General features: G+C 62.3%; 56 protein-coding genes and 1 pseudogene (1 of these 57 cut by a window edge). 32 read left to right on the forward strand and 25 right to left on the reverse strand.

Translation table 11 applies throughout. The features are described from left to right. Positions 1-187: 187 nt before the first annotated feature. The 3 genes from M0D66_RS34035 to motA form a co-directional block, all read right to left on the reverse strand. Positions 188-871: a Pr6Pr family membrane protein gene (locus M0D66_RS34035; protein WP_211707951.1), complete on the reverse strand. Its 684-nt coding sequence runs from the start codon at positions 869-871 to the stop codon at positions 188-190. Positions 872-975: 104 nt separating this feature from the next. Continuing rightward, positions 976-1,965 carry a flagellar motor protein MotB gene (motB, locus tag M0D66_RS34040; protein WP_211707945.1) on the reverse strand — a complete coding sequence of 330 codons (990 nt, stop codon included), beginning with the start codon at positions 1,963-1,965 and terminating at the stop codon, positions 976-978. 14 nt (positions 1,966-1,979) lie between these two features. Beyond that, positions 1,980-2,849 carry a flagellar motor stator protein MotA gene (gene motA / locus M0D66_RS34045; protein WP_093634921.1) on the reverse strand — a complete coding sequence of 290 codons (870 nt, stop codon included), beginning with the start codon at positions 2,847-2,849 and terminating at the stop codon, positions 1,980-1,982. 431 nt (positions 2,850-3,280) lie between these two features. Between motA and M0D66_RS34050 the strand changes: the two genes are divergently transcribed. Both M0D66_RS34050 and M0D66_RS34055 read left to right on the forward strand, forming a co-directional pair. Beyond that, complete coding sequence (locus M0D66_RS34050; protein ID WP_211707946.1) at positions 3,281-4,294, forward strand: hypothetical protein; 1,014 nt, start codon at positions 3,281-3,283, stop codon at positions 4,292-4,294. 74 nt (positions 4,295-4,368) lie between these two features. Further along, on the forward strand, positions 4,369-5,781 hold the full coding sequence (locus tag M0D66_RS34055) for a DUF2252 domain-containing protein (RefSeq protein ID WP_093634813.1): 1,413 nt from the start codon (positions 4,369-4,371) through the stop codon (positions 5,779-5,781). Between the two features lie 62 nt (positions 5,782-5,843). Here M0D66_RS34055 and M0D66_RS34060 read toward each other — a convergent pair whose 3' ends face one another. Further along, positions 5,844-6,698, reverse strand: a complete 855-nt coding sequence (locus tag M0D66_RS34060; protein ID WP_211700404.1) for a polysaccharide deacetylase family protein — start codon at positions 6,696-6,698, stop codon at positions 5,844-5,846. A 244-nt stretch (positions 6,699-6,942) separates the two neighbouring features. Between M0D66_RS34060 and M0D66_RS34065 the strand changes: the two genes are divergently transcribed. From M0D66_RS34065 to M0D66_RS34095, 7 genes are all read left to right on the forward strand, one after another. After that, positions 6,943-7,707: an SDR family oxidoreductase gene (locus M0D66_RS34065; RefSeq protein WP_200621282.1), complete on the forward strand. Its 765-nt coding sequence runs from the start codon at positions 6,943-6,945 to the stop codon at positions 7,705-7,707. Between the two features lie 77 nt (positions 7,708-7,784). Next, positions 7,785-8,015 carry an oxidoreductase-like domain-containing protein gene (locus M0D66_RS34070; protein ID WP_200652600.1) on the forward strand — a complete coding sequence of 77 codons (231 nt, stop codon included), beginning with the start codon at positions 7,785-7,787 and terminating at the stop codon, positions 8,013-8,015. A gap of 50 nt (positions 8,016-8,065) precedes the next feature. After that, positions 8,066-8,935 carry an NAD-dependent protein deacetylase gene (locus M0D66_RS34075; protein ID WP_200652601.1) on the forward strand — a complete coding sequence of 290 codons (870 nt, stop codon included), beginning with the start codon at positions 8,066-8,068 and terminating at the stop codon, positions 8,933-8,935. A gap of 103 nt (positions 8,936-9,038) precedes the next feature. Beyond that, the gene (locus tag M0D66_RS34080) at positions 9,039-9,644 is read left to right on the forward strand and encodes a pyridoxamine 5'-phosphate oxidase family protein (RefSeq protein ID WP_211707947.1); all 606 of its coding nucleotides are present in this window, start codon (positions 9,039-9,041) and stop codon (positions 9,642-9,644) included. Between the two features lie 12 nt (positions 9,645-9,656). Beyond that, the gene (locus M0D66_RS34085) at positions 9,657-10,307 is read left to right on the forward strand and encodes a DUF938 domain-containing protein (RefSeq protein WP_211700406.1); all 651 of its coding nucleotides are present in this window, start codon (positions 9,657-9,659) and stop codon (positions 10,305-10,307) included. Positions 10,308-10,538: 231 nt separating this feature from the next. Continuing rightward, the gene (gene gndA / locus M0D66_RS34090; RefSeq protein WP_200621285.1) at positions 10,539-11,948 is read left to right on the forward strand and encodes an NADP-dependent phosphogluconate dehydrogenase; all 1,410 of its coding nucleotides are present in this window, start codon (positions 10,539-10,541) and stop codon (positions 11,946-11,948) included. A gap of 265 nt (positions 11,949-12,213) precedes the next feature. Next, positions 12,214-12,531, forward strand: coding sequence for a DUF4148 domain-containing protein (locus M0D66_RS34095; RefSeq protein ID WP_093634806.1), 318 nt, complete (start codon positions 12,214-12,216; stop codon positions 12,529-12,531). Between the two features lie 131 nt (positions 12,532-12,662). Here the strand turns inward: M0D66_RS34095 and M0D66_RS34100 are convergent, their stop codons facing one another. Beyond that, positions 12,663-13,424 (reverse strand): DUF2968 domain-containing protein, encoded by a 762-nt coding sequence (locus tag M0D66_RS34100; protein WP_211707948.1) that lies wholly within the window; start codon positions 13,422-13,424, stop codon positions 12,663-12,665. A gap of 168 nt (positions 13,425-13,592) precedes the next feature. Beyond that, complete coding sequence (locus tag M0D66_RS34105) at positions 13,593-13,913, reverse strand: hypothetical protein (protein ID WP_028198298.1); 321 nt, start codon at positions 13,911-13,913, stop codon at positions 13,593-13,595. 248 nt (positions 13,914-14,161) lie between these two features. Here M0D66_RS34105 and M0D66_RS34110 point away from each other — a divergent pair, with 248 nt between their 5' ends. From M0D66_RS34110 to ltaE, 3 genes are all read left to right on the forward strand, one after another. Further along, positions 14,162-14,473 carry a cupin domain-containing protein gene (locus tag M0D66_RS34110; protein ID WP_054041883.1) on the forward strand — a complete coding sequence of 104 codons (312 nt, stop codon included), beginning with the start codon at positions 14,162-14,164 and terminating at the stop codon, positions 14,471-14,473. 146 nt (positions 14,474-14,619) lie between these two features. Further along, positions 14,620-15,384 carry a murein hydrolase activator EnvC gene (locus M0D66_RS34115; protein WP_200621288.1) on the forward strand — a complete coding sequence of 255 codons (765 nt, stop codon included), beginning with the start codon at positions 14,620-14,622 and terminating at the stop codon, positions 15,382-15,384. A gap of 168 nt (positions 15,385-15,552) precedes the next feature. After that, the gene (ltaE, locus tag M0D66_RS34120) at positions 15,553-16,560 is read left to right on the forward strand and encodes a low-specificity L-threonine aldolase (RefSeq protein ID WP_200621289.1); all 1,008 of its coding nucleotides are present in this window, start codon (positions 15,553-15,555) and stop codon (positions 16,558-16,560) included. A 60-nt stretch (positions 16,561-16,620) separates the two neighbouring features. On the opposite strand, the gene M0D66_RS34125 is transcribed toward ltaE, so the two are convergent. Next, positions 16,621-17,988 (reverse strand): MFS transporter, encoded by a 1,368-nt coding sequence (locus M0D66_RS34125; RefSeq protein WP_211700999.1) that lies wholly within the window; start codon positions 17,986-17,988, stop codon positions 16,621-16,623. Positions 17,989-18,743: 755 nt separating this feature from the next. Here M0D66_RS34125 and M0D66_RS34130 point away from each other — a divergent pair. Next, entirely contained in the window at positions 18,744-21,197 is a 2,454-nt protein-coding gene (locus M0D66_RS34130) for a glycogen/starch/alpha-glucan phosphorylase (RefSeq protein WP_200621290.1), read from the forward strand. A 114-nt stretch (positions 21,198-21,311) separates the two neighbouring features. Here the strand turns inward: M0D66_RS34130 and M0D66_RS34135 are convergent, their stop codons facing one another. The 3 genes from M0D66_RS34135 to M0D66_RS34145 all read right to left on the reverse strand — a co-directional run bounded on the left by M0D66_RS34135 (position 21,312) and on the right by M0D66_RS34145 (position 23,557). After that, positions 21,312-22,412 (reverse strand): hypothetical protein, encoded by a 1,101-nt coding sequence (locus M0D66_RS34135; RefSeq protein ID WP_211708923.1) that lies wholly within the window; start codon positions 22,410-22,412, stop codon positions 21,312-21,314. 264 nt (positions 22,413-22,676) lie between these two features. Further along, a complete protein-coding gene (locus tag M0D66_RS34140) occupies positions 22,677-23,018 on the reverse strand; it encodes a hypothetical protein (RefSeq protein WP_211708922.1) in 342 nt (113 codons plus the stop codon). A 149-nt stretch (positions 23,019-23,167) separates the two neighbouring features. Continuing rightward, complete coding sequence (locus M0D66_RS34145) at positions 23,168-23,557, reverse strand: DUF6232 family protein (RefSeq protein ID WP_211700410.1); 390 nt, start codon at positions 23,555-23,557, stop codon at positions 23,168-23,170. A gap of 157 nt (positions 23,558-23,714) precedes the next feature. Between M0D66_RS34145 and M0D66_RS34150 the strand changes: the two genes are divergently transcribed. Together M0D66_RS34150 and M0D66_RS34155 are read left to right on the forward strand one after the other, a co-directional pair. After that, the gene (locus tag M0D66_RS34150) at positions 23,715-23,966 is read left to right on the forward strand and encodes a hypothetical protein (RefSeq protein WP_063499892.1); all 252 of its coding nucleotides are present in this window, start codon (positions 23,715-23,717) and stop codon (positions 23,964-23,966) included. Further along, positions 23,956-24,279 (forward strand): type II toxin-antitoxin system HicB family antitoxin, encoded by a 324-nt coding sequence (locus tag M0D66_RS34155; protein WP_200652609.1) that lies wholly within the window; start codon positions 23,956-23,958, stop codon positions 24,277-24,279. Before M0D66_RS34150 ends, M0D66_RS34155 begins: the two co-directional genes overlap by 11 nt. A 117-nt stretch (positions 24,280-24,396) precedes the next feature. On the opposite strand, the gene M0D66_RS34160 is transcribed toward M0D66_RS34155, so the two are convergent. After that, positions 24,397-25,539, reverse strand: a complete 1,143-nt coding sequence (locus M0D66_RS34160; RefSeq protein ID WP_093634795.1) for a porin — start codon at positions 25,537-25,539, stop codon at positions 24,397-24,399. A gap of 299 nt (positions 25,540-25,838) precedes the next feature. On the opposite strand from M0D66_RS34160, the gene M0D66_RS34165 reads away from it, so the two are divergent. After that, positions 25,839-26,645, forward strand: a complete 807-nt coding sequence (locus M0D66_RS34165; RefSeq protein ID WP_093634794.1) for a MetQ/NlpA family ABC transporter substrate-binding protein — start codon at positions 25,839-25,841, stop codon at positions 26,643-26,645. A 159-nt stretch (positions 26,646-26,804) separates the two neighbouring features. Here M0D66_RS34165 and M0D66_RS34170 read toward each other — a convergent pair whose 3' ends face one another. Together M0D66_RS34170 and M0D66_RS34175 are read right to left on the reverse strand one after the other, a co-directional pair. Next, a complete protein-coding gene (locus M0D66_RS34170; protein ID WP_211708921.1) occupies positions 26,805-27,920 on the reverse strand; it encodes a succinylglutamate desuccinylase/aspartoacylase family protein in 1,116 nt (371 codons plus the stop codon). Positions 27,921-28,232: 312 nt separating this feature from the next. After that, entirely contained in the window at positions 28,233-29,015 is a 783-nt protein-coding gene (locus M0D66_RS34175; RefSeq protein ID WP_093634793.1) for an ABC transporter substrate-binding protein, read from the reverse strand. Positions 29,016-29,705: 690 nt separating this feature from the next. Here M0D66_RS34175 and M0D66_RS34180 point away from each other — a divergent pair. Together M0D66_RS34180 and M0D66_RS34185 are read left to right on the forward strand one after the other, a co-directional pair. Then, a complete protein-coding gene (locus M0D66_RS34180) occupies positions 29,706-30,854 on the forward strand; it encodes a PotD/PotF family extracellular solute-binding protein (protein WP_266212633.1) in 1,149 nt (382 codons plus the stop codon). Next, entirely contained in the window at positions 30,854-32,647 is a 1,794-nt protein-coding gene (locus M0D66_RS34185) for a GGDEF domain-containing protein (protein WP_093634792.1), read from the forward strand. The genes M0D66_RS34180 and M0D66_RS34185 overlap by 1 nt, the downstream gene beginning before the upstream one ends. 11 nt (positions 32,648-32,658) lie before the next feature. On the opposite strand, the gene M0D66_RS34190 is transcribed toward M0D66_RS34185, so the two are convergent. After that, positions 32,659-34,149, reverse strand: a complete 1,491-nt coding sequence (locus tag M0D66_RS34190; RefSeq protein WP_211708316.1) for a mannitol dehydrogenase family protein — start codon at positions 34,147-34,149, stop codon at positions 32,659-32,661. A gap of 226 nt (positions 34,150-34,375) precedes the next feature. Here M0D66_RS34190 and manD point away from each other — a divergent pair, with 226 nt between their 5' ends. The 9 genes from manD (at position 34,376) to M0D66_RS34235 (ending at position 43,169) form a co-directional block, all read left to right on the forward strand. Then, on the forward strand, positions 34,376-35,584 hold the full coding sequence (gene manD, locus M0D66_RS34195; RefSeq protein WP_211708317.1) for a D-mannonate dehydratase ManD: 1,209 nt from the start codon (positions 34,376-34,378) through the stop codon (positions 35,582-35,584). Positions 35,585-35,631: 47 nt separating this feature from the next. Next, a complete protein-coding gene (locus M0D66_RS34200) occupies positions 35,632-37,035 on the forward strand; it encodes an MFS transporter (RefSeq protein WP_244869555.1) in 1,404 nt (467 codons plus the stop codon). 31 nt (positions 37,036-37,066) lie between these two features. Continuing rightward, positions 37,067-38,113, forward strand: a complete 1,047-nt coding sequence (locus M0D66_RS34205; RefSeq protein ID WP_211708318.1) for an L-idonate 5-dehydrogenase — start codon at positions 37,067-37,069, stop codon at positions 38,111-38,113. Positions 38,114-38,224: 111 nt separating this feature from the next. Then, a complete protein-coding gene (locus tag M0D66_RS34210; protein WP_211700416.1) occupies positions 38,225-39,517 on the forward strand; it encodes an MFS transporter in 1,293 nt (430 codons plus the stop codon). Positions 39,518-39,613: 96 nt separating this feature from the next. Continuing rightward, complete coding sequence (locus M0D66_RS34215; protein ID WP_200621556.1) at positions 39,614-40,444, forward strand: GntR family transcriptional regulator; 831 nt, start codon at positions 39,614-39,616, stop codon at positions 40,442-40,444. 390 nt (positions 40,445-40,834) lie between these two features. Further along, the gene (locus M0D66_RS34220) at positions 40,835-41,143 is read left to right on the forward strand and encodes a hypothetical protein (protein WP_244179369.1); all 309 of its coding nucleotides are present in this window, start codon (positions 40,835-40,837) and stop codon (positions 41,141-41,143) included. Positions 41,144-41,157: 14 nt separating this feature from the next. After that, positions 41,158-41,508, forward strand: a complete 351-nt coding sequence (locus M0D66_RS34225) for a hypothetical protein (RefSeq protein WP_234487041.1) — start codon at positions 41,158-41,160, stop codon at positions 41,506-41,508. Between the two features lie 98 nt (positions 41,509-41,606). Continuing rightward, entirely contained in the window at positions 41,607-42,032 is a 426-nt protein-coding gene (locus M0D66_RS34230; protein ID WP_211708327.1) for a lytic transglycosylase domain-containing protein, read from the forward strand. A gap of 129 nt (positions 42,033-42,161) precedes the next feature. Further along, positions 42,162-43,169 carry a lysylphosphatidylglycerol synthase transmembrane domain-containing protein gene (locus tag M0D66_RS34235; protein WP_211708319.1) on the forward strand — a complete coding sequence of 336 codons (1,008 nt, stop codon included), beginning with the start codon at positions 42,162-42,164 and terminating at the stop codon, positions 43,167-43,169. A 65-nt stretch (positions 43,170-43,234) separates the two neighbouring features. On the opposite strand, the gene M0D66_RS34240 is transcribed toward M0D66_RS34235, so the two are convergent. Then, complete coding sequence (locus M0D66_RS34240; protein ID WP_200652615.1) at positions 43,235-44,005, reverse strand: glycosyltransferase; 771 nt, start codon at positions 44,003-44,005, stop codon at positions 43,235-43,237. Positions 44,006-44,100: 95 nt separating this feature from the next. Between M0D66_RS34240 and M0D66_RS34245 the strand changes: the two genes are divergently transcribed. Further along, a complete protein-coding gene (locus M0D66_RS34245; protein WP_093634783.1) occupies positions 44,101-44,391 on the forward strand; it encodes a hypothetical protein in 291 nt (96 codons plus the stop codon). A gap of 8 nt (positions 44,392-44,399) precedes the next feature. Here M0D66_RS34245 and M0D66_RS34250 read toward each other — a convergent pair whose 3' ends face one another. From M0D66_RS34250 to phnG, 7 genes are all read right to left on the reverse strand, one after another. Continuing rightward, the gene (locus tag M0D66_RS34250; RefSeq protein ID WP_200621552.1) at positions 44,400-45,533 is read right to left on the reverse strand and encodes an alpha-D-ribose 1-methylphosphonate 5-triphosphate diphosphatase; all 1,134 of its coding nucleotides are present in this window, start codon (positions 45,531-45,533) and stop codon (positions 44,400-44,402) included. 106 nt (positions 45,534-45,639) lie between these two features. Continuing rightward, on the reverse strand, positions 45,640-46,419 hold the full coding sequence (gene phnL, locus M0D66_RS34255; protein WP_211708320.1) for a phosphonate C-P lyase system protein PhnL: 780 nt from the start codon (positions 46,417-46,419) through the stop codon (positions 45,640-45,642). 8 nt (positions 46,420-46,427) lie between these two features. Then, the gene (gene phnK / locus M0D66_RS34260) at positions 46,428-47,198 is read right to left on the reverse strand and encodes a phosphonate C-P lyase system protein PhnK (protein WP_054041997.1); all 771 of its coding nucleotides are present in this window, start codon (positions 47,196-47,198) and stop codon (positions 46,428-46,430) included. After that, positions 47,195-48,118: an alpha-D-ribose 1-methylphosphonate 5-phosphate C-P-lyase PhnJ gene (locus M0D66_RS34265; RefSeq protein ID WP_211708321.1), complete on the reverse strand. Its 924-nt coding sequence runs from the start codon at positions 48,116-48,118 to the stop codon at positions 47,195-47,197. Before M0D66_RS34265 ends, phnK begins: the two co-directional genes overlap by 4 nt. Beyond that, positions 48,115-49,254 (reverse strand): carbon-phosphorus lyase complex subunit PhnI, encoded by a 1,140-nt coding sequence (locus tag M0D66_RS34270; RefSeq protein WP_211708322.1) that lies wholly within the window; start codon positions 49,252-49,254, stop codon positions 48,115-48,117. Before M0D66_RS34270 ends, M0D66_RS34265 begins: the two co-directional genes overlap by 4 nt. Further along, a complete protein-coding gene (gene phnH / locus M0D66_RS34275) occupies positions 49,254-49,865 on the reverse strand; it encodes a phosphonate C-P lyase system protein PhnH (RefSeq protein ID WP_200621547.1) in 612 nt (203 codons plus the stop codon). Before phnH ends, M0D66_RS34270 begins: the two co-directional genes overlap by 1 nt. After that, positions 49,865-50,350, reverse strand: a complete 486-nt coding sequence (phnG, locus tag M0D66_RS34280) for a phosphonate C-P lyase system protein PhnG (protein ID WP_211708323.1) — start codon at positions 50,348-50,350, stop codon at positions 49,865-49,867. The genes phnH and phnG overlap by 1 nt, the downstream gene beginning before the upstream one ends. A gap of 181 nt (positions 50,351-50,531) precedes the next feature. On the opposite strand from phnG, the gene phnF reads away from it, so the two are divergent. Genes phnF through phnN form a run of 3 tightly spaced genes read left to right on the forward strand, consistent with a single transcriptional unit; the run spans position 50,532 to position 52,617 of the window. Then, complete coding sequence (gene phnF, locus M0D66_RS34285) at positions 50,532-51,290, forward strand: phosphonate metabolism transcriptional regulator PhnF (RefSeq protein ID WP_093634776.1); 759 nt, start codon at positions 50,532-50,534, stop codon at positions 51,288-51,290. Next, on the forward strand, positions 51,287-52,033 hold the full coding sequence (locus M0D66_RS34290; protein ID WP_211708324.1) for a DUF1045 domain-containing protein: 747 nt from the start codon (positions 51,287-51,289) through the stop codon (positions 52,031-52,033). Before phnF ends, M0D66_RS34290 begins: the two co-directional genes overlap by 4 nt. Positions 52,034-52,035: 2 nt before the next feature. After that, positions 52,036-52,617, forward strand: a complete 582-nt coding sequence (gene phnN / locus M0D66_RS34295) for a phosphonate metabolism protein/1,5-bisphosphokinase (PRPP-forming) PhnN (protein WP_211700421.1) — start codon at positions 52,036-52,038, stop codon at positions 52,615-52,617. Positions 52,618-52,623: 6 nt separating this feature from the next. Here the strand turns inward: phnN and M0D66_RS34300 are convergent. Continuing rightward, positions 52,624-52,728 (reverse strand): annotated as a pseudogene (locus tag M0D66_RS34300) (LysR family transcriptional regulator); the annotation flags it as partial. An 88-nt stretch (positions 52,729-52,816) separates the two neighbouring features. On the opposite strand from M0D66_RS34300, the gene M0D66_RS34305 reads away from it, so the two are divergent. Then, a complete protein-coding gene (locus M0D66_RS34305) occupies positions 52,817-54,007 on the forward strand; it encodes a M20 aminoacylase family protein (RefSeq protein WP_211708325.1) in 1,191 nt (396 codons plus the stop codon). 87 nt (positions 54,008-54,094) lie between these two features. Here M0D66_RS34305 and M0D66_RS34310 read toward each other — a convergent pair whose 3' ends face one another. Further along, complete coding sequence (locus tag M0D66_RS34310) at positions 54,095-54,919, reverse strand: IclR family transcriptional regulator (protein ID WP_211708326.1); 825 nt, start codon at positions 54,917-54,919, stop codon at positions 54,095-54,097. Between the two features lie 214 nt (positions 54,920-55,133). After that, a protein-coding gene (locus tag M0D66_RS34315) for an efflux RND transporter permease subunit (protein WP_093634771.1) crosses the window boundary here: on the reverse strand, positions 55,134-55,621 show its end. It continues 2,566 nt past the right edge of the window; the window shows 488 of its 3,054 coding nt (coding positions 2,567-3,054); its start codon lies beyond the right edge, outside the window — the gene reads right to left on this strand; its stop codon occupies positions 55,134-55,136.

Consider the following 55,621-nt stretch of genomic DNA (forward strand, 5'->3'; position numbering starts at 1 on the left):
GTGGGTCCCGCAGCTTGCTACCGGTAGTGGTGCATCTGGAATCTGTGTTCGTGCCCCTGCTTGCGCTAGTGACAAGGGAGTCATACTTCCGGCGGCGCTGCGCGCGCCGAAGAGTCTTTCAAAAACCGGCAGTCATCTGGAGCCTGTCTTCGTCGAGGTGCGATGGGGATTCAACGGCATTCTTTTTTCAACGTCTACGCCGAAAGTTAATCCCCACGAACACGGCCATCAATGTCAAAAATCCGCCGAACAGTAGGGCGGAATTGACGACAACGTGTCTGACGCCAAGCACGTCGACGTTGATGAAAGGATACGGATAAAAGTCTGACAAACTGCCGCGCCAGAAGGTAATGGCGAGGTACGCGACAGGATAGATCAGCCACAGCAGGCAATGCCGTAGCCGCAAATGGAATCGCGGTACGAATAACACCCAGTAAAGCACCGCCAGCATCGGTAAAAGGCTGTGCAACGATTCGTTGAGCAGCAGCCTGTACGCCCTCGGTGACCACGTTCCGCGTAGAAGCAGGTTGTAGGCGATCCCCACAAATGCCATGTAGACAACGACCGCGGTCACGACGGTGGGCTGTCGAAAAAAATGCACGATTACCGGACTGCGCCTTCGTAACGCTACGCAGGTAAAACAGACCGCGCACGCTAATACGGTTAGATTGGTGAGGTAACTGCTCATCCGCGCAACCCCATCGAGCACGCCGAGCCCGCGGGCTAGCGTGCGGTCGATCGTCAAATCGGCTTGCGCAACGATCGAAATCCACGCGATTACGGCAATGATCGCCGCCAGCGTCACAGACGAGACGCTGGGCGTGTGGAGCGGAAGCTCGGGCTCATGGTGATGATGTGGGGCAGGGCGCATGCGAATGATTCTATACACACCACATTCGCTTTGCAGCAAGTGCGAAAAATCGCGTGAGCCGAACTCGAAGCCGATCCGCACTCAACCTCTGCCCAATAAAAATTCTATGGCGTGCTACGTGAAACGCTGACCGGCTGCAAACGGCTCACTACTTCGGGTATAGCCGAACTTGCGGGCGACGCTTCATCAATCGTCGTACGGCCGCCGTCGTGGAAGAACGCGAGTTCCGCGGCCTTGTTCAGTACGAGGATGCTGATGCGCCGATTGGTCGGCTCGTCGGCGACGTTGCTGTTTAGTGGCAACACATCGGCGAGTCCGCGCACCTGCAGCAGCTTCTCGCCGTGCATGCCGCCTGCTACCAACGCGCGGCGTGCGGCGTTGGCTCGCTCGGACGAGAGTTCCCAGTTTGAGTAGCCCTCTGGGCCGGCCGTGTACGGCACTGCGTCGGTGTGGCCGGCTATCGAAATGCGGTTCTCCACGTCGTTGAGCGCGGCGCCGATTTGCATCAGGATCGTCACGGCGTAAGGCTGCAACTTTGAACTGCCGGACGGAAACATCGGACGATTCTGTGAATCGACGATTTCGATGCGCAGACCTTCGTTCGTGATTGAAATGCGGATCTGATCCTTGAATGCCCTCAACGCCGGGCTCTGCTCGATCAAGGCGGTGAGCTTCTCTTTCAGCTGCTGAAGCCGTGCCGCGTCGGCGGGTGCCACGATCGGTGGGACCTTTGCCGGTGGTGTGGGTTCGGTTTGGGTTTTCTTGCCATCGCCGGGTCGGCTGTCGGTGATGTCGCGCCCGCCGCCCTGGATGACGTTCGGACGTGCCGCTGCCGTGCCCTCGTTGCCGCCGAGCAGGCTCGACAGCGGGGTGTTGAAATAGTCTTCGATGCCCTGCTTGTCGTACTTGGACGTCGAACCGAGCAGCCACATCAGCAGGAAGAACGCCATCATCGCGGTGACGAAGTCGGCGTAGGCGATTTTCCATGCGCCGCCGTGATGGGCGCCATGGTCGCCACCCTTCTTCGAGCGGCGCACGATCACCGGAGCGCTTGTCTCGTCCTGCTGGGACGCGCGCGATCTTCTTTCACTCATGATGCCGCTCCGCGTCAGGCCGATTTCGGCATCTTGGTGGCGCGCACGGCGTCGTCGAGTTCCTGGAAGCTCGGACGGTCGGCGGTGAACAGGACCTTGCGGCCGAATTCGACGGCGATCGGCGGTGCATAGCCGGAGAGCGAAGCGAGCAACACGGCCTTCACGCACTGGTAAGGTTTGGCTTCGGCGCGGCCCTTGGCGTTGAGCAGATCGGCGACCGGACCTATAAAGCCATAGGCGAGAAGAATGCCGAGGAAGGTGCCGACCAGTGCGCCGGCGATCATTTCGCCGAGCACGGCGGGCGGCGCGCCGACCGAGCCCATCGTATGAACCACACCCATCACGGCGGCGACAATACCGAATGCCGGTAAGCCGTCAGCCATTTTCTGAATCGCGTTGGCCGCGACCGATGCTTCCGCATGATGCGTGGCCAGTTCTTCGTCCATCAGGTCCTGCACTTCAAGCACGTTCACGTTGCCGCCGGACATCATGCGCAAATAGTCGACGATAAAGTCGAGCAGATGATGGTCCTTCAGGACGTGCGAATACTTCTGGAACAGCACGCTCTCTTCCGGCGCCATGACGTCGGCTTCGAGCGACATCATGCCTTCCTTGCGTGCCTTCTGAAGCAGCTCGTAAAGCAGCGCGATCAGCTCGAGATATTTTTCCTTCGTATACCCACCGCTCTTAAAACACGAAGGAATTGCCTTGATCGTTTTCTTCAGCGTGGAGGTCGGATTGCTCACAACAAACGCTCCGATCGCCGCGCCAAAAATACATAGCAATTCGAACGGTTGAACGAGCGCGGGAAGATGCCCGCCTACACCGACAAAACTACCGATCACAGAAGCCATTACCACTACCCAGCCGATTGCGACAAACATGCTCTCTCCGTTATCTTGCGCGACGCACGTTCGGCGGAACAGGCCCGATTTCATGGGCTTTTTCGAGTGCGTCACTCATATTCGCTATGTACCGGTAAACGGCCAGATTCGCGATGTCTGAAGTGTGCGCATCAGTGAAAAATAAAATATTCACCAACTGGTTAATCACCTGTTTGATTTCCGGTAATTTTGTCCGCCGAATTTGATCAGTCGTTGCGGTCGCAACCAATAGTGGAGATTTGAAAACCGGGTGATTGAAGACGTGGTTGCATGACTGCATTATTCAAAATGCACGGTGTGGCATTTTTACCGGGCGGTCTGCTAGCATGGCTAACAGTTTGTAACGTCCCGGCGCTCGAAGCCGCTACGCGGCTTCTCGTCGGCTCACGAATGCCGGCAGCGACAGCGGCCCATCCGGAGATGCGAAAAACATGCGGAATCTGAATTCTGCCGGGAACATCAAGCTCACAACCAAAGCGTCCTCCTGCCTTGTCGGTATCGGGCTTCTGTTCGCGTCCAACGCGGCTGACGCCCAGGAGTTTTCCCTATTCGGCGGCGGCTCGCGCGCGGGCAGTACAAACACCTACACGTGGGCGTTCAACTATCAGGAAGGGCTCGGGCAATACTTTGCCGCGAGCTTCACGTGGCTCAATGAGGGACACATTCCCAACCATCATCGCGACGGCCAGATGATCCAGCTATGGGGCCGTATTCCCGTCGGCAGCCCGCAGTTCGTCCTGCAGGCGGGCGTCGGTCCATACCGTTACTTCGACACCACCACGGCCGTGCAAGGCGGCAGCTATTCGGACACTCACGGCTGGGGTGTCGTGTATAGCGTGCGTGCGGCGTACTACGCGTCGAGCCGGTGGATCACGCAACTGCAGTTGAATCGCGTGCATGTGCAGCGCGGGCCGGATGCGACCAGCGTGATGTTCGGCGTCGGCTATCAGCTCGATGCCCCGGGCACCCCCGGTCCGCGCGACTGGGCGAGCGGCAGTACGCACAACGTCACTAACAACGAAGTGGCGGTGTACCTCGGCGAGACGATCATCAATTCGACCAGCTCGCCGACTGCACTTGGCGGCGCGATCGAATACCGGCGTGGGCTTGCGAAATACCTCGATGTGACGGTTGGCTATCTTCACGAGGGCAGCAGCAAGGTGGCGCGCCGCGACGGCTTGACCAGCCAACTGTGGGCGACGCGTGCCTTCCTCAACGATAAGGTATCGCTCGGACTCGGCGTCGGCGCCTACTATGCGATCAACGAAAACGAGAACAGCCTGACGCCGGGGCCGGGCGCCGGGAAGTTTTCCGGGCTCGTCACGATCGCCGGCTCGTATCGCTTTACCGATCACTGGAATGCGCGGATCGAATGGAATCGTGTCGTGACACGCTATGATCGCGACTCGGATGTAATTTTCGGCGGTGTGGGCTACCGTTGGTGATGGCTCACCGTGTCAGCAGAAGCAGTCTTCTAGAACCGATAGTAAAGATTCACAGAAAAAAACCGGAGAAGAGCATGAAAGCCAGCACCATCGCCGAACGGGAGGCCCGTGGCCGTGCCGCCCGTGAGCACTCGAAGCGCTCGAGCCATCGCACGGTAGGCGAGTTGCATCGCAACCCGATCGAGTTGCTCAAGCAAAGCAGCGAGGGGCGCGTCGAAAGGCTTGTGCCGCTGCGCTACGGGCGCATGTCGGTGTCGCCGTTCACCTTCTTTCGCGGCACTGCGATCATTCAGGCGCACGACCTGAGCCGTGTTCCCGACACCGGCCTCACCATGCCGATTTGCGGCGACGGTCATCTGATGAATTTCGGCGGCTTCGCGACACCGGAGCGTCAACTCGTATTCGATCTGAACGACTTCGACGAAGTCGCGACGGGTCCCTTCGAATGGGACCTGAAACGCCTGACCGCGAGCCTCGTGGTCGCCGCGCGTCATATGCGTTTGAGCCGTGGCGCAGCCGAGAATCTGGTGATGACCGCCGTCACCGAATACCGCGATCGCATGACGCAATACGCGCAATGCGGCGCGCTCGAACTCTGGTACGACCGCATCACGTTCGACCGCATGGCGGAAACCGCGCTGACTCCCGAGCGCCGCCGCATCGTGCGGCGCGGCATGGAAAAGGCCGCGAGCCGGACTCACGAAAATCTGCTGGAGAAAATGGCCGAGCACGACGGCGATCACTGGACGATCCGCGATGCGCCGCCGGCGCTGTTCCACGTGCTGGGCGCGAACACGCTGTTCACGCCTGAAGAAACCGAAGCATTCAGGGGCCACAACTGGCGCAAGATGCTCGAACGCATGTGGGGCGAGTACCTGAAGACGATGTCGCATGACCGGCGAGAGTTGCTCAGCCATTTCACCGTGCAGGACATCGTATTCAAAGTGGTGGGCGTCGGCAGTGTCGGCACGCGCTGCATGGTGGTGCTGAACGTGGATCACATGGGCAAGCCATTGTTCCTGCAGCTCAAGGAGGCGCGGCCGTCTGTGGTCGCCCAGTATTACAAGTCGGCTCCCGTGAAGCACGAGGGCGAACGCGTCGTGCAAGGGCAGCGCATGCTGCAGGCCGCGAGCGACATTTTTCTCGGCTGGGCGAACGGACCGCTAGGGCGCCATTTCTATTTCCGGCAACTACGCGACATGAAACTGTCAGCGAATATCGAGCTGTTCGACACCGACCTGCTGGAAGGTTACGCGAAGCTTTGCGGCTGGATCATGGCGCGTGCGCATGCCAAGGCGAGCGGCCAGGCGATCGAAGTCAGCGCGTATATCGGTCGTGGCGACCAGTTTGCGGAGTCACTCGCAGCTTATGCCGCCAGCTACGCGGATCAGGTGGAACGTGATTACGACGTGTTCCTGAAGGCCTGCCGCAGCGGCGAGCTCGAGGCGCGCACGGACGAAGACATGGCGGCGGATTTCCGGGTGTAAGAGGGCGCGGCGTGGCTCGCCACGTGTCGGTGGCCGAGCCACGCGGCAAGATTTCTCGCAGTTCAGTCGTCGACGCGCGCTTCACGCAGCGTAACGAAGCGCAGGTGCTGTTGGCGCGCCGCTTCGATCACGCTCGGCAGGACGGCGAGTATCAGCGGTTTGCCTTCGAGGGTGAGCGCGGCGTTTCCATCGTGCAGGAGCAGGATGTCGCGCGGGGCAAGGCCCTGAAGCAGCCGATGCGTGACCACCTGGGGATCGCGTTCGCGCGTGTCGTAGCCACGCCGCGTCCACGCCGCGAGCCGCAAATCGAGTTTGCGCAGCACGGGCTCGAGAAAAATGTTGCGCAGGCCCGCCGGGGCGCGGAAGAACATTGGCCGCTCGCCGCTCAATGCCTGGAAGGTGCGCTGCGCCGCTTCGATCTCGCGCGTGAGAGCACCCGGAAACGTGATCGAAAACGTGTGCACGTGAACCTGTGAATGGTTTTCCAGCGCATGGCCGCGTGCGACGATCTCGCGTGCGAGCTCCGGGTAGCGTTGCGCTTTCGCGCCGATACAGAAGAAAGTGGCGCGCACGTTGAAAGCGTCGAGCAGATTCAGCACTTGCGGTGTGACGACCGGGTCGGGACCGTCGTCGATGGTCAGTGCGATCGCGTCTGCGTTGCGCGCGCCGGCGGGCAGGCGCGTCCAGTTCGGACCCAGCAGCGAGGTGCGCGGCAAGAGGCCCGCTACCGTGAAAATAGCGTGATTCGCAAAGATCGCGGCGAGCCACCATGGCCATGCGGCGGGTGCCAGCAGCCAGCCGGCCAGTACGAATACATGCCATGCGGCCGTGGCGGTGACCATCGCGGGATAGCCGGTGCGCGGCCAGCGGTGCTGCGGCGCGACCTCATTGCGATGCGGGGTGAAAAGTTCGTTCATAAAGCGTGCTTCCTGTCTTCCTTCCTCCGTCCTTGGAGGGCCCTGAATCGCGCGCGTGACGCGCAACAGCCAACCATACCATTGATGCGCAACGCGGCGCTGTTGCGGAAGGTAACGATAAGTAATGAAAGAAATCTGAAAGACATCATGCTTCGCGACGGCTGCGCCGTTGCCGTTGCGTTTGTGATGGGTGACCTGCTGTTGTATGGTGCTAGGGCCAAAGAAACCGAGCGGGAGAAGTGCTGTGACAGGAACGGGAATCAAGAAGGTCGCGCTGGTGACGGGCGCGGGCAGTGGCATCGGCCGGGCCTGCGCGCTCAAGATGCTGGAACATGGTTATAGCGTCGTACTCGCAGGCCGTCGCCAGGCGCCGCTCGACGCCGTGGTCGAAGAAGCGCAGCAACTCGGTGGCGATGCGCTTGCCGTGGCCTGCGACGTGACAGATGCCGATAGCGTCGCTGCGCTGTTCGACACGATCCGCTCGCGGCGCGGCCGTCTCGACGTGCTGTTCAACAATGCGGGCCGTAACGGCTCGCCGGTGGATATCGACGAGCTCGATATCGACGAATGGCGCTCGGTGGTCGACACCAATCTCACAGGCGTGTTTCTCTGCACTCGTGCCGCATTCGGTCTGATGAAAACGCAGACGCCGCGGGGCGGCCGCATCATCAACAATGGCTCGATTTCCGCGCATGCGCCGCGGCCGAACAGTATTGCCTACACGGCGACCAAGCACGCGATTACCGGCATCACCAAAGCGGTTTCGCTCGACGGCCGCAAATACGACATCGTGTGCGGGCAGATCGACATCGGCAATGCGGCGACGGAAATGGCCGAGCGGATGGCGCGCGGCGTGCCGCAGGCGAATGGCGAAATCGCGGTCGAGCCGTTGATGGACGTGCAGCACGTCGCCGACGCGGTGCTGCATATGGCGGAATTGCCGCTGTCCGCGAATGTGCAGTTCATGACCATCATGGCGAGCAAGATGCCGTTCGTCGGGCGGGGCTGAGCAGGGCGCGTCCGCACGCATCGCAGGAGATCAACTTATACTGAGCGCTTCCCGCCTTCTGGAAAAAGCGATTCGCCGTGCCCCGCGCCACACCCAAGGACGACCCGCAGCCGGTGCCGCCCGCGCAGCCCGACCTCGACGATTGTTGTCATAGCGGCTGCAATCCGTGTGTCTTCGATCTCTACGATGAAGCACTGGAGCGCTATCAGTCAGCGCTCGCCGAATGGCAAGCGCGGCAGGCGGCACTCAGGGTGCAAAAGGTACAAACGGTGCAAGCGCGGCACAGCAAACCGCGTACGCGCCGCTAAACGGTGTTTCAGGTTTTACGCCAAGGCCGCAGCCATACCCCGTCCCCGTCATGACCGACCTTCAGCCCGCGCCCATCGAACCCTTCAACGAAACGCACACGCTGGACGACCTGCATACCTTCGTGCAGCGTTATCCGCGTCTGTTCGTGCTAACCGGTGCGGGCATCAGCACTGATTCCGGCATTCCAGGTTATCGCGACGACAACGGCGAATGGAAACGTTCGCCGCCGATCACGCTGCAGGAATTTCTCGGCACGGCTGCGATGCGCCGACGCTATTGGGCACGCAGCATGGTGGGCTGGCCGGTGGTGGCCGACGCGCAGCCGAATGCCGCGCATACCGCTCTCGCCCGGCTCGAGGCAGCCGGCCATGTGCCGACGCTCGTCACGCAGAACGTCGACGGTTTGCATCAGCGGGCCGGCAGCCGCGAGGTGATCGAACTGCATGGCGGCATCGACGGCGTGACGTGTCTGGACTGCGGGACGCAGCATTCGCGCGCGTCGATCCAGCGCACGCTCGAAGCCGACAATCCCGCGTTGCTGGATGTCACGGCCGAAACCGCCGCCGACGGCGACGCGCATCTGGAGTGGCACGATCTCGACGCTTTCCGCGTTCCGGCGTGCACGAACTGCGGCGGTTTGTTGAAGCCCGCCGTGGTGTTCTTCGGCGAAAGCGTGCCGCGCGAGCGTGTCGAAGCGGCTTCGCATGCGCTCGATGCGGCGGACGCGGTGCTGGTGGTCGGCTCGTCGCTGATGGTCTATTCGGGCTACCGCTTCTGCGTGTGGGCGCAGAAGCAGGGCAAGCCGATCGTCGCGATCAATCTGGGGCGCACGCGCGCCGATCCGCTGTTGTCGCTGAAAATCGCCGCGCCCTGTGCCGACACGCTGACTGCGCTGGCGGGGCGTCTGGCACTGGATTGAGCGGGCCGCCCGAGCTGCGCGCGGCTCGCACAAATCGTCGATAATCCCAATCCCACGCAGTGCCGCCCTCACGAAAAGCAACCGTCCCGCAAAAGGAACGCCGATGTTGACGACGATCGAACAGCTCGAAGCAATCTACGGTCAGCCCCACGAACGCGCAGTGAAGAAAGAGATTCCCTACGTCAACGAAGACTATCGCGCGTTCATCGAAGTCGCGCCCTTCGTCGTGCTCGCCACTGCGGGTCCGGAAGGCCTCGACTGTTCGCCGCGCGGCGACGCGCCGGGCTTCGTGCGTGTGATCAACGAACGCACGCTCGCGCTGCCGGACCGCATCGGCAACAATCGCGTCGACAGTCTGCGCAATATCATCGTTGAGCCGCACCTGGCGCTGCTGTTCATCATTCCGGGCGTCGGCGAAAGTTTGCGCGTGAACGGCCGCGGCCGCATTTCCAACGATCCGGAATTGCTGGACAGTTTTGCCGTCGAAGGTAAACTGCCGCGCACCGTGCTGCTGATCGACGTCGAAGCGGTGTACTTTCATTGCTCGAAGGCGCTGGTGCGCTCGAAACTGTGGGATCCCGCGCGTCATATCGAACGTTCGCGCCTGCCGAGTGCCGGCGAGATCCACCAGCGCATCAACGGCGCCAGTTTCAATGCCGCGACCTACGACCGTGAACTCGCCGAACGCGTGCGCACGACCCTGTACTGAAACAAACCGAACATGACTGATTCCCATCCGGCGTTGCGGCAACATTCGCCCTCCGCCGAACGCAATCGCGAACCGATCCTTGCCGTATTGCGCGAAGTGCTGCCGGCTACCGGCCGTGTGCTGGAAATCGCGAGCGGCACGGGGCAGCATGCTATCTGCTTCGCCGGCGCATTGCCCGGGCTCGACTGGCAACCGAGTGATCCCGATGCGGACGCGCGTGCGTCGATTGCGGCGTGGATCGCGCATGCAGGGCTGGCGAACGTGCGCGCACCGCTCGCTCTCGACGTGCATCAGGCGGAGTGGGGTGTGCAAACGCTGAATGCGCCCGATCAGTTTGACGCCGTGGTCTGTATCAACATGATTCACATCTCGCCGTGGAGCGCGACGCAAGCGCTATTCGCCGGCGCGAGTCGCCGACTGGTCGACGGCGGTGTACTGTATCTGTACGGCCCTTACAAACGCGGTGGCGCGCATACCTCGCCGAGCAACGATGCGTTCGATCAGCAATTGCGCAGCCGCGACCCCGCGTGGGGCGTGCGCGACATGGAAGCGGTGGTCGCGTTGGGCGCATCGGTCGGGCTCGTGTGCGACGAGCCGATCGCGATGCCGGCGAACAATTTCAGTCTGGTTTTCAGGAAACGCCTGGACGCGGCGCGGGTCTGACAGACGTTGCGTAATGCGGTGTGTGCGGTGTGTAAGCGGTGCGTCATAAAGCGCATCACCGGGCACCGCCTAAAGTTGAGGCCCGCACGCAGTGGAAAGCCTGCTCGCTGAGCGCAAATGCGCGTCAGCGAGCGGCAAGCCGGCATTTCTTTTATCCTTTCACCCTCGACGTTCCGCCGACGTTCTTTCCGGCGCGGCGTCTCGACATTTTTTGGACTCTGGAGAATTCACATGGGCAAACAGGCAATCGGCGTGGTGGGGCTAGCGGTCATGGGCCGCAATCTGGCGCTCAACATCGAAAGCCGCGGCCACGCGGTGTCGGTGTACAACCGTAGCCGCGAGAAAACCGACGAACTCATCGCCGAATATCCGGACAAGAAGCTGGTGCCGGCCTTCACGCTGGAAGACTTCGTGGAGTCGCTGGAAAAACCGCGCCGCATTCTGCTGATGGTCAAGGCAGGCGAGCCGACCGACGCCACCATCGCGTCGCTCAAGCCGCTGCTGGACAAGGGCGACATCCTGATCGACGGCGGCAATACGCATTTCACCGACACCATCCGCCGCAATCAGGAACTGGCGAAAGCCGGCCTGCATTTCATCGGCACGGGCGTGTCGGGTGGCGAAGAGGGCGCATTGAAAGGCCCGTCGATCATGCCGGGCGGCCAGCGCGACGCCTATGACCTGGTTGCGCCGATCCTCACCGAAATCGCCGCCAAGGCGCCGGACGGCGAGCCGTGCGTCGCGTATATGGGTCCGGACGGAGCGGGCCACTTCGTGAAAATGGTGCACAACGGCATCGAATACGGCGACATGCAGTTGATCGCCGAGAGCTATGCCGTGCTCAAGCAGGTCGTCGGTCTGTCGAACGAGGAACTGGCCAAGGTCTACACCGAATGGAACGAGGGCGAACTCGACAGCTACCTGATCGAAATCACCTCGAAGATCTTCAAGAAGAAAGACGAAGAAACCGGCAAGGATCTGGTCGACGTGATTCTCGATCGCGCGGCGCAGAAAGGCACCGGCAAGTGGACCAGCCAGAACGCGCTCGACCTCGGCGCACCGCTGCCGCTGATTACGGAAGCCGTGTTCGCACGCGTGCTGTCGTCGTTGAAGACTCAGCGCGTGGCCGCGAGCAAGGTGCTGGAAGGGCCGGCAGCCAAGCCGCTCGGCGCCGAGCGTGACGCGTTCATCGAATCGGTGCGCCGTGCGCTGTACTTCAGCAAGGTGATTTCGTACGCACAAGGTTTCGCGCAACTGCGCGCGGCATCGGAAGAGTACAAGTGGGATCTGGACTACGGCACGATCGCGAAGATTTTCCGCGCCGGCTGTATCATCCGCGCCCGCTTCCTGCAGAAGATCACCGACGCCTATACGAAAGACAAGGCGATCGCCAACCTGCTGCTCGATCCGTACTTCCGCGACATCGCGAAGAACTATCAGTCGGCGTTGCGCGAAGTCGTGATTGCCGCCATCAATGCAGGCGTGCCGGTGCCGGCATTCGCTTCGGCAGTGGCGTATTTCGACGCATATCGCTCGGAACGCCTGCCGGCGAACCTGGTGCAGGCTCAGCGCGATTTCTTCGGCGCGCACACGTTCGAACGTATCGACAAGCCGGGCAGCTTCCACGCGAACTGGAGCTGAGCGTTTGAATCGTGGCCCGGCGCGCGCTTGCAGCAAGGCGCGCCGGGCCACATAAGCGATTGAATTCAAGGCGGGCAATTATTGCTGATAGCTATCGTGCAGATAGCGTGGCAGCACGCTGGACCCTCTACTATTGCGAATTTCGGAATAGAGTTTCATCGTTTTAGGGGTTTCCCCTAGATGTTGCCGCTCCTAAACTTCTACTTAAGCGCTACGGGACAACGAGCCCAAAGCACATTAAATACAAGTTCTGGAGGTTTACATCATGAAGACTCTTATCTCTGCAGTTGTCGTCGCTGCCGCTCTGGTCGCTCCTGTTGCTTCGTTCGCTCAATCGAACCAGCCGCTTACCCGCGCTGAAGTGCGCGCTCAACTGGTGCAACTGGAAAAGGCCGGTTACAACCCGATCGGCGATCATGTCGATTACCCGGCTAACCTGCAAGCTGCGCAAGCCCGCGTCGATGCACAGAACGGCACCGCTCAAGCTGTGAACAGCGGCTACGGCGCACCGATCGCTGGCACCTCGCAAGCCGGCCGTCCGCTGACCGGCAACGACCGTAACTCGGTCTACTTCGGCAACTAATTCGCCGAAACTGATGTGAACGCCGCCCGGCTGACAGGCGGCGGGTAATAAAAAAACGCCGACCGGATTGCCGGGCGGCGTTTTGTCGTTTACGGCGTTGCCTCGCCGTCAGATCGATTTCAAGGCGCGCTTCAACGGTTCGGCAAATGCGGAATCCCTTCGTTGCTGGTCAGATTCAACTGATGAATCTGCCGATGCGCCTTGTTCAGATGCGCCTGCGCGGCGACGCGTTGCGCTTCCAGTTGCGACACCTCCTTGCGCACCTGATGCTGCCGGTTCGACACCGTCTGTTCCTGCGCGCCGCGCCGTTGCAGATCCGTGCGCAGCCGTTCGGCCTGCGCCTCGGAGCGCGCGATCATGCGCGCAAGCTGTTCGTTTTGCGCCTCGAGTTGCGCGCGGCGCGTTTCGCCTTCCGAGAGCCGCGTCGCCTGTTCCTCGAAGTGATGGAAGGCCGCTTCCGCGGCTTCGAGGTCGGCGGCTTTGAGCGCGCGCCACAGCGAGCCGTCCTGATACAGCGCGACGTAGTACGTCAGTTCCTTCGCGTGGAACAGCAGACTGACCGAATAGGCGAAGCTGCGGAACACGCGGAACGGCGTCAGCGCTTCTTCTTCGGCGAGCCATTCGATTTCGGCGGTGTCGGCCATCTGCACGCCGCGCACGCTAACCTGCGAAGGCACCACCGGCACCGGCCGTAAGGTCGTCACCGGCCGCGCCGGCTCGGCGACTGGGGCGGGCTGGGCACCAGCGGCAGCGGGCGTGACGCCGGCCGCCGCGGCCAGCGCCGCCTCCTCGCTGTCGTCGGGCGATACGGAATCGGCGGTGTTCTCTCGCGCGACCTGCACGAGATGCGATGGGCCTGCCAGCACGCTGCGGCGGTTCAGGAGACTTTTCACGGCGGTTCCTCCGGTTGACTCGCCCGAAACCTTCAGACGGCGTCGACAGTCAAGCATGCCGGACAATCTGGCGGTTCGGGCGGTGAGCGAAAAGTGGCGGACCGGCGGTACTAGCAACTGAGCACCGGGGTGCGCGGCAGTGCGGATGCGTTTTCCGCGAGCGCAGCTTTAATGCAAGGTGCGATGCCGGCGGCCTATTTCATCGAACAGCGCGCGGCTGGGTTCGAGGGCAAGCAACCAGGATTCGTCGTAGCCACTGAGATTGTCGAGCGCCTCGCGCAGCCGTTCAATCGCCAGTGCCGGAATCTCGACGCTGGCTTCGACGCCGCTCGACAATCCCGCGATGCTGGCCAGCTGGACCAGCGCGTCCGCGGCTTCGGCGACGTCTGCCGCGAAAACCAGATGGGTGTTCAGCAACTCGACCAAACCGGGCGACGCCGCAATATCGTCGACGTTGAGTTGCACGGCCAGAAACGTGGCTTTGTTCATCCTCAACTCCTCGCTGGATCCAGGCGTTTGCGTACGGTGCGTTGCGGCAGCATGACTGAGTATAGGCGAGGGTTAAAAGGATTCAATAATCACACGAATGCGTTCGCCCGGCCGTGTGGCGGCGGTTGCGCCTGCCGCAACACCTATAATGGGGTCGGTCGAAACGCGTGATCCCGCTGGGCCGGGCGGTTTGGTATGCGGCACGGATAACGCGTCGACAGCGTCTGCTTCTCAACCCACTATTCACCATGAAGATCATTCGCAGCAAGAGCTTCACCGCGACGCGTCCGTGGGGCGCGCTCGATATCGCCAACATGGGCGGCATTACGACGCGCCTGCATTGGACCGATCAGCCGTACAAGTGGCATGTCAACGACGGCGAGGAAGTGTTCGCCGTACTCGACGGCCGCGTGGAGATGCGCTATCGGGAAGGCGGCGTGGAACAGTCGGCGATTCTGGAAACGGGCGATGTGTTCTACGCGTCGGTGGGCACCGAACACGTTGCGCATCCGATCGGTGTGGCGCGCATTCTGGTGGTCGAGGCCGAGGGCAGTGTCTGACGGTTCCTTGGCCCATGCCGTGTCGAAGCCGTTGCCAGCGCGCACGGCGGCATAATGGATAAGTGCCGTGGCGCCCGTGGCGAGCGGCACGGCGAATGCTTGGGGCTGATTGAATCCGATTGAATCTAAGTGTCGAGGAAAATCACATGACAAGACAATGGCAATTCACGGCGACCCGGTTGCTGATCTCGGCGACACTCGGCGTGATGATCAGCGGTTGTACGTCGATGCCGTGGGAAAGCACGCCGTTCTATAGCAGTGCGCCGTCCCGCCCGACTACCCTTGGCACCGTCCCTGTGCCAGCCGGTTACTACCGCGCCAATCAGGGTGACACGCTGGCGGGCATCGCGTCGGCGTACGGTCGCAAGCCGCAGGAGATTGCGGCATGGAACGGCCTCGCAGCGAATGCGGCGGTCAATCCGGGGCAGGTGCTGCGAGTGGCGCCGCCCATGGCGTCGGGTAGCGTGGTGACGCCGCCGGTCGGTGTTGCCGGTCAGAATGGCGCTGCCGCGACGCCTGGCACGCCCGGCGTGCCGCAGCAAGGCGTGCTGCTGTGGCCGTTGCGGGGTCCCGTGCTGAAAGCCTTTGCGCCGGGCAAGTCGAACGGTATCGTGATCGGCGGCCACGCAGGCGATCCGGTCAAGGCCGCCGCGACCGGCCGGGTGGTTTACGCCGGCACGGGTATCGAGGCGTACGGTCCGCTCATCATCATCAAGCACGACGATTCGCTGATTACCGCCTACGGGCAGAACAGCACGCTGCTGGTCAAGGAAGGCGATGCTGTCGCGCAGGGACAAACCATCGGCGAAGTCGGCGTGGATAGCCGCGGCGTGGCGTCGATCCAGTTCGAAGTCCGCCAGAACGGCCAGCCGGTCGACCCGCTTGCGTGGCTGCCGAAGTCGGGTGGGTGAACCGCGCCTATTAGCGCGGTTTTCAGCGCCGCGTTAATTAATTGAATACACTGTGTGGCTCAACAGCCGGAGTCGTGGCCGTTCATCGAAGCAGATGAAGCGGTGCGCGGGCCGGCGATCACAGGCTGTCATGCATTGACACAAACAGGGACACACGAGGTTTTCACCATGATCGATTTGCGCAGCGACACCGTAACCCGTCCAACTCCTGCCATGCTCGCGGCGATGTCGGCCGCCGAAGTGGGCGACGACGTCTGGGGCGACGACCCAACCGTGCTGCGTCTGCAGGCAACGGTCGCCGAGCGTGCCGGCAAGGAAGCCGGCCTGTTCTTTCCGAGCGGCACGCAAAGCAATCTGGCGGCGTTGATGGCGCATTGCGCGCGCGGCGACGAATACATCGTCGGCCAGTTGGCGCATACCTATAAGTACGAAGGCGGCGGCGCCGCGGTGCTCGGCAGCATTCAGCCGCAGCCGCTCGAGAATGCCGCCGACGGTTCGATCCCGCTCGAGAAGATCGCCGCCGCGATCAAGCCGATCGACAACCACTTCGCGCGTACGCGGCTGCTGGCGCTGGAAAACACCATCGGCGGCAAAGTGCTGCCGGCGGGTTATGTCGACGAGGCGGTGCAGTTGGCGCGTAAGCATGGTTTGTCGGCTCACCTCGACGGCGCGCGTGTCTACAACGCGGCGGTCGCATCGGGCAAGCCGGTTGCGGCGCTGTGTGAACGGTTCGATTCAGTCTCGATCTGTTTTTCGAAGGGCCTGGGTGCGCCGGTCGGCTCGGTTCTGGTCGGCAGCCAGGCGCTGATCGACGTGGCGCATCGCTGGCGCAAGGTGCTGGGCGGCGGGATGCGTCAGGCCGGTGTGCTGGCGGCGGCCTGCCTGTACGCGCTGGATCACAACGTCGAGCGTCTTGCCGACGATCACGCCAACGCCGCGCATCTGGCGGCCGGTCTGGAATCGATCGACCAGGTCAAGGTGCAGTCGATCGCGACCAACATGGTGTTTGCGCATTTTCCGCAGCAACATTGCGTACCGCTCGAAGCGTGGCTCAAGGAGCGCGGGATCCTCACGCAGATGCTGTATGCGTCGCGCTTCGTCACACATAAGGATGTGTCGCGTGCGGATATCGATACGTTTATCGCCGCGGTGAAGGGGTATTTCGCCGCGCATTGATCGATCGAAATGCCGGGAAGAAAAAACGGGCGCACTGCCACAGCAGTGCGCCCGTTTTGTTTACTTCGCCGACGCTTTCGCGTGCGCGCCTGAGCGATGCGAAGGCGCGAACAGCCGCAGTCCGCTTGCAAGGCTCGCCGCGCCGGCAAAGAAGGCGCCGGCGCTGAGCGCGAGTGTGGGCCCATGACGGCCGGCGATACCGAAGCTCAGCGCGACCAGCGCAGCGCCGGTGGTCTGCCCGAGCAGCCGGGCAGTCGCGACGATGCCGCTGGCGCCGCCGCTGCGCTCGGGCGGTGCGCTCGCCATCAATGCCTTCAGGTTGGGTGACTGGAAGAAGCCGAAGCCCGCGCCGCAAATCGCCATGCGGATGCCGATGTCGAGCACATGCGGATGCACCGGCAGCAACGCCAGCGACGCCATCCCCGCCGACATCACCGCCAGACCGATCGCGCCAAGCAGGCCCGGCGGATAGCGGTCGGACAGACTGCCTGCCAGCGGCGCGGCCAATGCGACCACCACGGGCCACGGCGTCATCAGAAAGCCGGTCTCGACCTGGCTGCGATGCAGCACGTCCTCGAAGTAGAAAGGCAGCGACACGAACGCCAACCCTTGCGCGGCGAACGAGCACACCGCAGTCACTGCCGACAACGCAAACACCGGCCGCTTGAACAGATCGACCGGCAGCATCGGTGCGGGGTGACCGGCTTCACGACGAATCAGCAGTACGCCGAACACCACGGCGATCGCGGCCGCGCTCAGCACCAGTTGCGTTGAGGCGCGCTGGGCCGCTTCGCCGAGCGCGAAGATCAGCGCGGCGAAGGTGATCACGTTGAGGAGCGCCGCGATCGGGTCGAAGTTGTGTTTGCCGCGCTCGGTGTGCGGCAGCGCCGGCCATGCGAAGGCCAGCGCCAGCAGACCCAGCGGCACGTTGACCGCAAACAGCCACGGCCACGCGGCAACGGACAAAATCAGCGAGGCCACCGTCGGCCCGACCGCGAACGACACGCCGACGATCAACGCGTTAGTGCCGAGGCCGCGTCCGAGTCGATGCGGCGGATACAGATAGCGGATCAGCGCCGTGTTGACGCTCATGATCGCGCTCGCGCCGAGACCTTGCAGCACGCGCGCGGCGGCGAGCATCGGCAGTGTCGAAGCGAGCGAGCAGGCCAGCGACGCCAGCGTGAACAGCGCAATGCCGCCGATATAAATCCTGCGATGCCCGACGATGTCGCCGAGTGCGGCGAGCGGCAGCAGTGTCGCGACCATTGCGAGCTGGTAGGCGTTGATGATCCACACCGAAGCCGCGGGCGCCGCGTGCAGATCCGCCGCGATGGCGGGCAGGGCGGTGTTGGCGATCGCGGTATCGAGCGTGGCGAGCGCGACGGCGAGCATGATCGCGGCCATCGCGCGGCGATTGGCGGCGGACATCGGGCCGTCCGCCGGAAAGGTCTGGTCGAGCGTGGCGCCACGGGTGGCGCTGGGTTTGTCGGACAAGGCGTGGCTCGTCGGGTTATGCATGCCGCAGCGCCGGGCGCGTCGGAGGGACGGCGCTGCGGCGTGCAGGCGGCAGGGTTGCGTGGCGTGAAGCGCGGGGCCCGAGTCCAGCGGTCAGGGCGGCGCGCGCGGCGAATGAAGTGATTGTTACAGAGACGTGGAAATCGTGCTGGGAGGCCGGCAGGGCGGGGCGCTTGATCGGACGTCTCTAACGCAACTAACGGTCAAGTCCGCCCGGCGTCTTCGAATCGGCGTGGCGCCTCGTTATCGCATATCGCTTCGGCATAACAGTTCAGCAGACGAGGCGCGCCGATTTGACCACGTATTGAACCGGTCAACGCATTCATCGGCACGTCACACGTCGAAAAAGATAATCGTGCTGCCTCTCTCCCATGCAGTCGGCTTTCATCGCTTGATATCGTTTGCCTGTTTTGCGGGCCGATGCACGCACCCAGTGCCGCGCACAGGCTGCCTTTGCACCGCGTGCGTGCGCGGAATGCGTGTGAAATGCGTGAAGCCCCGTATGTCGGCGGGCATGGCATGTGCATGAGCACCCGCTCGCGCTCGGCGGTGTTCCTGCGCCGTAAAATGTCGTACTCTGTTTGCTAACCCGCCTGACCGACACGCGCCTCCCGTCCGTCATCTATGCGGTTCGCGTATGTCGCGTCGTTTTTTCCCCGGAGGCCTCGATGACAGCCGTCGATCTGGAATTCGACCAGCTCAACAGTACCGTCGACGCGCTACGGCGCTCAATTTCCAATCGCATGATGTACGGCGTCGGCAAGGACGCCGTCACCGCTCATCCACATGACTGGCTGCACGCCGCGGCGCTCGCCGTGCGCGACCGGCTGGTCGCGCGCTGGATGAAGACCACGCGCCTGCAGTACGAACAGGACGTCAAGCGCGTCTACTACCTGTCGATGGAATTCCTGATCGGCCGCACGTTTACGAACGCGTTGCTGGCGCTCGGCATCCACGATCAGGTGAAGGAAGCGCTCGCGGATCTCGGCGTCGATATGGACATGCTGGTCAATATCGAACCGGACGCGGCCCTCGGTAACGGCGGCCTCGGGCGGCTCGCCGCCTGTTTTCTCGATTCGATGGCGACGCTCGGCATTCCGGGTTTCGGCTACGGTATCCGTTACGAATACGGCATGTTCCGTCAGGAGATCGTCGACGGCGAGCAGGTCGAAGCGCCGGACTACTGGCTGCGCGCGGGCAATCCGTGGGAGTTTCCGCGGCCCGAGATCAAGTACATGGTGCACTTCGGCGGCCGCACGGTGCAGCGCGGCGAGCATGTGGAGTGGATCGACACCGAGCATGTGAACGCCACCGCGTATGACACCGTCATTCCAGGCTACGCGACAGACGCGACCAATACGCTGCGCCTATGGTCGGCGCGCGCCACCGAAGAACTCGATCTCGGTGCGTTCAATCGTGGCGACTACCGCAACGCGGTCGATACGAAGAACATGTCGGAGAACGTCTCGCGCCTGCTGTATCCGGACGACTCGACGCCGGCCGGCCGCGAACTACGGCTGCGGCAGGAATACTTCTTCGTCTCGGCGACCATGCAGGATCTGATTCGCCGCTATCAGCGCACGCACAGCACGTTTGGGCGCTTCTCCGAAAAGGTGGCGGTGCATTTGAACGACACGCACCCGGTTCTGGCGATTCCGGAACTGATGCGCTTGCTGGTGGATGTTCATCATCAGCCGTGGGACAAGGCGTGGCATCACGTCACGAAAATTTTCTCGTACACGAACCACACCTTGATGCCCGAAGCGCTCGAAACGTGGGATGTCGAGATGCTTGCGCGTCTTTTGCCGCGGCATCTGGAGATCATCTTCGAGATCAATGCGGGCTTTCTCAAGCATGTCAGCGAGCAATCGGGACACGACGGCGAGATGATCCGCCGCATTTCGCTGGTCGACGAATATGGCCAGCGTCGCGTGCGGATGGCGTATCTGGCGATCGTCGCGAGTCACAAGGTGAATGGTGTATCGAAGTTGCATTCGCAACTGATGACGCGCGATATTTTCTCCGACTTTGCGCGCATCTATCCGGACCGCTTCACCAACGTCACCAACGGCATCACGCCGCGGCGCTGGCTGGCGCAGGCGAGTCCGTCGCTCTCGTCGCTGATCGATCAGCAGATCGGCAAGCATTGGCGCAGCAATCTGTTCGAGCTGGAGCAACTGCGCAGTCTGCGCAACGACAGCGCGTTCATCGACGCCTTTCATGAAGCGAAGCGGCAGAACAAACTGCGGCTCGTGCAGCGGCTTGCGCATCACACCAAACTGCACTTTGATCCCGATGCGTTGTTCGATCTTCAGGTCAAGCGTATTCACGAATACAAGCGGCAGTTGCTGAACGTGTTGCACGTGATCGTGCGCTACAACCAGATTCGCGCGAATCCGGAGCGCGATTGGGTGCCGCGCGTGGTGATGTTCGCCGGCAAGGCGGCGTCCGCGTATCGCATGGCGAAGACGATCATCAAGCTGATCGGCGATGTCAGCGAGAAGGTGAATCACGATCCGTTGATCGGCGATCGCCTCAAGGTGGTGTTCGTGCCGAACTACGGCGTGAGCGTGGCCGAGTTGATCATTCCAGCGGCTGATCTCTCCGAGCAGATTTCGATGGCCGGCACCGAAGCGTCAGGCACCGGCAACATGAAGCTCGCGTTGAACGGCGCGTTGACGATCGGCACGATGGACGGCGCGAACATCGAGATCTGCGACGCGGTGGGACGCGACAACATTTTCATCTTCGGCCATACCGCTGATGAAGTGGACAACCTGCGCGCCACTGGCTACCGGCCGCGGCAAGTCTACGAGGAGAATCCGGAACTGCGCATGGCGCTCGACCAGATTCGCACGGGTTACTTCTCACCGGATGATCCGCTGCGTTTCTCGGACATTTTCCACACGTTGGTGGATTGGGGCGATCACTATATGGTGCTCGCCGATTTCGCTGCGTTTGCGAAAGCGCAGGACGAAGTGGATGCGCGTTTCGTCGACCGGCGGGCGTGGACCGAGAGCGCGATCGAGAACGTCGCGGGCATGGGGCAGTTTTCGTCGGACCGCACGATCGGCGAATATGCGCGCAATATCTGGCACGTGAATCCGCTCAGTATGGAGTGACGCGGTGGAGTGACGGGGTGGAGTGACGCAGGCACGTTTGTGTATGGCGCTTGCTCAAATGAAAAAGGCCGTGCGAAATTTTTCGCACGGCCTTTCTTTATCGATCGATGACTATCACGGGGCGAATCGTTCGCTCTCTTGCGCGGCATACAAACCGAACTGCCCACGCGGGAAATCGAATAACACGTCGATGTTCTGCATGGCCATCAAACCGACCACGATGCGGTTAGCGTCCGGCTTCGCCTTGACGATCGTGACTTGCGCCTTCTCGTAACGGTGCACCCACGATCCAGTGCCGATGGCCGTCTCGTAGTTACCCTGATCGAGCACGTTGCCGACATCGCCGTCACCGGTCCAGTTGGGCGCCTTGTCCATTTCGAGGCGGATCATGCCGGTGCTGCCGGTTGCGAACACCAGCGGCGCGCAGAAGGTCATCTTGTCAGCCACGTTCACACAGCCTCGTGGCCATTGCGCCGTGCCGTCTCTCGACATTGTCATTGGCACCATCGTGTAGTTTTTGGTGATGGTGCTCGAGGGGCTCAACACCATGTACGGCTTTGCGAAGTTCGCGTGCACCAGATAGCGTTGACCGATGTTGCCGGGCAATGCGCGCAACGGTTGCGTGTAGCTGTTGTCGTCGGGCTGCGCGGCGCCGACGCCCACGATGCCGGAAAATGCCCAGCCGAATTCGCCGGTGTAGCCGTCCATCCCGACGCACTTGCGCGCGTTCGGCAAGCAACGCACGACGTCCACCGCTTGCGCGGCAATCGGCGTCGGGGTGGTGCCGGCGAGGCTGAACGGCACCTTCACGGCCGAGCCGAGCACCTCCACGCCGTTCGCGAACGACAACGATGTCACGCCGCCGGCGCTTGTGTAGCCCGAACCGGGCAGCACCGACTTCAACACCCGCGTGCCTTGCGTACCCGTGTCGAGCGCCATGTAAACCGGCTTGCCGTCGAGTTGAACCGGCAGACCGAGGCGCGCGTGGTCTTCGTCGGCACGCTCCACGTGCAGCGGAATCAGCAGGCCATCGTTGCCGCCGTTGATCAGCGCGGCATTGGGGGCTGGCGGCGTGGGGGTGGGGAAGGTGACGGAGCAGCCGGTTAGCGCGGAGAACGCGCCGGCTGCAAGCAGTGCCGCCGAAGCTGAGCGACGAAATGGAGAAAGATGAGAGGCGGCATGCCGGCGCGCGGCATCGAGAGACGACAGGAACATAGGATCACGCTTTGCAAAAAGGCGGGTCCCTGGCGAAGGCGATGCATCGTGGGCTGCGGGTTGGACAACTCGAACAGCACTGGCGGCAATCTCACTGGATTGCCGCGGCGTGGGCGGGGAAACCGGAACGCTTGCGGCGGCCTGCGGGAGGGAACACGCGATAACAGGAGCGGCGACTCTACACGGCCACCCGCGGGCATTTGCAAAGATGTGTAAAGGTTTGGGGGACGGCTAGCAAGTCGCCCGTGCAAGCGTTGATCTATGTCAATAGTTGCGCGGACGGCGGATTACGGTGGTTTGCGCGCGGCCGAGCGTGGCGCGGTCGAGAGCGCTTGTCAGCAGGCCGATCACGTCGTCGAGGGTGCGCGAGGTGACTTCGACACGGAAGGTTACGCGCTCGTGTTGCTGGTCGACGGTAACAACGTAGAGGCGCAAATCGTCGCCGAGGGCGGTATGCAACGCGCGCCGCCCGTGTGCCGACGAGGTGCCGGGCACAGTGACGTCAATGATGACGAGCGGAACGACGACATGCGTGCGGCGGGGAAGACGTGATTCGCGCGGTGCGCGCGGGATGGGGACTTCAGACGTTGCAACTGACGTGAGCATCGTGGTTGCGCCGATTCGGCGAGGCGGCGCGCGTTGTTGACACCCAACCACTCTAACGACGCGCGCCTCAACGACGCGCAAAAGCTGCCGCGTCGCGAATCAATTTTGTGTTAACGCGCCGCGCCTCGCGTATATCGGACGGCGGCTGCTCAGGCCTTGGGCGCTACAGCGACGCTCTTCGCTTCGTGCACGGCTGCGGCAACGCGCTCGACGAACTCGCGATCGGTGCTCATGAGCGCCTCACGCAGACCATTCGCGGTCTGCACCATCAGACGATGCGTGATGTCCTGGGTCGCCCACGTAAGCCAGCCAACCACGACCAGCATCGTGCCGCACACCATGCCGACCGGCGAGCGCAATATCCCGCCGACAACAGCGCCCACGAGTCCAAGCAACGAGATCGCACGGGGCAGGGCCTTGTTCTTCTGCACGGTGACGACTTGCACGTCGACGATGTCGCGCAGCGGAAAGACCTGGCCGGCCGACGAGAGTGCGTTACGCGTGACCGACACGCCGCGGTCGTTGAAAGGGGTTTCCATCGAGTCCAATGCAAGCGGTAGCAAAGGGCGCAGCGTACCAGATGCGGCGGCAGCGCTGGAAGTGGCGGGGGGAGGAAGACGCTGCTGGCGGATTTGATCAGTGTGACACTTTGGCCAGAAGCTTGAAAAATGGTATCACTAATGGCACCATTGATTCATGACGGAGAAAATTCTTGGCCAGATGCGCCGTGAGCCGACCAACGTCCGCTTTTCGGCGTTGCTCAAGGTATGCACGCAATATTTTGGCGAACCACGCCGCTCGGGCACGAGCCACGCAGTGTTCAAAACCCCATGGCCGGGAGATCCTCGCGTCAACATTCAAAACGATAACGGCAAAGCCAAGGCGTACCAGGTACGTCAGGTATTACAAGCCATAGAAAAGCTTACGGAGAGTCAACATGCCCGCTGATCACTACACCTATCGCGTTACCTGGTCGCCCGAGGACGGCGAACATGTCGGCTTGTGCGCGGAGTTTCCGTCCTTGTCGTGGCTTGCGCGCACGCCGGATGCCGCGTTGAAGGGAATTCGCGCTGCGGTCGCCGAAGCAGTCGCAGATATGCAGGAAGGCGGGGAGGCGGTACCGGAACCATTGGCCGAGAAGCGCTACAGCGGCGAGTTTAGAGTTCGGATCCCGCCGCAGCAGCATCGCGCGCTCGCAATGCAAGCGGCTGAACAGGGCGTCAGTCTGAATCGGCTGGTGAGTATGAAGCTCGCGGCATAAGTGTCGACGTGGGCACGCGAAAACCGCTCCCCCAAAAGAAAAACGCCCCGCAGGGCGTTTTCCAGAACCTCAGGACAGCAAGGAACTTGCGCTCCTCGCCGACCAGGTAAAACTCGCTTAGAACTTGTGACGCAGGCCTGCGCGAACTGCCAGTTGCGTGCTTGCGCCTGCCACCGGCAGGAAGCTGCTCGTGCTGGAGCCGATCTGCGCTTGCAGGCCGGTATTCTTCGACGTCTTGCCCGCAGCTGCCTGATAAACGCCCAGCAGGTACACGTCGGTGCGCTTGCTCAATGCGTAGTCGACGCTGGCGTCGATCTGGTTCCAGTGGCCGTTGGTCTGGTCCTTCGACTGCATGTACGTGTAGCCCAGCGCGCCCGTCAGTGCCGGCGTGAAGGCGTACTTGCCGCCTGCTTCGTACGCATTGAACGTCGTCATGTGACCGGTGATCTGTTCGATGTTCGTGTGCGTCCAGAGAGCCCACATCGTTGCCGCGCCGATCGAGTACTTGGTGCCAACGCCGACCGTGGACAGGTCCTTAGCCGTACCGCTGATCGCCGAGTTTGCGAGCGTCGTCGAGAAGGTGGTCGGCGATGCCGAACCCGGGTAGCGGATGTCCGTGTATGCAGCGCCGATGCCGAACGGGCCGTTCGCGTAGTTCACGCCAAAGCTGTACACCGACGACGAACCGGTTGCGCCCGGCGCGCCAGCAAATGCACCAGCCTGGTTCGAGAAGCCGTACATACCGCCGAAGGTCAGGCCCGCGAAGTTCGCGCTGGTGAACTTGACCGCATTGCTGACGCGGCTCGACGTGAGCTGGTCGACGTCGTTGATGTGATAGCCGTAGTTACCCGCGACGGTCTGGCTGCCGTTGCTGTACACGCCACCCAGGAAGTCCGTCGAGAACGAGTATTGGCGACCGAACGTGAGCGTGCCGATGCCGTTCTGCGACAGACCGACGTATGCCTGACGGCCGAACAGCGAGCTGCCCTGGCCGAGCGCGCCGGTGCCGGAGTTAAAGCCGTTTTCCAACGTGAACAGCGCCTTCAGGCCATTGCCGAGGTCTTCCGTACCGCGCAGGCCCCAACGGCTGGCTTGGGCGACACCGTCGCCGTATTGATAAAGCTTCTGGGCTTGAGGGCCAGCATGGTTGACATAGGTGAAACCGGCATCGATCAAGCCATACAGCGTGACGCTGCTTTGTGCGTGTGCGGCGGTGGCGAAGACGGCGAGCGTAGCGGCGGCCAATACTTTCTTGTTCAAGACTTTCTCCGATTAAAAATTAAGCGATCACCACGCCGTACTCTTAGGTAAGGTCGTGAGATGGAGCGAAATTTAAGGGAATGCAGAGTAAGGTATGTGACAGCTTTGCTTATTTTTGTAATCTGTCGCGCTGGCGCGACACTCACATAGCATTGCCAGTTGAAATCGAGCAAGGCACGTCGCGCATAAGCTTTTTCCAGATCGTGCATATAAGCGTGTGAAAAACGATTGGTTTTCAGGGGCATTTGCTGCATGCGAGGATCCGCACCTGCCAATCAAAATCGCTTGTGGGGAAATGCATGCAACGCCGGAAAATCATCCAGAATCTGCTCGCTATCGCCGCCGTTTCGCTGACGGCAACGTTTGCGCACGCCGACGACAAACAACTGAAGATCGGCACGATGAGCGGCCCGGACGCACAAATCTGGTCGGTCGTGACCAAGGTGGCGGCGCGCGAAGGGCTGAATGTGAAGGTCATCGAATTCAACGACTACGTGCAGCCGAACGCGGCACTTGACGCCGGCGACCTCGACGCCAACGGTTTCCAGCACCAGCCGTTTCTCGATAGCCAGATCAAGCAGCGCGGCTACAAGATCGTCAACGTCGGCCTGACCTATGTGTCGCCGATGGGCTTCTATTCGAAAAAGCTCAAGTCGCTCAAGGACTTGCCGGAAGGCGCGAAGGTCGGCATCCAGAACGATCCGTCGAATGGCAACCGCGCGCTGCTGCTGTTGCAGAAGTACGGCGTGATCAAGCTGAAGCCGGGCGTCGGCACGAACGGCGTCAACGCCACGCCGCTCGATGTCGCCGAGAATCCGAAGAAGATCAAGCTGGTGGAACTCGACGCCGCGCAATTGCCGCGCTCGCTCGACGACCTCGACGCGGCGTCGATCAACACGGACTACGCGGTGAAGGCCGGCTTGCAGCCGACGAAGGACGCGATCGCAATCGAGGACCTCAAAGGTCCGTACGCGAATCTGATCGCCGTGCGCGCGCAGGATCGTGACAAGCCGTGGGTCAAGAAGCTGGTCGCGGCGTATGAGTCGGATGAAGTGCGCAAATACATCGACACGCAGTTCAAAGGCGCGATCATTCCGGCTTTCTGAGCGGTTTTACAGGCGGCTTTCCGGTCGCCTTTGAGTAATCCGCTCTTTTGCAACAGACCCGTAAACGCAGAACGCCCGCTGAAATAGCGGGCGTTTTGCTTTGCAGGCGCAACTTTTACAGATGAATCCTGCGAAAGCGCGGCTTCAATTGTTCCTTAGTTAGTTGCTCAACAACGATCCGCTTCTGAACGCCTTCGCACCGGCAATGCGTGCGAATTCCAGCCCGGCCGTCGCGAAGCGCGTCAAATGCCGCGCATACAGCACACCGGCTACGGTGCTCTTCAGCGTGACGACGCGATCGGTCAACGGATCGACGATATCGGCGATCTCATGGCCGATATCGACCCAGGTACCGACTTCGCAGCGATACACGAGCACACCGCTGATCGGCGCGACGATCGGCTCGGCGCCGGCCAGCGGCGTGGCGGCGAATTCGAGCGCGGGCAGCGGAGCGGCCGTGCCGTCGATCACGCCACGCGAGGTCAGGTACTCGATGATCGCCTGAGCGTCGCGCTCGGCGTACTCGTACGACACGTCGCGTTGACCGCGCAGTTCGATCGTGACCGAGACCGAGCCGTTCGGAATCGGGAAACGGTCGCCGTAGCGGCCGCGCAGATCCGACCAGCAGAAGCTGTGGATTTCGTCGAACGGATTACCGACCGAATTCAGCGCCAGCAGCGACGCCTTGGCGTCCAGATAGCAGGCAAGCGGCTCGACTTCCGGCCACAGGTCCGGGTTCGTGTAGATGTGCATCGCGGCGTCCCAGTCGCAGTGCAGATCGAGCACGACATCGGCGTCATACGAGAGCTTTTGCAGCGCCAGACGTTGCGATTCGAGTTCGGTGACCGGCCCCTGCGCGTCGAGCGCTTCGCGCATCGCGGCGCGGATCGCCGTGCGATTGGCGTCGATGTTGTCGGTCAGGCGCGCTTCGATGCCGGGCTGAATCAGCGCCGACAATTCGTAGAAATTGCGGTTGAAGTTCTGCGCGCTGTTGGTTTCGAAGCGGCCCGTCAGATGGCCGAGAAAGTGCTGATTCAGACCGATCGGATTGGCCACCGGCACGATCACGACTTCGCCGCGCACCTTGCCGGCGGCTTCTAGCGCGGCGAGCTTGCGGCGCAACGCCCACGAAACCAGCATGCCAGGCAACTCGTCGGCATGCAGCGACGACTGGATGTAAATCTTCTGCCCGCCGCCGGGACCATAGTGAAAACTCGTCAGATTACGGGCGGTGCCGAGCGTCGGGGCAATCAGCGGATGGGTTTGGGTTTGCATGGTTTTCAAATCCGCGGGCATCTGGGGCGCGCCGCGCTATGTCGTTGATTACAAGGGGAAAGGGTGTTTAAATGTCGGTCATTGGCGGGCGGGTTCGCAGCGCCTCTAGCGCACGATCTTAGCCGATATGACGCGGCGCGTGGTCTTAGGCGGCGCCGTTTGGATCGCGCGTGGCACGCGGGCCGGCCTATCCGGTTCGATCACAGTCCGGGCGGCGCGGCAAAGCGGCCCCGCAAACGAAACGGGCTCCGCGTGATGCGGAGCCCGTTTTCTGCAAGCCGGCAAGCGCGCCGTCAGGCGCGCGTGACTGGCTTAGCTGCCGTACACGTCGAAGTCGAAGTACTTCTTCTCGAGCTTCTTGTACGTACCGTCCTTGATGATGTCGGCAATCGCCTTGTCGACCTTCGCCTTCAGATCGGTGTCTTCCTTGCGCATGCCGATGCCTGCGCCGTTGCCGAGGATCTTCGGATCGTCGAGGTCCTTGCCGACGAAGTCGAAGCCCGCGCCGCGCGGCGTCTTCAGGAAGCCGATCTCAGCTTGCACTGCGTCTTGCAGCGCTGCGTCCAGACGGCCCGACAGCAAGTCGGCATAGACCTGGTCCTGGTTCTGATACGGCACAACCTTCGTGCCCTTCGCTTCCCAGTACGTCTTCGCGTAGGTTTCCTGGATCGTGCCTTGCTCGACACCAACCGTCTTGCCCTTGAGCGAATCGGCGGTCGGCAGGATGCCCGAACCCTTCTTCGCGACGAGGCGCGTCGGCGTGTTGAACAGCTTCGACGAGAAGGCGATCTGCTCAGCGCGTTGCGGCGTCATGGACATCGACGACAGCACGCCGTCGAACTTCTTCGCCTTCAGGGCCGGGATCATGCCGTCGAAGTCGTTTTCGACCCACACGCACTTGGCCTTCAGGCGCGCGCAGATTTCATTGCCGAGGTCGATGTCGAAGCCCGCGAGCTTGCCGTCGGAGCCCTTGGACTCAAACGGGGGGTAGCTGGCGTCAACGCCGAAACGGATTGTCGACCAATCTTTAGCGTGTGCGCCAATCGAGACGGTTGCAAGCAGAGCAACCGTCAAAGCCGCTAGCAGTTTTTTCACTGTTTAACTCCTCGGTGTAGTTCGAATACTCCCGTATGCGGTTGTGCCGCTGCGGGACGCCCGGCGCGACTCACGACCGGGCTTGGGTTGAAGCTGCCGGCCGGGGCGGCCAGCAGCGCGCGCCAAGCTTATCAGTTCAAAAAGATTGGGTAGCTAGTGAAACACCGGATAGCGCACGGGAATAGCTTCTAAAGCCTGAATGTGGTGGAGTTTCGACGGGGTCGTCATGCGAATTGCATGGCCTTGGGATGCTACCTGTTGTCGCGTAAAGGAGCCGTAATGAAGTTGGCTACCCACGGCGCTTTTCCGGCGTGCTTCGCACCTTGCGCTGTGCCGGCAAAACCAGTATTCAGAATGGCGCTATTACCAGCAGTTATTGCAGACTATTACGCGACCGTGATTGTTTCAATTGAGCGTCGCCGAAGTTAAAGATTTCGCGAGAACAACCGTTAAATACAGATGAGCGTATTTGTTAAATCACACCTGACCAATTGTTTTTTCTCGATTGAGGCGGGGCCGGAACCAAAAATGCATTGCTTGGCGCTATGATCAACGCTCCGCACGGCTGCCTTTGCAGCGTACGGTTGCACCGGTATCTGTCTGAACAAAGTCATCGAGCACTACGCCCGCGATTAAATACCGCGCGCCTGTTTGCGTTCGTCTTAATGACCTTCTGCTAAGCGGTTGTATATGCACACGATTTCGATGGCAGACGAAATGCGCTGTTTCAAACCATCGCGCCGGAGCCGAACTGCAGTCGCAGCGGCACGCGCGAAGTCACTGCGCGGCCGCGCGTTTTCCGCTTTTTTGACATTACTGATAAACGCCGCTTTCTGCTGTAGCCTTTTGTCTTCAGCACCCGTCGTGGCCGCCGACAACGTTCTGCGTGTGCTGGCATGGCCCGGTTATGCGGACGCTGACGTCGTCAAGACTTTCGAGTCACGCTACAACGCGAAGGTCGAAGTCACGCTTGTCGATTCCGACGAGGCGCTATGGGCGCAGATGCATGCTCAGGGCACGCCGCAGTTCGATGTGCTCGCAGCGAATACTGCTGAAATCGAGCGCTATACCCGCGCGAATCTGCTGGCGCCGCTCGATCTGGCCAGTTTGCCGAATACGAAAAAACAGTTGCCGCGGTTTCAGGCGCTGTCGGCGATCGAAGGGCTGACCTCGGCAGGCAATGTGTACGCCATTCCATTCACGTACTCGTCGATGGGGCTGATCTATGACCGCAAGCAGATCGCCGTTGCGCCGCGCTCGATGCGCGAATTGTGGAACCCGCGCTATCGCGGCAAGGTGCTCGACTTCAATAGCGCCCAGCATAATTTCTCGTTCACCGCGCTGGCGCTGGGCTATCCGCATCCCTTCCAGCTCGACGCCACGCAGATGCGCGTGATCGCTCACAAGCTCGTCGACCTGCGCCGCAACCTGCTGACCTATTACACGTTGCCTGAAGAAGCGACCGCGTTCTTCATCCAGCACAAAGTTGCCCTGATGTTCGGCAACTATGGCACCCAGCAGGTTGAATCGTTGCGCCGCGCCGGCGCCGACGTGGGCTACGTGATTCCCGACGAAGGGGTGCTCGCCTGGCTGGACTGCTGGTCGATGACGCGTTCCGCCAAGGATCGCCCGCTCGCGCTTGCGTGGATCAACTACATGCTCGAACCGGACGTCAGTGCGTTGCTGACGCAACGCCAGGGGCTCGCCAACACGTTGACGGCGCCGGCGGAGAACGGCGACAAGGCGCATATCCTCTGGATCGGTCCGGTGGAAGATATTCAGCGGCGCGAAGATCTGTGGAGCAGAATCGTGTCCGGCGACAGGTCGGAGCGTTTCTGATGATGCGCCCCGGCCTGACATTCAAGTTATCGATTCTGCTTGCGTGCATTGGCGTGCTCGCGTCCGGTGCGACCGGTTATTACACGTATCGTGCCAACCGTACGATGCTCGTGAACGAAGCCGAACGCAGCCTGCTCACTTCAACGGAGTTGTTGGGGCAGCGCTTTTCCGTGGCGATCGACGATGTTGCCGCAGACGCGCTGGTGCTCGCGAGTTTGCCGTCTCTGGCGGACGTCGCGCAGACCGACAACGGCGTCGGCGCGAATGCGCAGCGCGAACAGCTGGCGCAGGTGTATGCCAGCTTCATGGTTCATCACTCCGAGTACCTGCAGATTCGTTTCATTGCCCGCAAGCACTACGGACTCGAGCTGATCCGTTTCGACCGCGATGCGGACGGCCTGGTGCGGGTTGAGGGGAACAACCTGCAGGAAAAAGGCCAGTTTGCGTATGTGTTCGACACGCTGGGGTTCTCGCCCGGACGCATTTACACTTCGCCGATCGCGGTGAATCACGAGTATGGCGCGCATGCCGCTGAGGGCAAACCGACACTGCGGCTCGGCACACCGGTGGCGAACGCGAGTGGCGCGGTAGTGGGCGTCGTGATTATCGATATCGATCTGGCCGGACTGCTCAACCGTTTGCAGAGCGACTTGCCGAGCGACTATCAGGTCTATCTCGCCAACGAATGGGGCGATTTCCTGGTCCATCCGGATGCCTCGAAAACGTTCGGCTTCGACAAGGGCCGCCGCGTTCTGATGCAGGACAGCTTTTCCGCCACCAAGCCGCTCTTCGATCAGTCAAAAAGCGAGGTTCTGCTGAACGGTCTCGTGCGGCCGGGGCAGGCGGCCGGCCAGGTGCTTGCTTTCGTGCGCAGACCGTTCGGCGCATCCGAAGGCAACCGTTTTATCGTGATCGGCCTTGCCAAGCCGCTCGAGGATGTCTTATCCGGCGCTACCCAACTGGGTAACAGAATCATTCGCATGGTGCTGATATTCAGCGTGCTGGCGCTGTTCCTCGCGATTCTGTTTGCGCGCGCCCTGACCAAGCCTTTGCACATCCTCGCGTATGCGGCGACGCATCTGTTCGCCGAGCACACGATGGAAACGCTGCCGCTCAAACGTACCGACGAGATCGGCGTACTCGCGCGCTGCTTCGATCGTTTGCGCCGGGAAATCAAGTCGCAAATGGATGTGCTGCATAACAAGCAACGTGAGCTCGTGCACCTCGCTACACACGACGGGCTGACCGGCTTGCCGAACCGCATGTTGTTCATGCAGAAGCTCGAGGCGGCGATCGAGGAAGCGACACGGCGTCAGGAAGGGCTTGCCGTGCTGTTCGTCGACCTCGACCGCTTCAAGCAGATCAACGACCAGTTCGGCCATTCGATTGGCGACAAGGTGCTCGCCGCCGTGGCGAAGCGGCTGAAGAAGGTGCTTTGCACGGCGGATGTTGCCGCGCGCCTCGGCGGCGATGAGTTCATCGTGTTGATCGAGGGGCCGCGCTCCGCGGAGGCCGCACCGGGGATTGCCTCGCGCATCATGGGGGCGTTGAACGAAGAACTCGTGATCGACGGACAAAGCATGACGGTGGGCGCGAGCATCGGTATCAGCCAGTTTCCGGAGGATAGCGCCACGGTGGAGGAGTTGCTGCTCCATGCCGATGCGGCGATGTATGCAGCTAAAGCCGGTGGACGGTGTGGCTATCTGCGCTACCAGGATGTGCTGGCGGCGCGCAAGCGTGAGCAGGAGAGCGAAGGGGCAACGGAAGGCCGTGAGGCGGAGCCGACGGCCTGAAGCGCCGAATTTCATTGCAATGCTGTGATGGCTCCCCGTGCGCCGTGTTCGTGAAGCAGCTGCAATGCGTGTCGAAGCGTTTTTCTGAACTCGGGCAGGGCGGCCAGATCTTCCGGAAACACTTCACGCACAGTCAGTAACGCATCCATCAGCGCCTGCGGCTCACCTTGCGCGGATGCTGCGAGCGTCTTCAATCTGCCGGCCAGCGGATCGCTGATTTCGTAACGCGTGCCGTCGTCCGCGTGGCCGCACAAAAACATCATCCAGGCCGCTATCGCCAGCGCGAGACGCGTGAACGCTTGACCCGCGCCGATCCGCGCCGCAATCGTTGCAAGCAGACGGGGTGGAATCTTCTGGCTGCCATCCATCGCGATCTGCGCGCAGCGATGTTTCAGCGCCGGATTCGTGTAGCGCTCGAGCAGTGCGTCCCGATAGGCGGCCAGGTCGAATGATGCGGGCATGGTAAGCGTCGGTGCGATTTCTTCCGTCATCATCGCGTGGATGAGATTGCGCATGGGCGGGTGTGAGATCGCTGCATCGATCGTCTCGAAGCCGCCGAGCATCGACAGATAGGCCAGCGTCGAATGCGTGCCGTTCAGCATGCGCAGCTTCGCCAGTTCGAACGGCGTGACATCCTCCACGAGTTGCGCGCCGACTGCCTCCCATGCGGGACGTCCCCCCGCAAAACGATCTTCAATGACCCACTGCCGGAACGGCTCGCAGGGCACCGGTACGGTGTCTTCATAAACGATGGCGTGGGCCACGGTGACGCGTTCGGCATCCGTGGTGGCCGGCACGATGCGGTCGACCATCGTCGACGGAAACGCAACGTGGGCGGCGATCCAGTCGGCCAGCTCGGGATCGCGTTGCCGCGCGAACGAACAGACTACCTGGCGCAGCGCGGCGCCGTTATGGGAAAGGTTGTCGCACGAGAGCACCGTGAACGGTTTGCCGCTCGCGCTGTCGCGCCGCTCGCGCAATGCCGCGACGAGGATGCCCGGTACGGTACGCGGTTCGAGCGGGTTGGCCAGATCGTGTGCAACGGCGGGATCATCCAGCGCGACCTCGCCGGTTTTCGGGTCGCGGCAATAGCCTTTTTCCGTGACGGTCAGTGAGACGATCTGTACCAGCGGATCCGCGAGACGCGCGAACAGGGCGGCGCGATCGTGCGGCATGGCCAGCACTTCGCGCAGTGCACGCACAACGGTCACCTTGGCGCCATGCGGGCCGCGTTCCACCACGCTATACAAACCTTGCTGCGCCATCAGCGCGTCACGCTTGCCGACATCGCCTTGCAGCGTGACACCGCAAATCCCCCAGTCACCACCCGCGGCAAGCATGGCCTCTTCGGTATAGAGGGCCTGATGCGCGCGATGGAAGTTGCCGATCCCCAGATGAACGATGCCGATGCGCGGCTCCTGCCATTGCGGTGACAGCAGATGTGATTGCAGCGTGGGCAGTGCTTGGCGGACGAGGCGAGGCAAGGTGGCTACAGAAATCATGTGACGAATTCCAGGTTGCGGAAAGGCTTCAGACCGACGCCGTTCAACGGGAAAACCCTGATTTGACGTGTCGCTATACTTGTATGGTAGCATCGTTCAAACGATTTGAGACAGGTTGACGAGTGCGATTTTCCACTGCAACCAGAGCCCAAAATCGACATGAAAACAGCCAGTCGTATGCCGCCGTTGTGCGCGGTTCGCGACTTGCCTCTGCAAGGAAGAAGTCATGAAGATCGTTCGCGCCGACGTGATCGTCACGTGCCCGGGCCGCAATTTCGTCACACTGAAAATCGTCACGGACGAAGGCGTATACGGCATCGGCGATGCAACGCTGAACGGCCGCGAACTCGCAGTCGCTTCGTATCTGAAAGACCACGTGTGCCCGTTACTGATCGGCCGCGATCCTGGTCGCATCGAAGACACCTGGCAGTACCTCTACAAAGGCGCGTACTGGCGTCGCGGCCCTGTCACGATGTCGGCGATCGCCGCAGTGGATATGGCGCTGTGGGACATTCTCGGCAAAGTAACGGGCATGCCGCTGTACAAGCTGCTCGGCGGCGCCTCGCGCGAAGGCGTGATGGTGTACGGCCACGCCACCGGCCGCGATATTCCCGAGGCACTCGACCGTTACGCGGAACACATCGAAGCCGGCTATCAGGCGATCCGCATTCAATGCGGCGTGCCGAATATGCGCTCGGTGTATGGCGTGTCGAAAGGCAGCGGCATGTACGAGCCGGCCACCAAGGGCGCGGTCGAGGAGCAGAGCTGGTCGTCGGAAAAGTATCTCGACTTCGTGCCGAAACTCTTCGAAGCCGTGCGCGACAAATTCGGCTTCGATACGCATTTGCTGCATGACGTCCACCACCGCTTGACACCGATCGAAGCCGCGCGTCTCGGCAAATCGGTCGAGCCGTATCGCCTGTTCTGGATGGAAGATCCGACGCCCGCGGAAAACCAGGCCGGCTTCCGGCTGATTCGCGAGCATACGGTCACGCCGATCGCCGTCGGCGAAGTTTTCAACAGCATCTGGGATTGCAAACAGTTGATCGAGGAGCAGTTGATCGACTATATCCGCGCGACCCTGACGCACGCAGGCGGCATTACGCATCTGCGGCGCATTGCGGATTTTGCTTCGCTCTACCAGGTGCGAACCGGTTGTCACGGGCCGTCGGATCTGTCGCCGGTGTGCATGGGCGCGGCGCTGCACTTCGATCTGTGGGTGCCGAATTTCGGTGTGCAGGAATACATGGGTTTTCCGCCTGAAGCGCTCGACGTATTCCCGCATGCATGGCGCTTCGAGCGCGGCATGATGCATCCCGGCGAGGCTCCGGGCCACGGCGTCGATATCGACGAAGCAGCGGCCGCGCGGTATCCCTACGACCCCGCGTATCTGCCGGTCGCACGTCTCGAAGACGGAACGCTGTGGAACTGGTGAGCGGATTTCGCTCGACTGACCCTAACTACAAAATCATGGAGACACGCGTGAACCCAGCACGTCCGCAAGCCGCCGCGCCGGCCAGCACTGCCATGCTGCGTCGCGTGGCCTTCGCCTCGACCATCGGCACCGCGGCCGAGTACTACGACTTCTTCGTCTACGGCACGGCTGCGGTGCTGGTGTTCGGGCAGAAATTCTTTCCGTCCGCTGACCCGCTGATAGGCACGCTCGCCGCCTTCGCCACTTACGCAGTCGGTTTCCTGGCGCGGCCGCTGGGCGGCATCGTGTTCGGTCATTTCGGCGATCGCGTCGGCCGCAAGAAGGCCTTGATCGTGACGATCCTGATTGTCGGCTTGGGGACGTTTGTGATCGGCCTGCTGCCGGACTATCAGTCGATCGGCATCTGGGCGCCGATTGCGCTGATCGTGATTCGCGTGTTGCAAGGCTTCGGCGTGGGCGGCGAGCAAGCGGGCGCCGTGTTGCTGACGGCGGAATACGCTCCGCCTGCGCGGCGCGGCTTCTTCGCGAGTCTCGTGCAATTGGGCGCGCCGGCCGGTTTCCTGATTCCGTCGGGCCTGTTCGCGCTGCTCAGCGCGACGTTGACTCAAGCGCAATTGCTCGACTGGGGCTGGCGCATTCCGTTTCTCGCGAGCGCCCTGCTGGTTGCGGTGGGCCTGTATATCCGCTTGCGCACCGAAGAGTCGCCGATCTTCGCAACGATCCAGCGCACCAAGGCAGTGGCTTCGCGCCCGGTGGTGGAAGTTGTGCGGCAGTTCGGCCCTACGATCGTCAAAGGTGTCGGCGCGAAATTGATCGAGGCTTGCGCCTTCGCGATGTACACGATGATCGTGCTCGCCTACGGCAAGGCACACGGCATTGCGCAAAGCATGCTGCTTGAAACGGTGATCGTCGCGGTCGCGCTCGAGCTCGTCACGATTCCGCTCGCGGGTGCGCTGTCCGATCGTATCGGACGGCGGCCGACCTTTATCGCGGGTGCGCTATTGCACGTGGCGTTGGTGGTGCCGTTCTTCATGGCGATCGATAGCGGTAATCGCGCGGCGATCCAACTCGTGATGATTCTCGCCATTAGCGTGGGCCACAGCCTTTGCTATGCACCGCAAGCGGCGCTGTTTCCCGAACTGTTCCCCGCGCGCGTGCGGTGCAGCGGTATCGCGCTGATCTGGCAGATCGGCTCTTTGCTCGGCAGCGGCGTGCTCGGACTGCTGGCCGTCAAACTGATTCAGGTCACGCATGGCAATTCGCTTGCGTTGATCGTCTACGTGGCCGTGCTCGGCATTGTGTCGGCTGTATCGCTCTTTGCATTGCCGGAAACTGCGCCTCTACGCCGTGGCGGCGATCTTCACGATTGGGGCGGCGGCGAGCCGGTAGAAGCCCATTCGGCAGCGCAAACCCTCGCGTCCTCATCTTCATCTTCTTTCGCGCGGCACTGAGCGCGAGACCTTTGTCATACCGGAGTCCTTCATGCTCGCAGCCGTGCTTCACGAACCCAAACTCATCCGCATCGACGAAGTCGAGCCGCCTGTACCCGGCCCCGGCCAGGTGCGAGTACGCGTGCGCGCCGGCGGTATTTGCGGCTCCGATCTCTCTTACTACTTCAAAGGCAAGAGCGGCGATTTCGCGGTACGCGAGCCGTTCGTGCTCGGACATGAAGTGGCCGGCGAGATCGATTCGCTCGGCGAGGGCGTGAGCGCGGAGAGTCGCCTGACACCCGGGCAGCGTGTTGCCGTCAATCCAGGGCTGGCCTGCGGGACGTGCCGCTTTTGCATCGGCGGGATGCCCAATCATTGTCTGAACATGCGCTTCATGGGCAGTGCATCGACGTTCCCGCACACGCAGGGCATGTTCCGTCAGTACATCGTGGTCGCGGCGCGGCAATGCGTGTCGGTGCCGGATGGCGTCGATTTTGCGCAGGCGTCGATGGCCGAGCCGCTTGCCGTTGCATTGCATGCAGTGAAGCAGGCGGGTTCGCTCGTTGGCGCAAGCGTCTTGCTGGTGGGTTGCGGGCCGATCGGTTGCATTCTGCTGAGCGTGGCGCGCCGCGCCGGCGCTCATCGCCTGGTCGCGCTGGATCTGTCGGATCGGGCGTTGCAGGTCGCGCAGCAACTCGGTGCGGATCAGATCGTGAACGCGACAGACAGCGCCACGATCGATCAATGGTCCGCGCAACGCGGCACGTTCGACGTGGTCATCGAGGCCTCGGGCAGTCCCGCGGGACTCGATACGGCGTTGCGTGCGGCGCGCGCCGGCGGCACGGTGATCCAGGTCGGCAATCTGCCGGCCGGCCAGTCACCGGTGGCAGCGAACCTGGTGATGTCGAAGGAACTCCGCTATCAAGGCTCGTTCCGCTTCACCGGCGAATACGCCATCGCTGCCGATGAAATCGCTTCCGGCAAAGTCGACTTGCGACCGCTCATGACGCATGCATTCGCGATGAGTGAAGCAAACCATGCGTTCGAAGTGGCGCTCGATCGCTCGCAGTCGATGAAGGTGCATCTGAACTTTGACTGAGCATCTCCCGTGGCATGAGGCGTTGCACCTGACCGCAGCGCCTTGCCAGGCCAATCCAGCTACTTAAGCTATTCAAACGCCCATCAAGAGGCGACCCGAAGGAGACACCCGATGATCAAGAGTCAACGCTGGTTTGTTGTCGCGCTACTGTTTCTGGCCGGCGTCATCAACTATCTCGACCGCGCGGCGCTGTCGATTGCCGCACCGCTGATCCAGAAAGATCTGCACTTCTCGCATGCGCAGTTGGGCATCGTGTTCAGCAGTTTTTTCATCGGCTATGCGCTGTTCAATTTTGTTGGCGGCGTGCTGTCGGACAAGGTCGGCGCGAAACGCGTGTTCGGCACCGCGATGGGCGTGTGGTCGGTGTTCTGCGGTGCGACTGCGTTGGCCACCGGCATCGGTTCGCTGATCGTGCTGCGTGTGCTGTTCGGCATGGGCGAAGGTCCGTTCAGTTCGTCGAACAGCAAGATGGTCAATAACTGGTTCCCACGCAAGGAAGTCGCGAGCGCGATTGGCGTGATCAGTTCGGGCACGCCGCTCGGCGGCGCGCTGGCGGGACCGGTGGTCGGCTTCATGGCGGTCCAGTTCGGCTGGCGCTGGGCCTTTGTCGCGATCATGCTGCTGGGACTCTTGTGGCTCGTCTTGTGGGCGGCAACGACCACTGAACACCCGCACGAAAACTCGCGCGTCACGCCCGACGAGATCGAACTGATTCGCGCCGGTCAGGCGGACGAACATGCGATCGCCCATTCGGCCGACGGCGAGCGACTCGGCCTGCGGCACTTCCTGAAGAAGCCGATCATTCTTGCGACGGCCTTCGCATTCTTCTCATACAACTACGTGCTGTTTTTCTTCCTGTCGTGGTTCCCGACGTATCTGACCGAGGCGCATCATCTGAGTCTGCGCGACATGAGTTTCGCCACGGTGATTCCATGGCTGCTCGGCAGCATCGGACTCGCGGCAGGCGGCTTCATCTCCGACTTCATCTTGCGCCTGACCGGTAAGCCGCTGCTGTCGCGCAAGATCGTGCTGAGTAGCTGTCTGGGCGCGGCGGCGGTGTGCGTCGCGTTGGCCGGCCGTGTTGCCAGTACGCAGAGCGCCGTCGCGCTGATGTCGGTGTCGATCTTCTTCCTGTATGTGACGGGCGCGGTGTATTGGGCCGTGATTCAGGACACCGTGCCGCGCGAACACGTCGGCGGTGCGGGCGGTTTTGTGCACTTGCTGGCGAATCTGGCCGGCGTGATCGGCCCCGCGGTGACGGGCTTCATCGTCGAAGCGACGCACGGTAACTACGCGAGTGCGTTCGTACTGGCGGGGGCGATTGCCGTGCTCGGCGCGGTGTGCTCGCTGGTGTGGATTCGCGAGCCGCGAGCGAGTGCCTTAAACATGAAACGTGCATGGTAGTATGGTGCGGCACACTTTAGTGGATATGCTGGTGGGTATTCATGGTGTGTGCCGTCTCTGTCGCAATTCATTCGTTGCTATTCGCTGCGTTACCCGATGCCGACCAAGAACCTCCACGCCAACACGTCTTCTTTCTCCTCCGACACCACGCTTGCACCCCGCACAAGGCGTCGCGTGAGCGTGCAGGCCGGCGCGCGTGTCGAACTACCGGATCTGACCGCCAGCGTCTCGTTCGACTCGCATGAGCCGATCGGCAAGCAGATTTTCCGTGCGCTGCGTCAGGCAATTTTTGCCGGTCAACTGGTGCCGGGCACGCCGCTCTCGGAGAAGGAAGTGTCCGACATGTTTCAGGTGTCGCGGCAACCGGTGCGGGAGGCGTTCATCAAGTTGGTCGAAGCGGGTGTGCTTCAGGTATTGCCGCAGCGCGGCACTTTCGTGAAGCGCATTTCGCCGCGTCAGGTGCGGGAAGGGCGCTTCATTCGCGAAGCGATCGAGACGGCGGTGGTGAAGAAGGCAGCCGTGTCGATCACGGACGAGCAGTTGCAGGCGCTGGCCGACAACCTTCGCGACCAGAAGCTTGCGGCGAAATCGAACGACACCGCCGCCTTCCTCGCGCTCGACGAGGCGTTTCATTATGCGATCGCCCAGGCGATCGATTGCACGGCGGCATGGGAAACGATTCAGGACATCAAGGCGCAGATGGACCGGGTGCGCTACCTGAGCTTGCCGGAGGTATCGCCGCTCGATCTGCTGATCAAGCAGCACGCGAAGATTCTGGCTGGCCTGCGCGCGCACGATCCGGGCGCGGCTGAAGAAGCGATGCGCAGCCATCTGCGCGAGATTCTGGTGTCGCTTGGTCCGATTGCGGAGCGCAATCCGGCGTGGTTCGACGCGGACGAACCGGAGCGCGTGCCGCTGTCGACTTAGGCCGATCTGCGGGCGGGCCGCCGGCTTGCTCGCTTACGGCCACATTACTGTCATGGGCGTAGCATCCCCGCTGCGCCCGTCAGCGAACTTCATGCATGACCCGCAGAGCCCCGTCCCGCGGCCTCTCCAGCCCACAATCCTCATACAAATATTCCCCTCCAAACGCGAGGCAACTTCGCCTCGTTCGACGCTTCATCGAGCGTCGAAGCAATCGTTTGCGCCGATCTTGAGGTAACTCTTTTTGATTTTCGCGGGCGCGTTTTCGACCTATCAACTTTTCCCGCGCGTCTGCCGAAAACAACTCTATAGCAACGGGATTGACTGGAGACGGGTGTGAAGCGACAGGTGTGGTTTTTTGTAGCCGTTCTCGCGCTGGCCGGGTGCGCACAGATGCCCGCGCAGAATGCCGCGCACACGGACAAGGCGCCTAACGAAGTCATCAGCTTCGAGATTCCGCCGGATGCGCTCGGGGCGCATGACCCGCAACTCACCGCCGTGCTGACCAAGGCAGGCGCACTGGCTGCCGCGCAACCGCAATCCACGGTCGTGCTGGTCACCGCGCTGGGTCAGGATTTCGCGTACCTGAACCAGGCAGTATGGAAGGGTGTGCCTGCGCAACGCATGTCGAAGGTGAGCTTCGAGAATCGAACCGCCGGCCTGGGTCAGCCCTATAGCGTGTCGATCAGAACGGTGCAATGAAGGAGGCCATCGCGATGTTTCGAATCACCTTACTGACGGTGGCCACACTGCTCGCCACGCCTGCTTTTGCGGGCCAGCCGGGAACGGATCTGCAGTCGGCAGGCGCGTTTCCTGCCACGTTTCCCCCGGCGGCGGACAAAGTTTATCCGCCGTTGCCAACGCTTGCGATGCTGCCGCCGTCGAGTGGCGCTGATGATGATTTGCCGGTGAAGCCGACGACGCATCGAAAGAAGTCGCGTGCGCCGATCCAGACGCAGGAACGCAGGGGAGCGCCGATGCCGGCAGTCCGGCTCGTCGTGTCCGACGCTTCACATACGTACCTCGACTCCGTGCAACGGCAAATCGATCTGGCGTTGGCCAAGTAATTCGCCCGCGGCGTGGAGTTCACCACTTTTGTCGCTATCAAGCGGAAGGATGAATCGTGTCCTTGAAACTCTTCTGTGCCGCGCTAGCGTGGCTGTCGATGTGCGGCGCGGCCCACGCGGCCGACGATTGCTTCAACGAGGCCGCGGCCTACCAGGGCGTCAATCCCTGGGTATTGCGCGCGGTTGCATGGTTCGAATCGAAGGGCGACCCGGACGCGATACACCAGAACGCGAACGGTTCGATCGACGTTGGCCAGTTGCAGATCAATTCGATTCATTTCGGCGACCTCGCACGCGAAGGCGTACCGCACCGCGCATTGACCGATCCGTGTGTGAACGTCTACGTAGCCGCATGGCTGCTGAAGCAGAAAATGGTCAAATACGGCAACACTTGGCGCGCGATCGGTGCGTACCACTCGGAAACCCCGAAGCAGCGCGACGCCTACGCCCGCAGCATCCAGCAGGTGCTGGTCGGATGGGGGCAGTTGCCGTCGGCGCACCCATCGCTGCTCGCCGATCGCTAGTCACGAAAACGCAGTGTCGCGTGGTTATCATGAGGCCCCGGACGGCCTCAATTTCACGCACCGCGCAGCCTCATGCATGCTGCATCGTGCGGAGAAAGCAGGGCCAGGCTGTACTCGCTGAGGCCTTCGTTGATCAGATCACATACGCGTAAAGCGGCGGTGTTGGTGGCGCTTGCCGGTATCGGCCTCGCCGTCGGCGCGCCTTTCGTTCTCAATTCGCACGCGGCGTTCGCCGGGCTGCGTAACGTGTCTCTCTACGTATTCGCCGCGCTTGCCGCGAGTGCGGCGATCAGCGCGATGGCAAAGGCGGGCAAGCTGCATCTGATGCAGACCGCGCTCGGTTTCCGGATCAGTTTCCTGCGCACGTTTGCCATCACGCTGGCTACCGATTTCGCGTTCCTGGCGTCTCCGTTGGGCGCGGCGGGCTACGGCGTCAACATCGGCCTGCTGCAGCGCGCCGGCGCATCCTGGTCGCTGGCGACGACGGTCGTCGGCGCGGATCAGGCGCTCGATCTCGCGTTCTTCACGAGCGCCGTACCGATTTCGCTGCTGTTTGCCTTCGGGCCGTTGACGCAAGTGATTCCGCGCGCGAGCGCGCCGCTCGTGTTCGGCGTATTGGCCGGCGCCGCGTGCCTTATCGGCGTCTGCTGGATGAATTGCCGGCGTGTGGCAGCGGCATTGGACGCCGCCGGCCGGCGCGTTCACTGGCTCAACGAACGCCGCGCGAGATTAGGCCGGTTTTTCCACAGCGTTCGCCGGCAATGGCTGGAACTGGTCGCGGTACCCAAGTGGCGGCTTGCAGCGTTGTGTCTGCTCACCACGCTGCAGTGGTTGCTGCGCTATGGCGCCCTCTGGTTTATCTTGCGCGAACTCGGTTACCGCTTGCCGTTGGGTTTCGTTCTGGCCGTGCAGGCCGTCGTGCTGCATGCCGCGTTGTGGACCGGCGTGCCCGCGGGTGGTGGCACCGGCGATATCGCTCTTGCTGCCGCATTCGCGAGCTGGGTGCCCCGCGCGGGCATCGCGACGGCGCTGGTGCTGTGGCGTTTCGCGACGCTTTACAGCCCGCTGGCGCTGGGCGCGGCAGGTTTTGTTGCGCTTGCAACGAGGGGGCGCAATCCATTATCGGCTGCTGACTGAAACCTCGCGGGCCGGCTTTCAATGGCACCGTACGGCTCACGGCGCTCGCCAGCTTCGTAAGCGCTTCAGCGCGCACTGTCGGTATCCGGCACTTTGCGCATGCGTGCCGCAAAACTCGCGCGTGAGTCCTGCTCACTGCGTAAGCGAAGCATTTGAAAGGTCTGTGAAATCAGCGCGAGCGGATAGACCGCTTTCAGGAGGTCCGCGATCATGCGCCATTCCGCACGCATGCCCCTCCAGTAGCCGAGTTTCTCGGTTTTTCGGGCTTGCGTGACGTGTGGCCAGTGCGTCACTGCAATCGGCAGACGGCGCGCGATGATGCGGCGGTTCATGAACACTTCGACCCCAAAGCGCGGCAGGCCATGAACCTCCTGCAGGACTTCGCTGAGCAGCGTTTTTTTGACCACGCGCTCGCCGGAGACGAAATCGAGGCCGATGGCGCGGAATGCGAGCAGGCTGTTCTGGCGCAGGCTCATGCTCACTTGCGCGCTGCCTTGCAGGACGGGCAGGGCGAGCGCGCTGATGCTCTCGGCGGTCAGTCCCTTCAGGTCGGCATCGAGCAGCATCAGCAGTTCGCCACGCGCGGCGGCGATCCCGGCTGCCATCGCGGCGCTTTTACCGCGATTCTCGGCGCACCGGATCAGCCGCGCCGACGCGAAACGCTCGACCACGTCCGCGGTGCCATCGGTCGAACCGTCGTCCACCACGATGACTTCACCGAGCAAAGGATGCGCGCAGGCCACGGCCAGCACCGTGCCGATGCGGGGCGCTTCGTTGTACGCGCAAATGACGCAGGAGATTCGTGGAGGCGGTCTGAGCGGGGCGCGAGCGGTCATGTAAAGGGCCGTAAAGATCAACAATGGTGCATTGCAGCACGATGCTTGTTTTTCAGCTATAGTCGGGACACGGCTTACGCCCAGAGAGGTACAAAATGTACGACGCCGAAATCGCCGCCACTCTCCTGAACCGCTGGGACAAACGTTCATCAACGACCGACTTCGACACCTACCTCGAGTTGTTGCGCGAAGGTAATCTCAGTTTCACCTACCAATCCGGTCACGTGCGTGACGCCGGCATTGAGGAGGGGAGCGCATTCAATATCGAATCCCTGGTTTTCGGTGACGGCTCGCGCACCTTGCGCGTCGAGGCACCTGACCAGACACCCCGCTGGACGCGCTGGGCCGCGGTCGAACCGCTGCTGCCCGTCACCAGCGAGGCCTGACAACATCGTCAGACTATCCGCGCTCCGGCGCGATACGTTGCGCGCGGCACCGGCAGCGTGTCGAGCATCGTGACGCGCACGAAGTCAGCGCGCAAACCCGCTTCAATCGCCCCGCGGTCATGCAGGCCTGCCGTACGAGCCGGCTCGGCGGAAACCGTCGCCATGGCGCGCGGCAGGGTCCAGCCAGCCTTATTAACCAGATCGAACACGGCCGTCATCAAACTGGACGGCACGTAATCCGAGGACAGGATATCGAGCAAGCCTGCCTTCGCCAGTTCGAGGGCCGACACGTTGCCCGAATGCGAGCCGCCGCGCACGATATTCGGCGCCCCCATGATGGTCGAAATGCCGTGCTCGCGTGCCGCCTCGGCGGCGATGCGGGTCGTCGGGAATTCGGCCAGCACAATGCCTTCGGCCTTGGCCTGTTCGATGTGCTCGATCAGCGTGTCGTCATGGCTCGCCACCGGAATGCCGAGCCGGTTACAACGCGCAACGATCTCGTGGCGGTGTGCGTCGGCGTAACGTTCCTGTTCCACGGACAGTTCGGCCAGCGCGGTCGCCACGTGTTCGTCGCTCAGCTTGCCATTGCGCTCCTGGAAACGGCGCCATTGCTCGCGGTCGTGCCATTGACGTTGGCCGGGCGTGTGATCCATTACCGAGGCGAGCCGCAGCAACGGATGCCCGCACAACGAATCGAATACCTCGACTACGTCGGCCGTGGCGATTTCGCAGCGCAGATGCAGAAAGTGTTCGGCGCGCAGCAGCTTGCGCTCCGAGAAGCGCGCGAGGGATTCGGCGCACTGGGTCTGCAGATCGCGGCCGCGCAGCCCTACGTTCGAGCGCGAACCGATTGCGAGGGCGTCGAACACCGTGGTGATGCCGGCCGCCGCCACTTGCGCGTCGTGAATCACGAAGGCGGCGTCGGTATTCCACTGCACGCCCGGACGCGGCGCCAGGTGCTTCTCAAGGTTATCCGTGTGCAGTTCGATCAGACCGGGCAACAGATAGTCGCCTTCCCAATCTTCCGCTTCGCGCGCCGAGGTCGTGCCACGCTCGACGTCGCGAATCACGCCGTCTTCGATACGTACGACACCGGTAAATACTTCGTCTCGCGTCACGATGCGAGCGTTCCTGATCAACATCGACTTGCTCCGTAGTCTGTCCTGAGTCTTGCACCGCTGTGTTTCGATTCGGTGCTCGACTCAATGTTTCAGCTCAGTGGTTCAGTTTAGTGCCGTTTCGTGTCAGTTAGTGATGCAACTGCGGACGCAACGGCGGCTGGAGTTCAAGACGGCGTGTGGCCACCTTGTTGCGGGTATCTTCGTCGTGAAAGATGCCGACGATCGCCGCGCCGCGCTCGCGCGCTTCAACGATCAGATCGGCGACCACGTCGCGGTTCTCCGCGTCGAGCGAGGCCGTGGGTTCGTCGAGCAACAGCAGCGGATGCTCAGCGATCAAACCGCGGGCGATGTTCACGCGCTGCTGTTCGCCACCGGAGAAGGTGGCGGGCGCGAGCGACCACAACCGCTCGGGCACGTTCAATCTCGCCAGTAGGGCTGCCGCACGTGCACGGGCTTCGTCTTCGGCCACGCCGCGCGACAGCAGCGGTTCGGCGACGAGCGTCAGCGTTGGCACGCGCGGAATCACGCGCAGAAACTGGCTGACGTAGCCGACCACGCCGCGGCGCAGGCGCAACACGTCATGCGGCTCGGCACCGGTGATCGACACCGGCGGGCCGTTATGCGCCGCCGCATCGCGAATCGCAATCGAGCCCGCGCTTGCCAGGTAGTTGCCGTACAGACAGCGCAGCAGCGTACTTTTGCCCGCGCCCGAAGGTCCGATCAGCACGACGCACTCGCCGCGCTCGACATCGAGCGACACGCCCGCGAGCGCTTCGATCTGCACGCCGCCCTGGCCGTGCAGCGTAAAGGTCTTGCCGATGCCGACCGCGCGCAGCATCAATGCATTGTTCTCGATGAACGCGCGTTCGGTGGCGTGGAATTCCGTGCTTGTTTCAATGGATCGCATTGTGAGCCTCAAACCGGCAGAACCGAGGAAACCAGCGTTTGCGTGTACGGATGCTGCGGATCGTCGAGCACCTGGTCCGTCAGGCCGGACTCGACAACTTCGCCGCCTTGCATGACCATCAAACGATGCGCGAGCAGCCGCGCCACGCCGATATCGTGCGTCACGATCAGCACCGACAGATGCAGCGTGGACGTCAACGTGCGCAGCAAATCCAGCAGACGCGCCTGCACCGAGACGTCGAGACCGGCGGTCGGCTCGTCCATGAAGACGAGGCGCGGACCGGTGACGAGATTGCGGGCGATCTGCAAGCGCTGCTGCATGCCGCCGGAAAACGCCGCGGGAAATTCGTCGATGCGGGTGGCATCGAGTTCGACGCGTTCCATCCATTGTGTTGCGGTGTGGCGAATGTCGCCGTAGTGGCGAGCGCCGACGGCCATCAAGGGCTCGCCGATATTCGCGCCGGCGGAGACGCCGCTGCGCAGGCCGTCGCGCGGATTCTGCTGCACGAAGCCCCACTCGGTGCGCATCAACAGGCGCCGGCGCGGTTCGGACAGGGCGAGCAGATCGAGCTTTTCGCCATGCGTGGCCGTGTAGTGGAGCGAGCCGCTATCGGTTTCGGTTTTCAGGGCGAGCGCATTGAGCAGCGTGGTCTTGCCCGAGCCGGATTCGCCGACGATGCACAGCACTTCGCCCGGATACAGATCGAAGCTGACGTTCCTGCAGCCGTTGCGGCCGCCAAATTGTTTGGTGAGCGAGCGGGCGCTCAACAGCGGCGTCATGCGGTTTCTCCTTTGCGCGCTTCGTATGCCGGCAACTCGAGGTCCTGATCGCCGCGGCGTTCGTGGCAGTAGTCGCTATCCGAGCAGACGAACATGCGCTTGCCGGCGTCGTCGACGATCATTTCGTCGAGGAAGCTTTCCGTCGATCCGCACAGCGCGCACGCATGCTGCCACTTCTGAACTTCGAACGGATGATCGTCGAAGTCGAGACTGCGCACGGGGGTGTACGGCGGAATCGCGTGAATGCGCCGTTCGCGGCCGGCGCCGAACAATTGCAGCGCGGGGTTCATATGCATCTTCGGGTTGTCGAACTTCGGAATCGGCGACGGCGAACTCAGATAGCGGTTGTTGACGATCACCGGGTAGTCGTACGTGGTGGCGATACTGCCGTGATGGACGATGTCCTCGTACAGCTTCACGCTGATCAAGCCGTAATCAGCCAGTGCGTGCAGCTTCTTGCATTCCGTGGCGCGCGGTTCCAGCCTGTATAGCGGCTCGGGCATCGGCACCTGATAGACGAGAATCTGCTTGTCGGTGAGCGGCGCTTCCGGAATACGGTGACGTGTCTGGATGATCGTCGCTTCGGTCGTGCGGCGCGTGGTTGCCACGCCCGTGGTGCGCGCGAAGAAGCGGCGGATGTTGACCGCGTTGGTGGTTTCGTCGGAACCCTGATCGATGACCTTCAGCGTGTCGTTGCTGCCGATGATCGCCGCGGTCACCTGAATGCCGCCCGTGCCCCAGCCGTACGGCAGGGGCATTTCCCGCGAGCCGAACGGCACCTGATAGCCCGGCACCGCGACGGCCTTGAGCAACGCGCGGCGCAGCATGCGCTTGGTCTGTTCGTCGAGGTAGGCGAAGTTGTAGCCGTCCGCGGCGCTGTCGTACGACGCGGCGGTGTGAGATGTGGCCGGCGCGTTCATGCGGCTTGCTCCTGCTGATCGTGATCCTTGCGCAGATCCTGGCCCTCTGTGGCGTGTTGCGCCCGCAGTCGCCGCACGAGTTCGAGTTCGGACTGAAAGTCGACGTAGTGAGGCAACTTCAGATGCTGAACGAAGCCGGACGCTTCGACGTTATCGCTATGCGAGAGCATGAATTCGATGTCCTGCGTCGGCGAGGCGAGCGTTTCGCCGAGTTCCTCGGCGCGCAACGCGCGATCCACGAGCGCCATGGCCATCGCTTTGCGTTCCGAGTGTCCGAACGCGAGACCATAGCCTTGCGTGAAGGTAGGCGGCACCTCGCTGCTGCCGGCGAACTGGTTGATCATCTGGCATTCGGTGACATCGATATCGCCGATTTCAACGGCTTCGCCCAATTCGTCGAGCTCCATTTCGACGGCGATCGTGCCGAAGCGGATCTCGCCGGCAAACGGATGCGTGTGCGCGTAGCCCCGCTGGGTGGCGTAGCCCATGGCGAGCAGGAAGCCTTCGTCGCCGCGCGCGAGATTCTGCAAACGCGTGGCGCGGCTCGCGGGAAACGCGAGCGGTTCGCGCGAGAGGTCACCCGGTTCCGGCGCGTCCGGCGTGGGGCGTTCCTGTTCGATCAGGCCTTCCTTGTCGAGCAGCGTGACCACGCGTGGCATGGCTTCAACTGCGGACTGGGCGGCTTGAATGGAAGCTGGGGTCGTGGCCAAATCGTTTCCGGCATCGCCTTCGGCAAGCAGCGCAAAATCCAGCAGACGTTGCGTGTAATCGTAAGTCGCGCCGAGCATTTGCCCGCCGGGCACGTCCTTGAACGTTGCCGAAATGCGGCGCTCAACCTGCATGGCTTCCGTGTCGATCGCCTGCGTATAACCGAAACGCGGCAACGTGGTGCGATACGCACGCAGCAGAAAGATCGCTTCAACCAGATCGCCCGCGGCCTGCTTGATCGCGAGTGCGGCGAGTTCTTCGTCGTAGACCGAACCTTCGGTCATCACTCGCGCGACGGCGAGGCGCAATTGCTCGCGAATCTGCGCGACGCTGAGCTCGGCCAGCCGCGTATCGCCGCGGCGCGACTTGTCGAGCAGACGCCACGATGCTTCGATCGCGCGTTCTCCACCCTTGACGGCAACGTACATCAGTTCACCTTCGCTTGAGTTGTGCGCGGCAGGCCGATCAGCGTGCTGCCGCAGACGAGATAACAATCGATGCCGCACGGAAAGAGCGGCGCGAGGGCGGCGCGTTCGCGCCAGAAGTGCTCGGGCAGACCGATCGGCGCGATCGTCGTGGTGTGCTGAATGCCGGGACCGCTGAGCACGATCGGTGCACCGCCTGTCAACGCTTCGACGCGGATCAGCAAGGTCACCGAGTGCTCAGGCGATTCCGCTTCGCCGAGTGCAAAGCTTTCCAGTGCCGGCATTGCGCTTGCGTCGTGGATATAGGCGAAGGCAGCAAGCCCTGGTTCGTCGACGAGCGGCGCGCCGGTATGAAAGCGCAGTGCCGAGCCCAGTGCCGTATCGGGTTGTGCGAGCCATACGGGCGTGGCGTAGTCGCACAGGGTCAGCAGCGCGGCGAAAGCGGCGAGCGCGGCGCGCGTGGCCCGCACCTCCGGCAAGCCTTTTTCGACGACGCCCACCGTGCCCGGACGCGACAGTGCGTCGAGCAGCGTGCGGAATACGGCCTGGGTGTCGTGGACCGGGTCCGCGAAGCCGGGCGTCAAGGTAGACAATGCTATCTGCGAGTTTTCCATCAGTCGCCTCTGACCATCGTGAAGAATTCGACGCGCGTGGCTGCGGCGTCCTGTCTGCGTTCGGCGCGTTGCGCGGCTTGCTGTTCGGCAAACGGCGCGATCAGTTGCTGGTGCAAGGCGCTGTAATGTTCGGGCATCTGCAGCAACGCATCGGCAAGCGCGGCCAGTTCGGCGCGGCGGCGGTCGCGGCCCAGATGGCACGCCACGCCGACGGCTGCGGCTGCATCACCCGTGCCGCGCAAACGCAACGTGGCGCGCGTGACGGTGGCTTCGCCGAGATTGAACGGGTCGCCGCTGCCACCGACGCGGCCGCGCACCATCGCGAGGCCGATTTCGGGTGGCCGCAGCCAGTCGTAAGCAGGAGGTGGAGCGCCTTGCAGCGCGCGTTGCAGCGCAGCTTCGAGATCGGCGCGCGGGGTGCGGGCCAGCACGGCCATCCATGCGCGCCGCGTGGCGGAGGAAGGCGAGGCGGAAGTGGCACTCATCGAAATTCCTGTTGATCCAGCGAGTGGACATTTAAGCATCTATTCATCTAAACGTCTAGACGTTTAGGGGTATGCTTGCGGAGCGTTGTCGTGCATGGCCGCCGTTTCACATTTCCATCACGGCTTGCGCACTACAATGCATGGCATAGCGAATATTTGAACCCAAGGGAATGACAGCACCATGACATCGAACGACAACGCGACGCCGGGCACGCTGCTCGAACGCGGCGCGGGCGTTGCCGTCTGGCGGCAGATCGAACAGATTCTGGCAGCGGAAATTGCAGCGAGCGGCTTTGGCGAAGACGGCCGTTTGCCGAGCGAGGGCGAACTGGCCAAACGCTTCGACGTGAACCGGCATACCGTGCGCCGCGCCATGCTCGGTCTTGCCGCATTGGGCCTCGTCAGTGTCGAGCAGGGGCGTGGCACCTTCGTGCAGCCCGGCGCGATCGACTATTCGATTGGCCGGCGCACGCGGTTTACAGAAAACTTGCGGCAGCAGCACCATGCGGCGGCGGGCACGATGTTGTCGTCCGCACGCGTGAAGGCCGAGCCGAATGTGGCGAAGGCGCTCAGCTTGCGGGCGGGCGCCGCGGTCTACCGGATCGAGACTTTGCACGAATCGGATGGCGTGCCGCTTACGTTCGCGCGTAACTGGTACCCGGCTGGGCGTTTCCCAGACTTGCCGGAGGTGCTGGAGCGTACCGGCGGCGTGACCAAGGCCATGGCCGAATTGGGCGTAACCGATTACCTGCGCAAGTGGAGCCGTATCGGCAGCGTACTGCCTGAGCCGGAAGTGGCGCGGCGTTTGAATATCAACCGGCAGCAGCCCGTGTTGTGGGTCGAAAACGTCGACGTCGATCTGGAAGGCACACCGATTAAATACGGCTTCACGCATTTTGCGGCGGACCGTGTGCAGTTGCTGGTGGAGCACGAAGTATGAGCGCGGTGGTGGGAAACGCCGGCGATCAGGTCGAATGGAATGCCGACGCACGGTTCGCGGTGTATTACGCGCCGTCGCGCGAATCGGTATGGTGGGCCGCCGGTTCGGCGTGGCTGGAGCGTGACGCGGAAAGCGGCGAGCGCTGTGTGGCGCCGCAACCGGAAGGCCTGGCGCGTGCGCTGGCGGAGCTAACCGAAGCACCACGTCGCTATGGCTGGCACGGCACGCTGGTCGCGCCGTTTCGTCTCGCTGACGGCGTGACTCAACAGCATGTGCTGGCAGCGACGCGTCAATGGGCACATACGCAAAGCCCATTCGCGATGCCGGTCGAAGCCGCAACGCTCGGCGATTTCGTCGCACTGCGTCCCGCGGATCAGAACGGCGAAGCGAACATTGGTGCTGTTGCCGCAAGTGCATTGCGCTCGCTCGATGCACTGCGCGCCAGACCCTCCGCGGCCGATCTCGCGCGCCGTCTTGCCGCGCCGTTGAGTGAACGGCAACGTGCGCTGCTGATCGAATGGGGCTATCCGTACGTCTTCGACGAATTCCGTTTTCACATGACGCTATCCAGTTCTCTCGCCGATGCCGATGAGCGCGCAACGCTGGTTGCATGGTGGCAGGCGCAAACGCCCGGGCTCGGGCCGCTCGCGGTCGATCACGCGGCGCTCTTTGTCGAACCCGCGCCTGGTGAGCCGTTCGTCCTGTGGCAGCGTGTGCCGTTTCAGACCCGCGAGGTGAAATAACAATGGCAGGTCGTTTGATTTATGTAATGGGGCCGTCCGGCGCGGGCAAGGATTCGTTGCTGAGTTTTGCTCGCAGCCGTCTGATGGGCGAGCCGATTCTGTTTGCGCACCGCTACATCACGCGGCCGAGCGGCAACGGTGAAGAGCACGTTGCGTTGAGCGTCGAGGAATTCGCGGCGCGTTCAGTGCTCGGTCTGTTCGCGCTCGAATGGTCGAGCCATTCACTGCGGTATGGCATCGGTATCGAGATCGATGCATGGCTTGCACGCGGGTGCACGGTCGTCGTCAACGGGTCGCGCCAGCATTTGCAGCATACGCTGGCGCGTTATCCGCGCATGGAAGTCGTGCATGTGGACGCCGCGCCGCATATCCTCGAAGCACGGCTCGGCGCGCGGGCGCGTGAGTCGGCGGAACAGGTTGCGGCCAGGCTTGCGCGACGGGCACCGTTTTCATTGCCGGAAGGGCTTCGATGCACAACGATCGATAACTCCGGAGCACTGGAAGACGCGGGGCACGCGCTGATCGCTTTTTTGCAGGCGGAAGCGGATATTCCCCGCGTTTCCCATGCTCCCCACGTTCGCTAGGCTCGACTACCCGGCCGCCGCCATGCGCTTCCGGGTCGCTTCCTGCAAACACGATACCAACTGCAGCACCGCCGGCGTGGGCAGCAAATCGCGCCGCGAGATGATGCTCAAGAAACAGTATCTTGTTCGAAAAAGATGGCGTGGCTATAGTGCTCGTCTGTTTGCCGCGTCATGCGGCGTGAATTCCATGGAGCGATAGATGAGCGAAGCCGCGCGATTTACCGAAGTGTCCGACCTGGCGCCTGCAACCGAGAGCCTGCGCGAGATCCGCCATCACATCCATCACCATCCGGAATTGGCCTACGAGGAAGTGCAAACCGGCGCGCTGGTGGCGGAGAAGCTCGAACAATGGGGTTGGCAGGTTACGCGCGGAGTCGGTCAAACCGGCGTGGTGGGCACGCTGAAGGTGGGCAACGGCACGCGCAGCATCGGCATTCGCGCCGACATGGACGCGCTGCCGATCATCGAACAAACCGGTCTGCCGTATGCGAGCGGCACGCACGGCAAGATGCACGCCTGCGGTCACGACGGCCACACGACGATGCTGCTTGGCGCAGCGCAACATCTTGCCGCCACGCGCAATTTCTCGGGCACCGTGCATCTGTACTTCCAGCCGGCCGAAGAAAGCGGCATCGACAGCGGCGCGATGAAGATGATCAACGACGGCCTGTTCGAGCGCTTTCCGTGCGACGCCGTGTTCGGTTTGCACAATCATCCGGGTGCCGAACCGGGCGTGATGTTGTTCCGCAAGGGGCCGTTCATGTCGGCGGGCGACAAGGCGATCATCACGATCGAAGGCGTCGGCGGCCATGCGGCGCGTCCGCATCTGACGGTCGATCCGGTGGTGGTGGCGGCGAGCATCGTGATGGCGTTGCAGACGATCGTGGCGCGTAACGTGGACCCGTCGCAGCCGGCAGTGGTGACGGTCGGCTCGATGCATGCGGGCACCGCGAACAACGTGATTTCGAGCAGCGCGAAACTGGAATTGAGCGTGCGCTCGTTCAGCCCTGAAGTGCGCACGCTGCTGAAGAAACGCATTACCGAACTCGCCGAAAGCCAGGCCGTGAGCTATGGCGGCAAGGCGGTGGTGGAGTATATCGAAGGCTATCCAGTGGTGATCAATTCGGATGCCGAAACGGACTTCGCGGTGCAGGTGGCGCGCGAGCTGGTTGGGGACGACAAAGTGGTCGAGCAGACCGACATATTGATGGGTAGCGAAGATTTCGCTTTCATGCTGCAGAAACGGCCCGGCACGTTCCTGCGGATCGGCAATGGGGCGGGCGAAGATGGCTGCATGGTGCACAACCCTCATTACGATTTCAACGACCGCAATCTGCCGGTCGGCGCCGCGTTCTGGACGCGGCTGGTGGAGCGGTATCTGGGGCAGTGAGGGGCCCGGACTGCTAGCGAGGGGCCTTAGGCGCAATGGGCGCGCGTGCGAGAAGCGCGCGCCCTGATCGAAGCCACCGGCGCGCAATCAACCGCGCCGCGCCACCATCTCCGAGACCGTCTGCGCAGCCTGCTGCAGCGGCTCCAGAAACGCCTTCACCATCTGCTTGGCCGAATTGCGCTGAGCATTGCCGCTGATGTTCATCGCCGCGATCACACGCCCCTGGCGGTTGCGAATCGGCGCGGACAGCGAAATCAGACCGCCTTCCAGCTCCTGGTCGACGATCGCCCATCCCTGGCGGCGCACCTGCGCGATCAGCTTTTTCAGCTCTTCCTTGTCGGTCACCGTGCGCGCCGTATGCGCATAGAGCGGCGTCGAACTCAGGGTTGCTTCGAGCGCTTCGTCGTCGAGCGCGGACAGCAGCACGCGGCCCATCGACGTGCAATACGCCGGCAAGCGGCTGCCGATCGACAGGTTGATGGTCATGATCTTGTGCGTCGGCACGCGCAGCACGTAGACGATCTCGGTACGGTCGAGCACGGCCGCCGAGCAACTCTCGTGAACCTGCGACGACAGATTTTCCATCACCGGTTCGGCGAGATTCCAGAACGGCATCGAAGTCAGATACGCGAAGCCCAGATCGAGAATCTTCGGCGTGAGGCGGAACAGGCGGCCGTCGGCCTCCACGTAGCCGAGCGTCTGCAGGGTCAGCAGAATGCGGCGTGCGCCGGCGCGTGTCAGGCCGGTGGCCGCGGCGACGTCAGTGAGGGTCTGTTCGGGGCGGGTGGCATCGAACGCGCGAATCACCGAGAGGCCGCGCGCGAACGACTGCACATACGAGTCGCCCGGTTTGTCCGCGGCCGGTTCGGCGCTGGCAGGAACGGCAGAAGGCGGTGGCAGGGCTTTGCTCATGGACCTTGAAAGATGCGTTCGAAGAAGGGCGCGTAGCGTTCGCGCGTTTCAGCCGGCGCGATGCGGTGCAAAGGCGTGACGATAGCGTAAGCCTTCTGTTTCGCCAACTTTGCCCGCTTTTGCGCCCAGGTCGCCGCGGCTGAAATCTGCTTTGCGCCAAGTGGCTAAGCCATTGATTATAAATAATTCGTTGACTCGGGAGGCGGACTAAACGCTAGCCTGCCTCCTGCGCGGCAGCGTCCCGATGATGATCGGCGGCGAGAAACATATACATCGCAGGCACCACGAACAAAGTAAAAAGGGTGCCGATCGAGAGCCCCGTGAAGATCACGAGCCCCATCGCATTGCGGCCCGCGGCGCCCGCGCCCGAGGCGAACACGAGCGGCACGACGCCGAGCACCATCGCCGCGGTGGTCATCAGAATCGGGCGCAGCCGCACGGCCGCCGCTTCCTCCAGGGCCTCGCGCTTCGACTTGCCGGCGTGTTGCAGTTCGTTGGCGAACTGGACGATCAGGATGCCGTGTTTGCTGACCAGCCCCATGAGCGTGACGAGCCCGACCTGCGTGTAGATGTTCAGCGTGGTCAAGCCGATGTTGATGAAGATGAGCGCACCGAACAGCGCCATCGGCACCGAAACCAGGATCACGATCGGGTCACGGAAGCTTTCGAATTGCGCCGCGAGCGCAAGGAACACGATGATCG

Origin of the sequence: Paraburkholderia sp. SECH2, assembly GCF_030464795.1 — a bacterium.
In the GTDB taxonomy this organism is placed as follows: domain Bacteria; phylum Pseudomonadota; class Gammaproteobacteria; order Burkholderiales; family Burkholderiaceae; genus Paraburkholderia; species Paraburkholderia aspalathi.

Excerpts from the sequence above, each read along its gene's own strand:
- M0D66_RS34035 (WP_211707951.1), bottom strand. The coding sequence starts at position 871 with ATGCGCCCTGCCCCACATCATCACCATGAGCCCGAGCTTCCGCTCCAC.
- motB (WP_211707945.1), bottom strand. The coding sequence starts at position 1,965 with ATGAGTGAAAGAAGATCGCGCGCGTCCCAGCAGGACGAGACAAGCGCT.
- motA (WP_093634921.1), bottom strand. The coding sequence starts at position 2,849 with ATGTTTGTCGCAATCGGCTGGGTAGTGGTAATGGCTTCTGTGATCGGT.
- M0D66_RS34050 (WP_211707946.1), top strand. The coding sequence starts at position 3,281 with ATGCGGAATCTGAATTCTGCCGGGAACATCAAGCTCACAACCAAAGCG.
- M0D66_RS34055 (WP_093634813.1), top strand. The coding sequence starts at position 4,369 with ATGAAAGCCAGCACCATCGCCGAACGGGAGGCCCGTGGCCGTGCCGCC.
- M0D66_RS34060 (WP_211700404.1), bottom strand. The coding sequence starts at position 6,698 with ATGAACGAACTTTTCACCCCGCATCGCAATGAGGTCGCGCCGCAGCAC.
- M0D66_RS34075 (WP_200652601.1), top strand. The coding sequence starts at position 8,066 with ATGACCGACCTTCAGCCCGCGCCCATCGAACCCTTCAACGAAACGCAC.
- M0D66_RS34080 (WP_211707947.1), top strand. The coding sequence starts at position 9,039 with ATGTTGACGACGATCGAACAGCTCGAAGCAATCTACGGTCAGCCCCAC.
- M0D66_RS34085 (WP_211700406.1), top strand. The coding sequence starts at position 9,657 with ATGACTGATTCCCATCCGGCGTTGCGGCAACATTCGCCCTCCGCCGAA.
- gndA (WP_200621285.1), top strand. The coding sequence starts at position 10,539 with ATGGGCAAACAGGCAATCGGCGTGGTGGGGCTAGCGGTCATGGGCCGC.
- M0D66_RS34095 (WP_093634806.1), top strand. The coding sequence starts at position 12,214 with ATGAAGACTCTTATCTCTGCAGTTGTCGTCGCTGCCGCTCTGGTCGCT.
- M0D66_RS34105 (WP_028198298.1), bottom strand. The coding sequence starts at position 13,913 with ATGAACAAAGCCACGTTTCTGGCCGTGCAACTCAACGTCGACGATATT.
- M0D66_RS34110 (WP_054041883.1), top strand. The coding sequence starts at position 14,162 with ATGAAGATCATTCGCAGCAAGAGCTTCACCGCGACGCGTCCGTGGGGC.
- M0D66_RS34115 (WP_200621288.1), top strand. The coding sequence starts at position 14,620 with ATGACAAGACAATGGCAATTCACGGCGACCCGGTTGCTGATCTCGGCG.
- ltaE (WP_200621289.1), top strand. The coding sequence starts at position 15,553 with ATGATCGATTTGCGCAGCGACACCGTAACCCGTCCAACTCCTGCCATG.
- M0D66_RS34125 (WP_211700999.1), bottom strand. The coding sequence starts at position 17,988 with ATGTCCGCCGCCAATCGCCGCGCGATGGCCGCGATCATGCTCGCCGTC.
- M0D66_RS34130 (WP_200621290.1), top strand. The coding sequence starts at position 18,744 with ATGACAGCCGTCGATCTGGAATTCGACCAGCTCAACAGTACCGTCGAC.
- M0D66_RS34135 (WP_211708923.1), bottom strand. The coding sequence starts at position 22,412 with ATGTTCCTGTCGTCTCTCGATGCCGCGCGCCGGCATGCCGCCTCTCAT.
- M0D66_RS34140 (WP_211708922.1), bottom strand. The coding sequence starts at position 23,018 with ATGCTCACGTCAGTTGCAACGTCTGAAGTCCCCATCCCGCGCGCACCG.
- M0D66_RS34145 (WP_211700410.1), bottom strand. The coding sequence starts at position 23,557 with ATGGAAACCCCTTTCAACGACCGCGGCGTGTCGGTCACGCGTAACGCA.
- M0D66_RS34150 (WP_063499892.1), top strand. The coding sequence starts at position 23,715 with ATGACGGAGAAAATTCTTGGCCAGATGCGCCGTGAGCCGACCAACGTC.
- M0D66_RS34155 (WP_200652609.1), top strand. The coding sequence starts at position 23,956 with ATGCCCGCTGATCACTACACCTATCGCGTTACCTGGTCGCCCGAGGAC.
- M0D66_RS34165 (WP_093634794.1), top strand. The coding sequence starts at position 25,839 with ATGCAACGCCGGAAAATCATCCAGAATCTGCTCGCTATCGCCGCCGTT.
- M0D66_RS34170 (WP_211708921.1), bottom strand. The coding sequence starts at position 27,920 with ATGCAAACCCAAACCCATCCGCTGATTGCCCCGACGCTCGGCACCGCC.
- M0D66_RS34180 (WP_266212633.1), top strand. The coding sequence starts at position 29,706 with ATGCACACGATTTCGATGGCAGACGAAATGCGCTGTTTCAAACCATCG.
- M0D66_RS34185 (WP_093634792.1), top strand. The coding sequence starts at position 30,854 with ATGATGCGCCCCGGCCTGACATTCAAGTTATCGATTCTGCTTGCGTGC.
- M0D66_RS34190 (WP_211708316.1), bottom strand. The coding sequence starts at position 34,149 with ATGATTTCTGTAGCCACCTTGCCTCGCCTCGTCCGCCAAGCACTGCCC.
- manD (WP_211708317.1), top strand. The coding sequence starts at position 34,376 with ATGAAGATCGTTCGCGCCGACGTGATCGTCACGTGCCCGGGCCGCAAT.
- M0D66_RS34205 (WP_211708318.1), top strand. The coding sequence starts at position 37,067 with ATGCTCGCAGCCGTGCTTCACGAACCCAAACTCATCCGCATCGACGAA.
- M0D66_RS34210 (WP_211700416.1), top strand. The coding sequence starts at position 38,225 with ATGATCAAGAGTCAACGCTGGTTTGTTGTCGCGCTACTGTTTCTGGCC.
- M0D66_RS34215 (WP_200621556.1), top strand. The coding sequence starts at position 39,614 with ATGCCGACCAAGAACCTCCACGCCAACACGTCTTCTTTCTCCTCCGAC.
- M0D66_RS34220 (WP_244179369.1), top strand. The coding sequence starts at position 40,835 with ATGCCCGCGCAGAATGCCGCGCACACGGACAAGGCGCCTAACGAAGTC.
- M0D66_RS34225 (WP_234487041.1), top strand. The coding sequence starts at position 41,158 with ATGTTTCGAATCACCTTACTGACGGTGGCCACACTGCTCGCCACGCCT.
- M0D66_RS34230 (WP_211708327.1), top strand. The coding sequence starts at position 41,607 with ATGTGCGGCGCGGCCCACGCGGCCGACGATTGCTTCAACGAGGCCGCG.
- M0D66_RS34240 (WP_200652615.1), bottom strand. The coding sequence starts at position 44,005 with ATGACCGCTCGCGCCCCGCTCAGACCGCCTCCACGAATCTCCTGCGTC.
- M0D66_RS34245 (WP_093634783.1), top strand. The coding sequence starts at position 44,101 with ATGTACGACGCCGAAATCGCCGCCACTCTCCTGAACCGCTGGGACAAA.
- M0D66_RS34250 (WP_200621552.1), bottom strand. The coding sequence starts at position 45,533 with ATGTTGATCAGGAACGCTCGCATCGTGACGCGAGACGAAGTATTTACC.
- phnL (WP_211708320.1), bottom strand. The coding sequence starts at position 46,419 with ATGCGATCCATTGAAACAAGCACGGAATTCCACGCCACCGAACGCGCG.
- phnK (WP_054041997.1), bottom strand. The coding sequence starts at position 47,198 with ATGACGCCGCTGTTGAGCGCCCGCTCGCTCACCAAACAATTTGGCGGC.
- M0D66_RS34265 (WP_211708321.1), bottom strand. The coding sequence starts at position 48,118 with ATGAACGCGCCGGCCACATCTCACACCGCCGCGTCGTACGACAGCGCC.
- M0D66_RS34270 (WP_211708322.1), bottom strand. The coding sequence starts at position 49,254 with ATGTACGTTGCCGTCAAGGGTGGAGAACGCGCGATCGAAGCATCGTGG.
- phnH (WP_200621547.1), bottom strand. The coding sequence starts at position 49,865 with ATGGAAAACTCGCAGATAGCATTGTCTACCTTGACGCCCGGCTTCGCG.
- phnG (WP_211708323.1), bottom strand. The coding sequence starts at position 50,350 with ATGAGTGCCACTTCCGCCTCGCCTTCCTCCGCCACGCGGCGCGCATGG.
- phnF (WP_093634776.1), top strand. The coding sequence starts at position 50,532 with ATGACATCGAACGACAACGCGACGCCGGGCACGCTGCTCGAACGCGGC.
- M0D66_RS34290 (WP_211708324.1), top strand. The coding sequence starts at position 51,287 with ATGAGCGCGGTGGTGGGAAACGCCGGCGATCAGGTCGAATGGAATGCC.
- phnN (WP_211700421.1), top strand. The coding sequence starts at position 52,036 with ATGGCAGGTCGTTTGATTTATGTAATGGGGCCGTCCGGCGCGGGCAAG.
- M0D66_RS34305 (WP_211708325.1), top strand. The coding sequence starts at position 52,817 with ATGAGCGAAGCCGCGCGATTTACCGAAGTGTCCGACCTGGCGCCTGCA.
- M0D66_RS34310 (WP_211708326.1), bottom strand. The coding sequence starts at position 54,919 with ATGAGCAAAGCCCTGCCACCGCCTTCTGCCGTTCCTGCCAGCGCCGAA.